The sequence below is a fragment of the Streptomyces sp. A012304 genome, assembly GCF_026008495.1.
GTDB lineage: Bacteria > Actinomycetota > Actinomycetes > Streptomycetales > Streptomycetaceae > Streptomyces.
Map to the genome: position 1 here is coordinate 1 of NZ_BQUN01000002.1, position 56,399 is coordinate 56,399.

Below are 56,399 nucleotides of genomic sequence, written 5' to 3' on the forward strand. Positions count from 1 at the left end.
CGTCCACACAGTCCTCATGCCCCTGAACACGGCCAGCAGACAGACCTAACGGAGTCCTACTAGTAGGGGTCCGGGCCAGTCCACCCGGTAGCAGCCACTACCTCGCGTGGGCTCTCCAGGATTGACAACCGTCGGTTACAAAATGCGGCCGAGTCTGGTCAGCTGCACTACCTCGGGTCCCACGCCCCTGCCCGGAAGGCGTCGATCTGGGGCGGCAGCTTCGCCATCGACTCCGAGCACGCCCGCCTGCTCGGAGTCGCCTTCGACGAACGCCTCGGCCGGATCGGCAGTTCCCTCGTGGTCCAGGTCAGGAGGGTCCCGGTCGGTTCTCACATGTGGACGACGGGGGCCGCGTCGGGGTCCTGCTCGGGTACGCCCCGCCGGTAGAGCAGGACGCTGATGACCAGTCCGGCGGCGAAGAAGGCGGCGGACCACCAGTAGGCGATGGAGTAGCCCTCCAGCCCGGCCTGGGCGAGGACCACCGGGTCCTTGGGGTTCCTGCCGTCGAGGTAGTTGGTGAAGGCGGTGGTGAAGAGGGTGTTGAGGAGGGCGGTGCCCAGGGAACCGCCGACCTGCTGCATGGTGTTGACGGCGGCCGAGGCGACACCGGAGTCCTCGGTGGCCACGCCGGCGACGGCCAGGCTCATGGCGGGCGGCATCACCAGGCCGAGCCCGAGACCCGCGACGACCAGCGGGGGCATGACATCCATGACGTAGCCGCTGTTCAGGTCGAGGGCGGTCAGCCAGACCATGCCGGCGGCGGCCAGGCCCATGCCCAGCGGCACGGTCGCCTTGGGGCCGATGCGGGGGATGAGCACGGTCGAGGCGAGAGTGGAGGCCACCATCAGTCCGGCGACCATGGGCAAGAAGGCCAGGCCCGTCTTGACGGGGGTGTAGCCCAGGCTCTGCTGAAGGTAGTAGGTGAGGAAGAGGAAGACACCGAACATGCCGGCACCGCTGATCAGGACGGCGACGAAGGAGGCGCCGCGGTTGCGGTCGAGCAGGACACGCAGGGGCAGCAGCGGGTGGGCGGCGCGGGTCTGCCACCAGGTGAAGACGGCCAGCAGGATTCCACCGGCGAGCAGATAGCCCCAGGTCTGGGTCGAACTCCAGTCGTGGCTCTCGGCGTTGGAGAAGCCGTAGACGAGGCAGAACAGGCCGCCGCCGACCAGGACGGCGCCGGGGACGTCGAGGGTGGCGGACCGGTCGCGGATGGTCCGCCGCAGCAGGAGGGCTCCGCCGACGAAGGCGACGGCCGCGAAGACGAGGTTGACGTAGAGCGTCCAGCGCCAGTCGAGGTACTCGGTGAGCAGGCCGCCCAGGAGCAGGCCGATGGCACCGCCGGCGCCGGCGATGGCGCCGTAGACCCCGAAGGCCCTGGCGCGTTCCCTGGCGTCGGTGAAGGTCACGGTGAGCAGGGACAGCGCGGCGGGGGCGAGCAGGGCGCCGAACAGACCCTGGGCGGCGCGGGCGACGATGAGCATCTCGAAGCTGGTGGCGGCACCGCCGAGGGCCGAGGCGCCGGCGAAGCCGACCAGGCCGACCAGGAAGGTCATCTTGCGGCCGAACAGGTCGGCTATGCGGCCGCCGAGCAGCAGCAGGCTGCCGAAGGCGAGGGCGTAGGCGGTGACGACCCACTGCCGGTCGCCGTCGGAGAAGCCCAGGTCCTGCTGGGCGGAGGGCAGGGCGATGTTCACGATGGTGGCGTCCAGGACGACCATGAGCTGGGCCACGCCGATGACGGCGAGGATCCACCAGCGGTGACGCGGTGGCGCGTCGGAGGGCGGGAGCGTGGACACGGTGGCCGTGCCCGGCGCGTCGTGAGAGGTCTGCGACATGACGGAACTCCTGAAGCGGGATGAAGGAACAGTCGAGAGAGGTGCGGGACGGCTGCGTCGTCGGAGCGCGTCACGTCAGGGGCCCGGCGGGCGCCGGGTGTCCGCAGGCCGGCCGCGTTCGCCGGGGCGGGCGGAGGACGAGGATCAGGCGGCCCCGGCGAGAACGGCCGGGCGGGCGCCTTCCGCGATCCTGCGGCAGGCGCTGCCGCAGGGCTCGACGGCCGCGGTCGGGTCCGGTCCGGGACCGGCCAGCGCTCGACGGCGGGCTTCCTGGGCCGAGGCGGGGGAGTAGGTCTGCCAGTAGCGGGCCTCACGGTTGAGGCGGCTGATCAGCGGGAGGAGATCGGTTGCGGACGGGACCTCGGGAATGCCCACGCGGTCGCCCCACTGCGGTCCGAAGGCGCGCCGCAGCACGCTGTGCAGGAGGTGGCGCACCTGCTCCTCGGACAGGTCCGCGCCGGGTGCGCCGGCCGTGGCGCGGGACTGCGCGTCGACCAGTGCGGTGATCAGCACGCGCGTGTTCTCGTCGGGCGCGGGCGTCACGTGCTCCATCAGGTCCCGCAGCCGGTGCGCACCGGCGTGGTCGTGGACGTCCTGGTGGAGGCTTTCGCCGAGTCCCAGGAGATGCGCGACGTACGCCCAGTACCGGTACAGGTGACGCTCCTCGTCGGGACCTGTGCCGATGCCCAGGGCCTCCAGCGCCCGGAACGCCTCGAAGGTGAACCCGAGCCAGGTGCGGGCCATGTCGAGCCGGCCGATCGGCAGGCCCGTGGCGCCCAGGTCCCACTCCTCGACGGCCCGGGCCCGCATCCGGGCGTGGTGGAGGCGGACCTCGACCGTGGCCAGGTAGCCCGGCCGTCCGCGCAGCAGCCCGCCCGGCCGGACGGTCTGCCGTGCCCACACCCCGGCTTCCGTGAGCCGGCGCGCGGCCAGGTCGGCCGGTCTGCCCTCTGCGACCAGCTGCCGAGCGGTGGCCGGGGACGCGTAGGTGTGGGCGAGGGCGACGGTGACCGAGCAGAGCTGGAACCACATTGGCGCCACGGACAGGCTCGTGAGGTCGCCGCGATGGAGCATCAGGGGGTCGACCCAGGGCGGGGGCGTCTCCAGATGTCGCAGCAGCGCGGCCACGGCCGCGGGGGGTTTCGCGTCCAGGCTCGCCAGGCCGTTCCTGAGCCCTGCGTCGAGGGCGCGCCGCGCGGGCGGGCCGTAGTGGTCCAGTTCGGCGACGACGGCGTCGGCGAGCGGGTCCCCGGCGGTGAACAGGGTCACCAGACGGTCGGTCCGGCTGTCAGGACGGGAGGCCGCCTCCGGGGCGCCCATGCGCTCGCCGGCCTTGCGGGGTGGGGGGTGCGCGGTCATACGGCACTCGCTTTCGCAGAGGGTACGGCCGTCCGGCACAGGGCGGCACCGACCGTCGTGGGGGAGGGCACAAGCGATCTGACGTCTGTCAGATTATCTCTGACGTCTGTCAGATTAGCTTTGTTCTGACAGGTGTCAAGTAAACTGTGGGTGAGGCCCTGAGCCGTGGGCGAGTCCCAGGCGGCCGGTGCGATCGGTGAGGAGACAATGGTGGGAACCAGAACAGAGCCCGCCCGGCGCCCAGGGCGCCCGGGCGCGGACACCCGTGCCGTGCCCGACGAGCAGAGCATTCTCCAGCGCGGACTGGAGGCCTTCGCCGAACTGGGCTACGACGGCGGTTCCGCGCGGGAGCTGGCCCGCCGCCTGGGGGTCAGCCACAACTTCATCAACGACCGGTACGGATCGAAGGCGGCCTTCTGGCGCGCGGTGGTCGACTCCGCCCTGAGCGCGCAATTGGCGGACCTGCCGCAGCCGGACCCCGCGCTCGACGACGCCGAGCAGCTGCGTCTGCTCATCGCCGGCTTCTACCGGAGCGCGGTCGACACACCACTGATCGGACGGGTCCTCGTCAACGAGTTCTCTCGGGACACCGAACGACTCGACTACCTCTACGAGCGGTACATGGCGCCGATCCTCCAGCGCATGGCGTCCAGCGTCGAACGGCTCGTCGCCGCCGGCCGTATGGCGCCCATCCCGCTGGACGTCCTCTTCTTCGCCGTCATTCCCCCCGTCTCGGGGATGCTGGACGGCCCTCTTGCGCGCCGCCTGGGCAGGCCGGAGCCCACGGCGCAACAGCTCACGGCCACGGCTGAGTTGCTGGCGCGGCTGGTGGTCAACGGCCTGCTCGCCACCGGTGCGGAGGAGCGCGGCGGAGCCTGAGGCGCGTACGGTTCAGCCACCGCGCTCTCCCACTGGGCCGCCGGGCCCTCCCGATGAAGCCCGCCCCGCCAGCACGGGGCAGCCCCCGCACGGGGCAGCCCACCCACCCGCCAGTGACCGGTCGGCCGGCGCGCCCCCACTCGCCCGTCGCCCGCAGTTCGACCCCCCGTCACCCCGTGTCCCTACCGTGCCGCCCATGAGAAGACTCTCGATCATGGTCACCGCCGCGGCGCTGACCCTCGGCCTCGCTGCCGCGCCCGCGGGGGCCGAACACGCGGCTGCCGGGGCCGGACCGGCGCCCGCCGGCTTCGGGCGGGCCACGCTCACCGGGTTCGCCGCGCTGCCCGCCGAGACCTTCGTGCCGGGGAGCGAGGCGTCCGGGGCGGCGATCGGGGCGGGGCCGTTCAACGGGGTCGTCGCGCCCTTCGCCCACCAGCCCGTGCAGGGCTTCAGCGGGGTCGTCAAGCGGCGTGACGGCACGTACGACGTGCTGTCGGACAACGGGTACGGCAACAAGGCCAACAGCGCCGACTTCCTGCTGCGCGTGCACCGGGTCGAGCCCGACACCCGTACCGGCGAGGTCACCGTGCTGGGCGGGTTCCATCTGAGCGACCCCGACCACAAGGTGCCGTTCGCGCTGACCCGCGCCGACCGGGTGCTCACCGGCGCCGACTTCGACGTCGAGTCGATCGTGCGGGTGGCGGACGGAAGCTACTGGATGGGTGACGAGTTCGGGCCGTTCCTGCTGCACTTCTCCGCCACCGGGCGGCTCCTCCAGGCCCCCGTCCCGCTGGCCGGCGTACAGGCGCCGGAGAACCCGTACCTGAACGGCGCTCGGCCCACCCTCGGCGGCAGCAAGGGCTTCGAGGGGCTCGTGCGCGGGGTCGACGGGCGTCATCTGTATCCGCTCACGGAGGGCACGGTCACCGGTGACACCCCGGGCGACCTGCGCTTCAGCGAGTTCGACCTGCGCAAGGGCCGGTACACCGGCAAGCGGTTCGTCTACCGTCTGGAGTCCACCTCGCACGCCATCGGGGACGCCATCGCCGTCGACCGGCACCGCTTCCTCGTCGTCGAGCGTGACGGCGGGCAGGGCGACACCGCCAAGTTCAAGCGGATCTACCTCGTCGACACCCGGGACCGCGACGGTGACGGAGCCGTCGACAAGACGCTCGTCGCCGATCTGCTCGACCTCGCCGACCCCAAGGGGCTGGGCGGCTCCGGGCCGACCTTCCGCTTCCCGTTCCAGACCATCGAGGACCTCGCCCTCCTCGACGACCGTACGGTCGCGGTCCTGAACGACAACAACTTCCCGTTCTCCTCCGGCCGGACGCCGGGGAAGCCGGACGACAACGAGTTCATCACCGTACGGCTGTCCGCCCCGCTGCACGCCGACCCGCGCGCGCTGCGCTGAGTCGCCCGTGCCCGGGTGTCACGGGGCGGTCGTGCCCAGGGACCGCTCCGTCACCCGGGCCAGGTGCCGGGTGAACACCTCCCGTGCCTGGGGCGTCAGCGTCCGCAGCGCCACCAGCGCCGTGATGACGACGTCGCACAGCTCCGACTCGACGTCCTCCCACGAGTGGCTGACGCCCTTGCGGGGGTTCTGGCCGGTCGCGCCGATCACCGCCTGGGCGACCTCGCCGACCTCCTCCGACAGCTTCAGCATGCGCAGCAGCAGGGCTTCCGGACCGTCGACGGGCCGGCCGGCCTCCAGCCAGGTCCACAGGGCGTCGACGGTGCTCCACAGGTCGGCGTCGGCCGCGCCGGGCGAGGTTCGCTGATCGGTCATGGGCGCAGCCTGCCATGCCCGGGCCCGCCCCCCGGACCGCCGGTGCGCGAAACAGCCGGGCGCGCGGCTACTCCTCGAAGAGCACCTCCTGCTCGCCCTCCTCCCGCTTCCGCAGCCGCCTGGTGCGCAGGCCCACGATCACCGCGGTGGCCGCGGCCGTCACGCCCAGGGCCGTCGAGACCATCCAGCCCCGGTTGACCGTGTGACCGAGGGCGTGGTCGAGGGAGAGGCGTCCGGGGCCGGCGACGGCGAGGGCCGCCCCGGTCAGGCCCAGGGAGGCCGCGTACTCGTAGCCGCCGCTCTGCGCGAAGAAGCCGTTGGGCACGTGCACCGCGGAGGCGCCCGCCATCGCGCCGGCCGCGGCCGCGCCCGCCGCCGGGGTGGCCAGGCCGAGCGCCAGCAGGGCGCCGCCGCCGGCCTCCGCCAGGCCCGCCGCCGTCGCGCTCGCCTTGCCGGGCGCGTAGCCGACGGACTCCATGAACTGGCCGGTTCCCTCCAGTCCGTGCCCGCCGAACCAGCCGAACAGCTTCTGCGTGCCGTGGGCCACCAGCACTCCTCCGGTGCCCAGCCGAAGCAGCAACAGGCCCAGATCACGTCGGTCGTAACTAGTCACGGTGCACTCCAGACGACGGCGATGACCCCCTTCGCCTATCCACCGTCCCACCCCTCACACCTCCCTGCCCGACCCCGGCGCCGTTCGGGTGGCGGGGGCCGAGGGGCGACACCGGCTCGGGTGGCGGCGGCCGGAAGGCGGTGTGACGCTGGCCCGTATGACGATCCAGACCGGAAGACTCACCGACCCGGCCGTCCGGGCCTTCGTGTCCGCCGTCAACGCCCATGACCGGCAGGCCTTCCTCAGCCTTCTCACGCCCGACGCGACGATGGCGGACGACGGGTCCGACCGCGACCTCGCCGAGTGGATCGACCGGGAGATCTTCTCCTCGCACGGCCACATGGAGGTCGACCGGGAGTCGGACGGCGGCCGTGCCCTCCTCGCCCGCTACAGCAACGACACCTGGGGCGAGATGCGCACCAAGTGGCGGTTCGTCGTCGAGGACGACGGACGTATCTCCCACTTCGAGACCGGGCAGGCCTAGAAGAAGCAAAGGCAGGTGCTTCCGGGGCCGTCGGGAGCGGTGGCCGGCCGCGCGGCGTCGACGCCGCGCGCCGTGGTGTACGGCAGCCGCTCCACGGTCCGGTGCGCACCTCGCGGTCCCACGCGAGGTCCCCCCCATCCGGTGCCGTGGAACGGCTGCCGTCCTCCCCCCTCGGTGCGGTCCGCGGAGTTCTGCCCTCCGACTGTGGAGCTTTTGTGGAGGCAGGACGAGCATAAGCCGCCGACCCGCGACGATGGTGCGGACATTTATATTCCGCTTGTGTAGGTTGACCGTTCACCTGCCGCCGGCCGACCGCTCAGCCGCGCCCCACGTACGGCATCGCCGTCGCCAGCACCGTCGCGAACTGCACGTTCGCCTCCAGCGGCAGCTCCGCCATGTGCCGCACCGTGCGCGCCACGTCGGCGACGTCCATCACCGGTTCCGGCGCGATCTCCCCGTTGGCCTGCAACGCGCCCGTCCCCATCCGGGCCGTCATGTCGGTCGCGGCGTTGCCGATGTCGATCTGCCCGACCGCGATGCCGTACGCCCGCCCGTCCAGTGACAGCGACTTGGTCAGGCCGGTGAGGGCGTGCTTGGTCGCTGTGTAGGCGACCGAGTGCGGACGCGGTGTGTGCGCGGAGATCGAGCCGTTGTTGATGATCCGGCCGCCCCGCGGGTCCTGCTCCTTCATCTGCCGGTACGCCGCCTGCGCGCACAGGAACGCCCCGTTGAGGTTGGTGTCCACCACGTGCCGCCAGGCCTCGTAGGGCAGGTCCTCGACGGGGACCCCGCCCGGCCCGAACGTGCCCGCGTTGTTGAACAGCAGGTCCAGCCGCCCGAACCGGTCCCGTACGGCGGTGAAGAGCGCCGCGACGTCATCGGGCTGTGAGACGTCCGTCCGTACGACGAGACGCGCGGCCTCGGGCACCAGCGCCGCCGTCTGCTGAAGGGTCTCGGTGCGGCGGCCCGCGAGCGCCACCGACCAGCCGGCGCGCAGCAGTTCCACGGCCACCGCGCGGCCGATGCCGGAACCGGCGCCGGTGACCACCGCGATCTTCGACTGTTCGTCACTCCGCATGGCATCCATGGGTCCGCAGCGTACGACAGGGTCCGCCATCCGGAACGCTTTCGTCCGCCATCCGACTGTTGTGTACGTGCCAACCTGAGGTCGTTCTCAGGACGTCCCCGGCCATTCCAATGCCTCCTGCATCCATCGTCAGGGGAGGACCGGAATGACACCGGCAGCACACCAGTCCCAGCACGCCCCCGAACTGCGCGCGGCCGCCCGGCACATCGGACGCCGCCGCTTCCTCACCGTCACCGGCGCCGCCGCGGCGCTCGCCTTCGCGGTGAACCTGCCCGCCGCCGGCTCCGCGGCCGCCGCCGAACTCGACCCCGCGCGGATCACCGACGACCCCTTCACCCTCGGCGTCGCCTCCGGTGACCCGCTGCCCGATTCCGTGCTCCTGTGGACGCGCCTCGCCCCGGCCCCCTACCAGCCCGACGGCGGCCTGCCCGCCGAGCGCGTCGCCGTCCGCTGGGAACTGGCCCTGGACGAGAGGTTCCGACGGATCGTCAGACGCGGCACCGTCACCGCCCACCCCGAGTTCCACCACACCGTCCACGTCGAGGTCCCCCACCTCGCCCCCGACCGCGTCCTGCACTACCGCTTCCGCGTGGGCGGCTGGATCAGCCCCGTCGGCCGCACCCGCACCGCGCCCGCCACCCGCGCCCACGTCTCGCGGCTGAAGCTCGCCGCCGTCTCCTGCCAGGCCTACGCCGACGGCTACTACACCCCCTACGCCCACCTCGCCCAGGACGACGTCGACGTCGTCCTCCACCTCGGGGACTACCTCTACGAGTACGCGATCAACTCGGTCGGCAACAACCGCAACTACACCGACCGCACCCTCCCCGACCTGTTCAACCGCGAGACGGTCACCCTGGAGGACTACCGCCTGCGGTACGCCCTCTACAAGTCCGACCCCGACCTGATGGCCGCGCACGCCGCGCACCCCTTCGTCGTCACCTGGGACGACCACGAGACCGAGAACAACTACGCCGGCGACATCCCCGAGAACAGCGTCCCGCCGGAGGAGTTCCTGCTGCGCCGCGCCTCCGCCTACCGCGCCTACTGGGAGAACCAGCCACTGCGCCGCCCCCAGCTGCCCGACGGCCCCGACATGCGGCTCTACCGCCGCCTGCACTGGGGCACCCTCGCGCAGTTCGACGTCCTCGACACCCGCCAGTACCGCTCCAACCAGGCCTACGGCGACGGCGCGCAGCTGCCCGGGCCCGACATCGACGACCCCTCGCGCACGATGACCGGCGCCACCCAGGAGCGGTGGCTGCTCGACGGCTGGCGCGCCTCACGGGCGCTGTGGAACGTCGTGCCGCAGCAGGTCACCTTCTCGCAGCGCAAGCTCGACCTGAACCCGGTCGCGAAACTGTCGATGGACGCCTGGGACGGCTACCGCGCCTCCCGTCGCCGCGTCCTGGACGGCGCGAAGGCCGCCGGCGTCGACAACCTGATGGTCCTCACCGGCGACGTGCACGTCGGGTACGCCTTCGACATCAAGGACGACTTCGACGACCCGGCGTCGCGCACCCTCGGCACGGAGATCGTCGCCACGTCGATCGCGAGCGGCCGCAACGGCTCCGACAAGCCCGCGAACTGGAACACCTACATGACCGCCAACCCGCACCTGAAGTTCTACAACGGGCGGCGCGGCTACGTCACCGTCGCCCTCGGCCGCGACCTCGCCCGCGCCGACTTCAGGACCGTCCCGTACGTCACCACGCCCGGCGCCCCCGTCAGCACGGCCGCGTCGTTCGTGACCGAGGTGGGTGAGCAGGGGCTCAAGCCGGCCTGACTCAGGCCTCCGGCGGCCAGGGATCGCCCCAGTCGGCGTCCCGGGCCGCCTTGTACAGGCCGCCGTGGCGTTTGGTCACCGTCGTCCGCGTCAGGCGCTCCTCGGCCCCGCACAGGTCGAGGAGCACCTGGCCCTTGCGGATCTGCGGGCGCCGCACCACCCGGGAGGGCGCCGGTTCGACGGGGAAGCGGGCCGCGGCGACGTAGGCGAACTTCTCGTCCTCGTACGGCAGGGAGCCGCCCTTGACCTGGCGGTGCAGGGAGGAGCGGCTGACCCGCGCCGAGAAGTGGCACCAGTCCTCGCCGGGCACGATCGGACAGGCCGCGCTGTGCGGGCAGGGCGCCGCGACGCGGAAACCGGCCCCGATCAGCCGGTCGCGGGCCTCGATGACCCGGGCGTAGCCGTCCGGGGTGCCCGGTTCGACGATCACCACCGCCCGCGCGGCGGACGCGGCGGCGTCCACCAGGGCGGCGCGGTCGGAGGGGGGCAGCTCGTTGAGGACGTAGGACACGGTGACGAGGTCCGTCTCCGGGAGGGCGAGCTGCGCTCCGATGCGGGCGCGCTGCCACCGTACGTCCCGCAGCGCCGGGTTCGCGGCGGCGATCTCCCGGCCGAGGGCGAGGGCCGGCTCCGCCCAGTCCAGCACGGTCACCGGGCGCGGCCCGGACCAGGTGGCGCTGACCGCCCAGGTCGCCGCGCCCGTGCCGCCGCCCACGTCGACATGGCCGGAGGGCGTCCAGTGCGGTACGGCGTCCGCGAACGCCTCCAGCGCCGAGCGCACCGCCTCGAAGGTCGCCGGCATGCGGTACGCGGCGTACGCGGCGACGTCCGCGCGGTCGCGCAGGATGGGGGCGTCGGTCGGGGTGGCGCCCCGGTAGCTGGCGATCAGCCGTTCCACGGCCGCGGAGGCCTGCCGGGGCGGGAGACCGTCGAGCAGGGAGTCCAGGGCGTCGCGGAGGGCTTCCGCCGGAGGTGCGGGGGCGTTCACCCGGCGATTCTACGAGTGCTCGGGGGAGGGGGTGGCGTGGGTCCGCGCCGCGGGACCGCCGCTACCGGCCCTGGCGGGCCTCGTCCGGCGCTACAGGGCTGCCGCCCCGGGCCGCTGCTGTCGGTCCTGGCGGGCCTCGTCCGGCGCTGCGGGGCTGCCGCCCCGGACCGCTGCTGTGGTCCTGGCGGGCCTTGCCCCGTGCTGCGGGACTGCGGGGCCGCCGCCCCGGACCGCCGCTGCCGGCCGTGGCGGCCTCGTCCGGCGCTGCGGAGGCTGCCGCGCCGGGCCGTTGCTGTCGGCCCTGGCGGGCCTCGTCCGGTGCCGCGGGGGCTGCCGCCCCCGGGGACCCCCGCTGCCGGCCCTGGACGGGCCTCGTCCTCGAACGCCGGACGGGCCGTGATCACCCGGCCGCGCTCACAGGGCCCGGACGGGTTGCCATGACCGGCCCGCGCTCCCCAGGGCCTAGGTTCCGGACGGGGTCGGGATCACCGCGCGTGCCAGGTGGGACGCCGCCGCCGCTCGTGGTCTGCTGTCCGGGGCGCGTCTTCGCGGGTGCACGGTGTTGGCCAGCAGCACCAGGAACGTGTCCGTCGTCGGGTCCAGGACCAGCGAGGTCCCCGTGAAGCCCGTGTGGCCGGCCGCGCCCCGGCCCGCCAGCTCGCCCATGAACCACGGCTGGTCCACGGCGAAGCCCAGGCCCGGCGGGGTCAGCAGAAGCTCCACGAAGTCGGGGCCGAGGATGCGGGCGGGGCCGTAGGAGCCGCCGGCCAGCAGGGTGCGGCAGAACACCGCCAGGTCACCGGCCGTGGAGAACAGGCCCGCGTGACCGGCCACACCGCCCAGCGCCCAGGCGTTCTCGTCGTGCACGACACCCCGCAGCATGCCCCGGTCCGCCTTGGCCCACGGCCGGCGCTGGTACTCCGTGGCCGCCGCGCCGGGGCAGGGACCGAACGTGGTCGACGTCATACCGAGCGGGCGGGTGATGCCGTCGTGGACGAGGACGTCCAGGGCGCGGCCGGTCAGCCGTTCCAGGAGGTGCTGGAGCAGCAGCATGTTCAGGTCGGAGTACGCGTACACGCCCGGCTCGCGGGCCGGTGCCTCGGCGCGCAGCAGCTCCAGCCGCTCGGCGTCGTCGGCGCAGTCGTACAGGGGCAGCTCGGGGCGCAGCCCGGAGGTGTGGGTGAGGAGTTGGCGGACCGTGATGTCGTGGGCGGCCGCCGCGTGGAAGTCGGGCAGGTAGGCGCCCACGCGGGCGTCGATGCCGAGCGTGCCCCGCTCGATCTGCTGCACCGCCGCCACCGAGGTGAACAGCTTGGTGAGGGAGGCCAGGTCGAAGGGGGTGTCGACGGTCATCGGGACGCGGGCCGAGGCCGGCAGCTCCACACCCGCGTCGGTCTCCGGGTCGTAGCGCGCGTACCGCACGGCCCAGCCCGCCGCCTCCCGTACGGCGATCACCGGGCCGCGCCCGGCGAGCACGACGGCGCCCGCCGCCCAAGGGCGCTCTCCGGTGGTGAGGTCATGGACCTCGCGCACGAGGTGACGCATCTCCTCGGGGTCGAGTCCGGCCCGTTCCGGGGTGTCGACCCGCAGTCTTGGTGCGCTCAGCTCTCGGCTCCCTCCGCCCCCGTGTCCTTCCAGGGACGGCACATAATCACGAAGCAGGTCAGCGCCACCAGCGCCGCCGTCAACTGGACGACGGCCATCGGGACGGCGGTGTCCTCGCCGGCGATCCCGACGAGCGGCGAGGCGACCGCGCCGATCAGGAAGGACGACGTGCCCAGCAGGGCCGACGCCGAGCCGGCGGAGTGACGCACCCGCAGCAGGGCGAGGGTCTGGGCGTTGGGCAGGGTCACGCCCATCGCGGACATCAGGACGAACAGGGCGGCCGCGACCGGGGTCAGCCCCACCGCGCCGAACACGCCCGTCGACATCAGCAGCAGCGCCGTCGCCGCCAGCACCACCACCGTGAGCCCCACGGCCAGCACCCGGGTCAGGCGCACCCGGCCCACCAGCACCTTGCCGTTGAGCTGGCCGACCGCCACCAGGCCGATCGAGTTCAGGCCGAAGAGCAGGCCGAAGGTCTGCGGGGAGGCGCCGTGGATCTCCTGGATCACGAACGGCGAGGCCGAGATGTACGCGAACAGCGCGGCGAAGGCGAACCCGCCGGTGAGCAGGTAGCCGGCGAAGAGCCGGTCGGCGAGGAGGCGGCGCATCGAGTGCAGGGCCTCGCCCACACCGCCCGCGTGCCGGTCGGCGCGGGCCAGCGTCTCCGGGAGTCTCACCGCCACCAGCACGGTCAGCAGCAGCCCGAGGACGGTCAGTGCGACGAAGACGCCCCGCCAGTCCGTGATCCGCAGGATCTGGCCGCCGATCAGCGGCGCCACCACCGGGGCCACGCCCGAGACCAGCATCAGCGTGGAGAAGAAGCGGGCCATCGCCACGCCGTCGTACAGGTCCCGCACGACGGCCCGCGCGATCACGATGCCCGCGGCGCCCGCCAGGCCCTGGGCCAGGCGGAAGGCGACCAGCAGCTCCACCGTGGGCGCCAGCGCGCACAGGGCGGTCGCCACGACGTACACGGCGAGGCCGGCCAGCAGCGGGCGGCGGCGGCCCCAGCGGTCGCTCATCGGGCCCACCACCAGCTGCCCGAACGCCATGCCGGCCAGGCAGGCGGTCAGGGTGAGCTGGACCGTCGCGGCGGGCGCGGACAGCGCGTCGGTGACCTCCGGCAGCGCCGGCAGGTACATGTCCATCGCGAGCGGGGGAGTGGCGGTCAGGCCGCCCAATATCAACGTGACCAGCAGTCCCGCACGGCGCTGTGCGCGCAGCGGCGGGTCCGCCTTCGGCACGACCGCCCGCGACACCTCCGGTGTCGGCGCCCCACCCTCGCCCATGTGCCCCTCCCTCTCCGGCATCCGCGCCACCTATGCTCTCAGCTCGAACGGACTGCTGGGACGGCACAGGAGCGGGGCGGATGACGACGGACAGTGTGCGGTGGGGGATTCTGGCGACCGGCGGGATCGCCGCCGCGTTCACGGCGGACCTGATCGACCTTCCCGACGCGGAGGTCGTCGCGGTCGCCTCGCGCACCGAGGCCTCGGCGCGGGCCTTCGCCGAACGGTTCGGGATAGCCCGCGCCTACGGCGACTGGGAGGAGCTGGCGAAGGACGCGGACATCGATGTCGTCTACGTCGCCACCCCGCACTCCGCGCACCGGGCCGCCGCCGGGCTCTGCCTGGAGGCCGGGCGGAACGTGCTGTGCGAGAAGCCGTTCACGCTGAACGTGCGCGAGGCCGAGGAACTCGTCGAGCTGGCCCGGGACAACGGGCGCTTCCTCATGGAAGCCATGTGGATGTACTGCAACCCGCTGATCCGCCGGCTGAAGGCCCTCGTCGACGACGGCGCGATCGGCGAGGTGCGCACCGTGCAGGCCGACTTCGGCCTGGAGGGCCCCTTCCCGCCCGCGCACCGGCTGCGCGACCCGGCCCAGGGCGGCGGCGCCCTGCTCGACCTCGGTGTCTACCCCGTCTCCTTCGCCCAGCTCCTGCTCGGCGAACCCACCGGCGTCCGCGCCCAGGCCGTCCTCTCCGCCGAGGGCGTCGACCTCCAGACGGCACTGGCGCTGTCCTGGGAATCCGGCGCGCTCGCCGCCCTGCACTGCTCCGTCGTCGGCGGCACGGGGGTCTCCGCGTCGGTGACCGGCTCGCGCGGCCGCATCGACATCCCGTCCGGGTTCTTCCACCCCGACCGTCTCGTCCTGCACCGCGCCGGCCGCGACCCGGAGGAGTTCACCGCCGACCCGGCCGACGGCCCCCGCACCACCTTCCGCCACGAGGCCCGCGAGGTCATGCGCGCGATCCGCGCCGGCGAGACCGAGTCCCCCCTCGTGCCCCTCGACGGCACCCTCGCCGTGATGCGGACCCTGGACACGGTCCGCCACCAGATCGGCGTCCGCTACCCGGGTGAGGCGGAGCCGGCCGCGTAGCCCCGCCGGGGGCCGCCCGGAGGCGAGACGGCACGTCTCACCGGCTTGGTACCGTCGTCACATGGTCACCCAGTCCGGAAAGTCGGCCCCCGACACCACCCGCCGCAGCGAGAGGTCCCGCCGCGCCATCTACGAGGCCGCGCTCGCCCTCGTCGTCGAGGTCGGCTACCCCAGGACCACCATCGAGGGCATCGCCGCCCGCGCGGGCGTCGGCAAGCAGACCATCTACCGCTGGTGGGGGTCGAAGGCCGACGTCCTGCTGGAGGCGTTCCTCGACCTCAGCGGCCAGGCGGCGCAGGAGGCGGGCGGCGAGCCGTACGCCATCCCCGACACCGGAGACCTCGCCGCCGACATCAAGGCCGTGCTGCGGGCCACCGTCGACCAGCTGAAGGACCCGAGGTTCGAGGCCCCCTCCCGGGCCCTGGCCGCGGAAGGCGTGGTCAACGAACAGGTCGGCCGGGAGTTCATGACCAAGCTCATGGAACCCAGCCTCCAGCTGTACGTCGACCGGCTGCGCTCCGCGCAGGAGGCGGGTCAGGTCCGCGCCGAGATCGACCCGCGCATCGCGCTGGAGTTCTTCATCTCACCGCTCGCCCAGCGCTGGCTCCAGTACACCGGTCCGATCTCCTACGAGTACACCGACACCCTCGTCGACTACGCCCTGTACGGCCTCGCCCCCCGCTGACCGCTCGGGGCATCCGTCCCACCTGCCCCGATTGATGGCTCCGGACCCCCGATGCGCAGGATGGTGGGACCATAGGGCATGCTGTCCGCACCACAGCGAGGCGAGGGGATAGATGAGCGCGGAGATCGGCGGCCGCACCGGCCGGCAGGGCAAACTCTCCCAGTGGCTGCGCGGACGCCGCCCGAAGGAGGCCGCCGACGAAGGCGGCCGTGAGGCCCTGCTGCTCGCCGCCGCCGGAGCGGGACTCCCGCTCGCGCCCGCCGCCCATCCGGTCTCCGGCTACCGCTGTTCCTGCGACCGGGTCGGCTGTCCGACCCCCGGCCGGCACCCCCTCTCCTTCGCCTGGCAGACGCAGTCCACCACCGACCGCGCCCAGATCGAACGCTGGGCCCGCCACCAGCCGCAGGCCAACTTCATCACCGCCACCGGCATGACCCACGACGTCCTGGACGTGCCGCTGGAGGCCGGCCGCGAGGCCCTGGACCGGCTGCTCGGCTCCGGCGTCGAGGTCGGCCCGGTCGCCGGCAGCGACGACGGCCGCATGCTCTTCTTCACCCTCACCCGCGGCACCCCCGAGGACGAGGACGAGTGGTGGCCCTGCGAGCTGGACTGCCACCCCGAGACCATGGACGAGCATCCTGGCCTGCGCTGGCACTGCCGCGGCTCCTACGTCCTCGTCCCGCCCGCCCGCCTCCCCGGCGACGACGACCAGGGCGTGCACTGGCTCCGCGGCCCCGAACACCCCCTCCCGGACCCGCTGACCCTCCTGGAGACCCTGACGGACGCCTGCGCGCGGCACGGGGGCGAGGCGGCGACGGCCACCTGGCCGCCGCGGCACTGAGCCGCCGCCCGTCGCCCGCCTGCTCGGCCGCCTGTCGCTCGGCTATTCGCCCTTGGCCGCCGTGAGTCCCTCCAGCCGGCTGATCAGCGACACCTTGCCGTCCCCGGACCCCTTGCCGGGATCCAGCGCCACCCCGTTCGAGACGAACTCCATCGTCAGCGACTGCTTGATCTCCCCGGTGGTCAGCGCCAGCACGTTCGCGTTGGGCGTGGGCACCGTCGCGCCCGCCGCGGCCGTCTGCTTCACATAGTGGTGCGTGGCGAAGAAGACGACGGCCCCGCCGTCCGTGGTGCGCAGCGCCAGCGGCGCGTGGTCGCCGTTCGTCAGCGGCTCGTCGATGTACTGCGTGGCCAGGCCCGGCTTGCTGGAGTTCTTCGTACGCGCCGCCCGCAGGTCGCTGGTGTGCGCCCCGTCGGCGAAGGTCGCGCCGCCGCTTTGCAGGTACGTCGTGTAGTCCTTGCTCAAAGCCTGGGGCGGGCGCGCCAGTTCGGCGGAGTCGGCCGGTACGGCCTCGGCCCAGCCGTCTTTGTCCTTGGTGAACTCCGGCAGCGCGCCCGGCGTCACCAGCGTCAGATACGCCGCCTGCCAGGTCTCCGAGATCCCGTGCCGGGTGAACACCAGCACCCAGCGGGCGCCGCCGCCCTTGTTGGCCTGCGCGTCCGCCACGAACCAGCGCGGCCAGCCGGCCTTCTTGGGGATGGTGTACCGCACGTCCGTCAGCTTCAGCGGTGTGTGCTGCGGATTGCCGTTCGGGTTGTTGACCCGCCCGGCCTTCAGCCGTGCCGCGTCGATGGACCCGAGCGCCCCGGTGGTGTACTCGGCGTCGAGGGAACTGTCGTACGCCGCGTCGGCCTTGTTGTACGCGGTCGTGAACTCCCCGAGCGCTTCGGCGGCTTCGGCCCGGGTGGCGGCGGGGAGCACCTCGCGCTCCCCATGGACCACCACGCATCCGCTCGCCGTCAGCGACACGACGGTCAGCGAGACCGCCACGAGTGCGTTGCCCTCACGCCTGCGAAGCCGTGGACGGCCGGTCCTCAGGCTGCGTTCCCTGGTCATCAGGTGCCTTCACCTTCCCCTTCCCGGAGGCGAACCCTACCGGGGCGAGGAACAGCGCGAGCGTCGGGACCAGGTACAGCAGCCACACCGTGACCTGGAGGACCGTCGGATCGGGCTGGAAGTTGAACACGCCCTTCAGCAGGGTGCCGTACCAGCTGTCCGGCGGGACGGCGCCGCTGATGTCGAAGGCCTTGTCGGTCAGGCCCGGCAGCCAGTCGGCCTCCTGGAGGTCGTGGAAGCCGTAGGCGAGGACGCCCGCCGCGACGACGACCAGCATGCCGCCGGTCCAGGTGAAGAACCTGGACAGGTTGATGCGCAGGGCGCCCCGGTAGAACAGCCAGCCCAGCAGGACGGCCGTGGCCAGGCCCAGCGCCACGCCGATCAGCGGGCGCGGAGTGCCGTCGCCGGCCGCGTGCACCGACGCCCACACGAACAGCGCGGTCTCCAGGCCTTCCCGGCCCACGGCGAGGAACGCGGTGACGACCAGCGCGCCGGTGCCCATCGCGAGGGCCGCGTCGAGCTTGCCGTGCAGCTCCGACCTCAGGTGCCGGGCGGTGCGCCGCATCCAGAACACCATCCACGTCACCAGCACCACGGCGAGGATCGACAGGGAGCCGCCGAGCGCCTCCTGCGCCTCGAACGTCAGCTCCTGGGAGCCGAATTCGAGGGCCGAGCCGAAGCCCAGCGCGAGCAGCACCGCCACGGCGATGCCGGCCCACACCGGCTTCAGCGCCTCCCGGCGTTCCGTCTTCACCAGGTAGGCGATGAGGATGCAGACCACGAGACTGGCCTCCAGGCCCTCCCGCAGACCGATCAGGTAGTTGGAGAACACGGGCTAGGCCTCCTTGGAGAACAGCGTCCGGCCCCACCAGTCGTCCGCGTCCCGGACGCCCGGCGGGATCGCGAAGACGGCCGAACCCACGTGCTGGATGTACTCGTTGAGCGCGTCGGTCGCCAGGTTGCGCTGGACCGGGATGAACCCGGTGCGCACATCGCGCTGGTAGGCGAGGAAGAACAGGCCGGCGTCCAGGCGGCCCAGGCCGTCGGTGCCGTCGGTGAAGGAGTAGCCGCGGCGCAGGATCGTCGCCCCGTGGTTGGAGTCGGGGTGGGCGAGCCGCACGTGCGCGTCGGGTTTCATCGCCTTCAGGAACGGCTCGTCGCGCTCCTTCGCCCTGCCGACGGGGGCTCCCTCGCCCTTGTCGCGGCCGAAGACGTCCTCCTGCTCCTGGAGGGAGGTGCGGTCCCAGGTCTCGATGTGCATGCGGATACGGCGGGCGACGAGGTAGGAGCCGCCGGCCATCCAGGCGGGCCCGTCCTTCTCGCCGACCCAGACGAACTTCTCCAGCCGGTCCGTCTCGGTGCCCGCGATGTTGCGGGTGCCGTCCTTGAAACCCATCAGGTTGCGGGGGGTCTGCGCCTCCGGCGTCGTCGAGGAGGTCTTGCCGAAGCCGAGCTGCGACCAGCGGATGACGACCTTGCCCATGCCGATCCGGGCCAGGTTGCGGATGGCGTGCACCGCGACCTGCGGGTCGTCCGCGCACGCCTGCACGCACAGGTCGCCGCCGCTGCGGGCCGCGTCCAGGTTGTCCCCGGCGAACCGCGGCAGGTCCACGAGGGCCTCCGGCCGCTCGCCGGCAAGCTGGAATTTGGTGAACAGCGACGGGCCGAAGCCGACGGTGAGGGTCAGCCGGGACGGCTTGAGGCCCAGCGCCTCGCCCGTGTCGTCCGGCGGCGCCTCGGGCAGGCCGCCGTACGCGCCCTCCCCGACCGTCCGCCCGGCCGTCATCCGGCGGGCCGCCTCGGTCCAGTCCTTCAGCAGCCGTACGAACTCGGCGCGGTCGGTGGTGGTCACGTCGAACGCGGCGAAGTGCAGCCGGTCCTGCACGGGCGTGGCGATGCCCGCCTGGTGCGTGCCGTGGAAGGCGACGGCGGCGCCCGCCGCGGCTCCGGCCGGGTCGGTGTCGTGGCCGGTGCGGGCCACCGCGACCGCGCCGCCGGCCGCGGCGGCCCCGAGCGCGAGACCCGCGCCGCCCCAGCCGATCAGCGCCCGCCGGGTGGGGGCGGGCGGGGTGCTGCTGTCCTGGTCCGTCAGATCCGGCATGTCAGTGCCCTCCGGTCACTTCGCGACGGCGGCGGCGAGCTTGGACAGCGGCTCCGCGAGCGCGTTCACCGCGTCCGACAGCTCCTTGCGCTGGGCCGGGCTCACCTTGTCGTAGGAGACGAAGTCGTACGAGGTCTTGTCCGCGCGGTACTTGTCCAGCAGGGCGTCGATCGCCGTGAACTGCTTGTCCAGCTCGGTGACCAGCGCCGCGTCGTTCTCCCGGGCGACCGGCTCGAGCAGCTCGTACGACTTCTGGGCGCCTTCCACGTTGGCCTTGAAGTCGACCAGGTCGGTGTGCGAGTAGCGCTCCTCCTCGCCGGTGACCTTGCCGGTGGCGACCTCGTCGAGCAGCTCCTTGGCACCGTTGGCCATGGAGGTCGGGGAGATCTCGGCCTTGCCGACCCGCTTCTGCCAGTCCGTCAGGTCGGTGACGAGCTGGTCGGCGAGGGTCTTCTCCTCCGGGCCGATCTTCTTGTCCTGCCAGAGGGCCTTCTCCAGCCGGTGCCAGCCGGTCCACTTCTGCCCGGCCTCCAGGCCGTCCGCGCGGACGTCGACCTTCGGGTCGATGTCACCGAAGGACTCGGCGACCGGCTCGGTGCGCTCCCAGCCGATGCGGGAGGGCGCGTACGCCTTCTTCGCGGCCTCCAGGTCGCCGGCCTTGACCGCCGCGACGAACGTCGCGACCTTCGGCAGTGTCTCGTCGGCCTGCGCCTGCGCGTACGCCCGGTAGGCGGCGACGGCCTTGTCCAGGCGCGGATCGCGCTTCGCGACGGCGTCGGCGCCGGTGACCTTCAGGTCCTGGCGGATGCCGTCGCCCTTCATGCCCGGCTTGCAGGCGATCCGGTACTCGCCGGCCTTCACCTCGGCGGTGACCCGCTGCCTGGTGCCGGGTCCGATGTTCTCCCGCTCGGTGACCACCCGGTCGTCGGGGAAGAGGATGTAGACCTCGGTGACCTTCGAGCCCTTGTTCTCGATGGCGAGTTCGACGTGCCCGGCGGTTATCTCCTTCTTGGAGGTCTCGCACTTGTCGTCGGTCGCGGTCACGTCGATGACCCGGTCGCCGTCCTTGGCGTCGCTCTTCTCCGTGCAGCCGGTCACTGCGGTCAGGGCGGCCGCGGTGACGGCGGCGGTGACGAGGGAGAATCTGACGGCTCGCATACGGGCTCCCGGAGGATGGCTGAAAAACAGCGCGACAGCGCTCACAAGGATTGGTGAGGCTGCCCTAACTTAGACCCCGTATAGGCACGAGGTGATCACAGTCGACCAAATCGGGCGCAAAGAATCAGTCAAAGGGAAATCAAAGGATGCCGCTCGGGACGTACTTGGGCGGCCTCACCTTCAGTCGCGAGCGCTGGTCCGGCCGTGACCGGCTCACCCCCCGAGCGATGTTTCAATTCCCGCGTGACTGATTACGACGTGCTCCGCGTCTTCTGCGCGCCCAACGGCGGATACGGCAACGAACTGGGCGTCGTGCGGGACGGCTCCCGGCTGCCCGAGCGGAGCGACCGGCAGGACCTCGCAGCGAAACTCGGCTTCAGCGAGACGGTGTTCGTCGACGACCCCGAGCGAGGGATCATCGACATCTACACCCCCACCCTGCGCCTGCCCTTCGCCGGCCACCCCTGCGTCGGCACCGCCTGGCTCCTGGACGTGCCCGAACTCGTCACCCCGGCCGGGGTGGTGGGCGCCCGCCTGGACGGGGAGTTCAGCTGGATCGAGGCGCGGGCGGAGTGGGCCCCGCCGCGCACCCTGCGCCAGTACGCCACCGCCGCCGAGGTCGACGACCTGCCGGTGCCGCCGCCCGGCGAGTGGATCTACGCCTGGGCCTGGGAGGACGAGCCCGCCGGCCGGATCCGCGCCCGCGGCTTCCCCGGCCGCGACGACGGCATCGAGGAGGACGAGGCGACCGGCGCGGCGGCGCTGCTGCTCACGGACCTGCTGGGCCGCGCCCTGAACATCACACAGGGTGCGGGCTCCCAGATCCTGACGGCGCCGCAGCCGCACGGGTGGGTGGAGATCGGCGGACGCGTGTACCTGGAGCGCTGAGCCCGCGGGCCGACGGTGTCGGTGCCGGTGTGCCGGGGGCTCCCGCCGCGGCGTCCGTGTCCGGGGGGCACACCGCGGCGTCGTGTCCCGGGAGTTCACGCCGAGAGCGGGAACTCCTCGCCGAGCGCGCGGAAGACCGCCGTGTTCAGCGCGAACGCCTTCTTGCACTCCGTGACGATCCGCTGCTTCTCCAGGTCGTCGGCGCGCACCCCGTCCAGCAGCTCGCGGTACGCGCGCTTGAACGCGGCCGGGTTGCCGATCTCCTCGAAGACGTAGAAGCGGACGCCGTCGCCCTTCTTCTCGAAGCCCCAGGTCCTCTCCGCCTTGTCGCGGATGATCTGCCCGCCGGAGAGGTCGCCGAGGTAACGGGTGTAGTGGTGGGCGACGTATCCGCCGGGCCAGCGCTCGGCGCACTCGCGCACCCGGTCCGCGTACGCCCGGGTCGCCGGCAGCGCGGACAGGCCCGCACGCCAGTCCGGGCCGCGCAGGTGCGCGAGGTCCCGCTCCAGCGCGGCCAGCCGGAACAGCTCCGGCCGGACGAACGGTCCCGCCACCGGGTCCGACGCCAGCCGCTCCGCCGCGGCCTCCAGGGCCTCGTACACGAACCACAGTTGCTCGGTGTAGCGCGCGTACGCGTCGACGCCGAGCCTGCCGCCGAGCAGGTCGCTCATGAACGTCGAGGTCTCGGCCTCCGTGTGCTGTTCGTGGGACGCCGTGCGGATGACTGTCGAGAAGGAGTCCATGGCCATATCCTCTGAGGTTAGGCTTGCCTAAGTCAACAGTTTGCCGACGTCCTGTCGGTAAAAGCGTAGAAGAAGGAACCCGCCCTCACCAGAGGACGGGTTCCGATCGGGTAGCGGCAGCTCAGGGCAGGGTCAGGATCTCCGCTCCGGTCTCCGTCACCGCGAGCGTGTGCTCGAACTGGGCGGTCCGCCTGCGGTCCTTCGTGACGACCGTCCAGCCGTCGTCCCACATGTCGTATTCGTGCGTCCCGAGCGTCAGCATCGGCTCGATCGTGAACGTCATTCCGGGCTGGATGACCGTCGTCGCGTGCGGGCTGTCGTAGTGCGGGATGATCAGCCCCGAGTGGAACGACGAGTTGATCCCGTGCCCGGTGAAGTCCCGCACCACGCCGTACCCGAACCTCTTCGCGTACGACTCGATGACCCGGCCGATGATGTTGATCTGACGCCCCGGCTTGACGGCCTTGATCGCGCGGTCGAGGGACTCCCGGGTCCGCTCCACCAGCAGCCGGCTCTCCTCGTCGACGTCCCCGACCAGGTAGGTGGCGTTGTTGTCGCCGTGCACCCCGCCGATGTACGCGGTCACGTCCAGGTTGACGATGTCGCCGTCGCGCAGCACCGTCGAGTCCGGGATGCCGTGGCAGATCACCTCGTTGACGCTGGTGCACAGCGACTTGGGGAAACCGCGGTAACCGAGGGTGGAGGGGTAGGCGCCGTGGTCGCACAGGTACTCGTGCGCCACCTTGTCCAGTGCGTCCGTGGTCACGCCCGGCGCGATGATCTTCGCGGCCTCGGCCATCGCCCGCGCGGCGATCCGGCCGGCGACCCGCATCGCCTCGATCGTCTCGGGCGTCTGCACCTCCGGCCCGGTGTACGGCGTCGGCGCGGGCTTGCCGACGTACTCGGGACGGCGGATGTTTCCGGGCACGGAACGGACGGGGGACAGCACCCCGGGGACGAGCAGCGACTGGCCAGACATGGCCCGAGTCTAACCAGCGGGCATGGGGGAACATGTCGTTGGCGAGAGGAGCTGGTCATGGCCCTGTTCAAGAAGCGGACGGTCGGCAAGCCGGGCGAGTGGTACTACTGCCTGCAACACAAGAAGGTCGAGGAAGGCCCTGAGTGCCCGGCCAAGGACCGTTTCGGTCCCTACGCCACCCGCCCGGAGGCCGAACAGGCGATGCAGACCGCCCGCGAACGCAACCTCGAGTGGGAGACCGACCCCCGCTGGCACGACACCACGGCCCCCGACCCCACGAACACGGACTGACCACACCTCCTCCGGGAGGCGTCAGTCCCACGGGGGGCCGCGGCAGGCGTCCCGCGCCAGAGCGCATCGCTCGACGACGCGGGCGTGCCCGTGCGGGCGCCTGCCCGTCGCCTTCGGCGCCCGCGGCCACCCGGGGCCGGATCCCAGTCGGCGGCCCGTCGCGGGCCCTCACCCCGCGACGCGCGCCGGGCCGGCGGGTGCTCCCGCCACGGGGGCGTGCCGCGACGCGACGCGGGCGCCTCCCGTGCGGGCGTCCGCCGCCGATCCCTGCGGCCTTCGGCGGGCCGGGCCCGGCGTCAGGGCGGGGGAGGGGACGCGCGTCGGGTGCGCAGGCGGGCCGCGTGTTCGTCGGTGCGGGCGTCGTAGCGCATGAGGGCGGGGAGGGAGACGGCCAGGAGGCCCACCGCGGTCAGGCACATCAGACCGCCGGACCAGACCGAGGCGCGGACGCCCAGCCAGCTCGCGAAGGCACCGCTGCGGACCTGTCCGAGGGTCGGACCGACCGAGTACGACAGCAGCTCGATGCCGGCGAGACGGCCGCGCAGCTCGTCGGGGATCGTCTGGTCCCACATGACACCGCGGAAGATGCCGCTGACCATGTCGAACGCCCCCGCGAGGGTCAGGCACAGCAGCACCGCCCACACGTTGCCCGCGAGCCCGGCGCCCGTGATCGCCACACCCCACAGCGCCGCCGACAGCACCACCATCCGCCCGTGCCGGTGGACCCGCGAGGTCCAGCCGCTGGTCAGACTCACCAGCAGCGCCCCCGCCGGGACGCTCGCGTACATCAGCCCCAGCGACCACTCGGCGTCCAGCTCGTCCGCGAGGAACGGCAGCACGGCCAGCGGCATCGACAGGAACATCGCCGCGAGGTCGACGGCGTACGTCCCGAGCAGGTCCTTGCGGCCCCAGGCGTACCTGGCCCCCTCGGCGATCGCCCGCAGGGACGGCTTCGCGGCCTCCCGCGCGGCGGGGGAGGCCGCGATCCGCCCCATCAGGGCGACGGAGACGACGAAGGTGAGGACATCGGCCGCGTAGGCCCAGCCGAGCCCCGCGTACGCCACGACCACGCCCGCCAGGGCCGGGGCCGCGACCCCGCCGACCGTCCAGCGCAGCGAGTTCAGCGCCGACGCCGCCGGCAGGTGTTCATGGGCCACGATCCGCGGCCACAGCGAGTCCATCGCGGGCCGCTGCACCGACACCAGCGCGGAGGACAGCGCGGCGACGACGTACAGCGGCCAGATCGTCGGCGTCGGCAGCAGCGCGTTCACCAGCAGCACCGACGACAGCAGGCCCTGGCCGGCCTCCGTCCACACGATCAGCTTCCGCTTGTCCCACGCGTCCGCCAGCGCCCCGCCGTACAGCCCGAACAGCAGCAGCGGCACCAGCTCCACGGCCCCGATCGCGCCGACCGCCGCCGCCGACCCGGTCAGGTCCTTCAGCTGCACGGGCAGCGCGACGAAGGTGAGGAAACTGCCGAAGTTCGAGATCAGCCCCGAGACCCACAGCCGCCGGAAGTCACGGGAGGCCCGCCAGGGGGTGAGGTCGGGCAGCAGCGCACGGGTGCGGCCGGGCGGTGCGGAAGCGTCGTCGACGGTCACGACCGGCCATGCTCCGGGGCCGGTCGTGGGCCGGGCAACTGCTTTTCCCGCCGAGAGCCGGGGCCCTCACCAGGGGGCGGGCGGAGGTGCCGTCAGCGACTCCGCGAGCCGTGACAGACGGTCCCGGAACCGGCGCCGGCCCCGAGGCGAGGGCAGCGTGTTCTCCCCGGCCGCCGCGCTCACCAGGTGCTGCACGGTGTCCAGGTCCAGCTCCGACCCGTCCGGCACGGCCAGCGCCTCGTGCGCCAGCCCCGTCAGCTCGCCCTCCCCGGGCCCCAGCGTCAGCACCGTCACCCCGGCCCGCCGGGCGTCCGACACCCGCTCCAGCAGCTCCGCGTCCCCCTCCGGCGACACCACCAGCAGCGTCTCGCCCCGCCGCGCCGCCTCGATCCGCCCCGGCCCGACCGCCAGATGCGCCGGATCCGACGGGCGCGCGTGATGCCGTACGAGCGTCGGGGCCAGCTCCGGCGTGCCCGACCAGGCGGCCTCGTCCACCAGATGCGCCGCCAGATGCCACGGCTCGTACGCCGCCGTGCCCACCAGCAGCAGCCCACCGCCGTGCGACACCACGGATCCCCGCAGCACCCCGGCGAACCTCCGCGTGGCCCCCAGCCACTCCGTCCCGGCGAGCACTTCACGCAACAACGCGACCCGTACGGCGTCCATGCGGCCGCATCCTGCCGCACCCGGCCCGCCACCGGACGGACCTTCACCGGCGTTTCCCCCGACCCGGGGAACGTGACCGCCGCCACCCCGCCCGCAGGGGGTGACCGCTCGCACGTACAGTCGGCCCATGACCTCTACCGACAGTGCACAGACCGCCCCCGCGAAGGCCCCCGCCAAGGACCCGTGGGACCTTCCCGACGTCTCCGGGCTCGTCGTCGGCGTGCTCGGCGGCACCGGTCCGCAGGGCAAGGGCCTCGCCTACCGGCTCGCCAAGGCCGGCCAGAAGGTGATCATCGGTTCGCGCGCCGCGGACCGGGCGCAGGCCGCGGCTGCGGAGCTGGGGTACGGCGTCGAGGGTGCCGACAACGCCGAGACCGCGCGCCGCAGCGACATCGTCATCGTCGCCGTGCCGTGGGACGGCCACGGCAAGACCCTGGAAGCGCTGCGCGAGGAACTCGCCGGCAAACTCGTCGTCGACTGCGTCAACCCGCTCGGCTTCGACAAGAAGGGCGCCTACGCGCTGAAGCCGCAGGAGGGCAGCGCCGCCGAGCAGGCCGCCGCCCTGCTGCCGGACTCCCGGGTCACCGCCGCCTTCCACCACCTGTCGGCCGTGCTGCTCCAGGACCCGGAGATCGACGAGATCGACACCGACGTCATGGTGCTGGGCGAGGTGCGCGCCGACGTGGAGATCGTGCAGGCGCTGGCCGGCCGCATCCCCGGCATGCGTGGCGTCTTCGCGGGCCGGCTGCGCAACGCCCACCAGGTGGAGTCGCTGGTCGCCAACCTGATCTCCGTCAACCGCCGCTACAAGGCCCACGCCGGGCTCCGCGTGACGGACGTATGAGGCGATGGGGGACACTGGTGGGCGTCACCAGCAGTGTCCCCCGACAGGAGCCGACCCCCATGCCCCGCCTTGCTCTCTACACGCTCGTCGTCTGCGTGCTCGCCGTGACGGCGGCCGTCGTGTCGTTCGCGAACGGCAGCTTCCTGGGGATCGTCTGGGTGCTGCTCGCGGGCCTGTCGTCCAACATGACCTGGTACTACATCAAGCGCGAGAAGGCCCGCAGGTCCTCCCTCACGGGCTGACCGCGCAGATCTCGCTGGTGCCCCGCCAGAAGCGGTACAGCTCCTGACCGCAGTACTGCTCCAGGTCACCGACACCCAGCGTCCGCATCAGCGCGTCGATCACGTCGAAGAACGCGCCGTTGACCGCCGGCACCCACAGCAGCGCGAACACGAACAGCAGCCCGAACGGCGCGAACGGCTCCACCTGCCGCCTGACGCCGTACGACAGCCAGGGCTCGATCACGCCGTAGCCGTCCAGGCCGGGCACCGGCAGGAAGTTCAGGATCGCCGCCGTCACCTGGAGCACGGCGAGGAACGCCAGCGCGTACCGGAAGTCCGCGGGCACGCCGTCCAGCGCGCCCAGCCAGAACGGCGCCGTGCACACGACGGCGAACAGCACGTTCGTCAGCGGGCCGGCCGCCGAGATCAGGCTGTGCCGCCAGCGGCCCCGGATCCGCCCGCGCTCGATGAACACCGCGCCGCCCGGCAGACCGATCCCGCCCATGATCACGAACACCACCGGCAGGACGATGCTGAGCAGGGCGTGCGTGTACTTGAGGGGGTTCAGCGTCAGGTACCCCTTCGCGCCGACCGAGATGTCGCCGCTGTGCAGGGCGGTGCGCGCGTGCGCATACTCGTGCAGGCACAGGGAGACGATCCAGGCGCCCGTCACGAACAGGAACACGGCCACACCGGGCTGCTCGGCGAAGCCGGTCCAGGTGGCCCAGCCCGTGACCGCCGTGACGGCCAGGATCCCCACGAAGACGGGGCTGATCCGCCGGTCGCTGCGGCGGGTGAGGGCGGTGGTCATGAGGCTCCCTGTCATCGGTGCACGCGTGGAACTGCCCGACCGTACCGGGCGCGGGGGGAAAACGTCTCGCGGGCGGCCTTCGGTTCCTAGGAGGGTGGGACGACCGCACCCCCTCGCGGGGTGCGCCGCACCGCCGGATCCCCGTGACCCGGCCCGAACCGAGCGGAGAGAATGACCCTCGTGCGTTACCGCGTCCTCGGCACCACCCAGGCCCTCCGCCCCGACGGCAGCCCCGTCGCCGTCGGCGGCGCGCGGCTGCGCGCCCTGCTGACCGTGCTGGCGCTGCGGGCCGGGCGTATCGTGCCGACGGGGACCCTGGTGGAGGAGGTGTGGGCCGGGGACCCGCCGGCCGACGCCTCCGGCGCGCTCCAGGCGCTGGTGGGTCGGCTGCGGCGGGCGCTCGGCGCGGACGCGGTCGCCTCCGTGGACGGCGGCTACCGCCTCACCGCCGGCCAGGACGCCGTCGACCTGCACCGGTTCGAACGGCTGACCGGCGACGGCCTGCGCGCCCTCGCCGACGGCGACCCCGCCAAGGCGGCCGTCCTCCTCGACGACGCCCTCGCGCTGTGGCAGGGACCGGCCCTCGCCGACCTGCCCGACCGCACCGCCGAGGCCGCCCGCCGGGAGGCCCGCCGCCTCGACGCGCTCCGCGCCCGCCACACCGCGGCGCTCGCCCTCGGCCACGCCGAGCAGTCCCTGCCGGAACTGACCGCCCTGTGCGACGCCCACCCCCTCGACGAGCCTCTCCAGGCCCTGCGCCTGCGCGCCCTGCGCGACGCGGGCCGCACCGCCGAGGCCCTCGCCGCCTACGAGTCGGTCCGCCGCCTCCTCACCCACCGCCTCGGCACCGACCCGAGCCCGGAACTCCAGTCCCTGCACGCGGAACTCCTGAGCCCCGAAGCGGCTCGCCCCGGACGGACGGCGGCCCCGGGCCACCCCCGGGACCCTCGTCCGGGGCGGACGGCAGTCCCGGAAGCTCCCCGGAATCGACTTCCGGGACGGACGGCGGCCCCGAGTCACCCCCCGAACCCCACCGGACGCCCGCCCGCCTCCGACGACCCGACGACCGGCCCCTGGGGACCTGCCACCGCCCCCACCGGGCAGGGGGACACCGCCGGGCGGCGGCCGGCCGGCCCGGCAGAGCGTTCGGGTGGTGCGGGTGAGCGCTCGAGCGGGGCCGCCGCCGGCCCGGTCGGATCCTCGGGTGGCTCCGGGGCCGCCGTCGGCTCCGCCGAGTCTTCGGGTGGCTCCGAGGCCGTGGTCACCCCCGCCCCGACCCCGGGCAACCTCCGTGCCCGGCTCACCTCGTTCGTGGGGCGGGAGGGGGACATCGAGGTGATCCGCGGGGACCTCGGCGGGGCGCGGCTCGTCACGTTGCTCGGGCCCGGTGGGGCCGGGAAGACCCGGTTGTCGCAGGAGGCCGCCGAGACCCTGCGCGGGGACGTACGGGACGGGGTGTGGCTGGCCGAGCTGGCGCCGGTCGCCGACCCCGACGCCGTACCGCAGGCCGTCCTCACCGCCGTCGGAGCCCGCGAGACCGTGCTGTACGGGGCCGGCGCCGAGGAGATGCGGGCGGTGGCCGAGCGGCACGACGACCCCGTGGAGCGTCTCGTCGAGCACTGCGCGCGGCGCCGCATGCTGATCGTCCTCGACAACTGCGAACACGTCGTCGAGGGCGCGGCCCGGCTCGTCGAGGAGGTGCTGCGGCGCTGCCCGGGCGTGACGGTGCTCGCCACCAGCCGGGAACCCCTCGGTGTGCCCGGTGAGGTGCTGCGGCCCGTGGACCCGCTGCCGGAACCGGTGGCGTTGCGGCTGCTCGCGGACCGGGGTGCGGCCGCGCGGCCCGGTTTCCGGGTGGAGGACGACCCCGAGGCCTGCGCCGAGATCTGCCGGCGGCTGGACGGCCTGCCCCTGGCCATCGAGCTCGCCGCGGCCCGCCTGCGCATGCTGACGCCCCGCCAGATAGCCGACCGGCTCGACGACCGCTTCCGGCTGCTGACCTCCGGCAGCCGTACCCTCCTGCCCCGCCAGCAGACGCTGCGGGCCGTCGTCGACTGGTCCTGGGACCTGCTCGACGCGGAGGAACGCGAGGTCCTCGGCCGGCTGTCGGTCTTCGCCCGCGGCTGCGACCTCGCCGCCGCCGAGGCCGTCTGCGGCCCGGCCGCCTTCGAGGCGCTCGGCTCCCTCGTCGACAAATCGCTGGTCGTGGCCGCCCCGGCCGCCGACGGCGCGATGCGCTACCGGCTCCTGGAGATCGTCGCCGAGTACGCGGGCGAGCGCCTGGACGAGTCCGGCTCCCGCCCCGCCGCCGAACGCGCCCACCTCGTCCACTACCGGGAACTGGCCCGCACCACCGAGCCGCTGCTGCGCGGCCCGCGGCAGCGCGCCGCCATCGACCGTTTCCAGCTGGAGTACGAGAACCTGCGCACCGCGCTGGCCCGCGCCGTCGCCGCACGCGACGAGCAGGAGGCGATCTGCCTCACCCTCTCCCTCGCCTGGTACTGGCAGATGCGCGACCTGCGCATCGAGGCCCGCACCTGGTGCCGGGAGGTGATGGCCCTCGGCCCCGACCCGTTCACCGAGCCCGTGCGTCCCGCCGCCCCGGTGCTCAGGCCGTGCATCGACACCCCGCCGCCGCTGACCGGCGAGACCCTCGCCGAGGCCCGGCGCGGCGTTCACCTCGCCCATCTCGCCTGTATGGACACCGAGTTGGACGCCTGGCAGAGCCCGGCCGCGCAGGCCAAGCTGCGCGTCATCGCCGCGACGTACGAACCGGGCCTGCCGCAGACCTGCCGTGCCCCCGGCCTGCTCTGGTTCTACGCCGTGATGCTCACCGGCGACATGGAACGCATCCGCGCCATCCTCGACGCCAACATCCTCACCTGCCGCGAGACACCCGGCTACGAGTGGGAGCTGGGCGCCTGCCTGCATCTGCGCGCCAACATCCTCGCCAACCGCTCCGACTGGGCCGGTGACGCCCGGCGCGACGCCGACGAGGCCCTGGAGATCTACCAGCGCCTGGGCGACGCCTGGGGCGCCGCGGAGGCCCTCGCCGCACGCGCCGAGGCCTGCGAACGGTCCGGCGCCCACCACCGCGCCGCGGCCGACTACGAGGACGCCATCGCGCACGCCGAACACCTCGGCGCCCGCGCCCAGGCGTCGGTCCTCGCCGCCCGGCTGGGCAACGTGCTGCTGGAGGTCGGCGAGGAGGAGCGGGGCGAGCGCATCCTGCGCGAGGTGATCGCCGGCAAGGAGGGCTCCGCCCACGAGGCCATGCCCGCCGCCCGGCTGTTCCTGGCCGGCTGGCTCGGCATGAACGGCCGCGTTGCCGAGGCGCGCGAACAACTGCGGCTGCTGCGCGCCGAGTTCAGCATCGCGCACTTCGTCGTCTTCGACGCCTTCATCCTCGGCGCGGAGGCCTGGCTGGACGCCAGCGACGGCCACCACGCGCGGGGCCTGATCACGATCCGCAAGGCCCTGGAGCAGGCCGGTGACCCGCTGTCCACGGCCATCGCCCCGCAGATGCGTTCCTTCTATCTGTGCATCGCCGCGATGGCCCTCGCCGACACCGACGCGGGCGCCCGCGCCGACGCCGCCGCCCGCTGCCTGGGCGCCGCCGACGCCCTGCTGCCGCCCCGTCACGTGGCGCCCCGCCTGGAGCGCGAGACCCGCGCCCTGGCCGACGCCCGCGCCCGGGCCGCGCTCGGCGACGAGGCGTACGAGGCGGCGTACGCCGAGGGCGGCCGCCTCTCCTACGAGGAGGCCGCCGCCCTGGTGTGAGGTCAGTTCTTCGTGCGGAACTTGTGTATCGCGACCGGCGCCATCACCACCGTGATCGCCACCGACCAGCCGAGCGTCACCCACAGGTCGTGCGCGACGGGGCCGCCCACCATCAGCCCGCGGGCCGCGTCGGCGAGCGAGGACAGCGGGTTGTAGTCGGTGAACGCCTGGAGCCAGCCGGGCATCGAGTCCGTCGGGGCGAAGATCGACGAGCCGAACTGGAGCGGGAACAGCACCAGGAAGCCCATCGCCTGCACGGACTGCGCGTTCTTCAGGATCACGCCCAGGGTGAGGAACACCCACATGATCGACGAGGCGAACACCGCGGACAGACCCACGGCGGCGAACAGTCCGAGCCAGCTGTTGATCTCGAAGCCGACCAGCACGGAGACGATCATCAGCACGGTCGTCGCGAACAGCATCCGCACCAGCTCGACGGAGATCTTCGCGAACAGCACCGAGCCACGCCCGATCGGCAGGGACCGGAAGCGGTCCATGACACCGGAGTTGAAGTCCTGGCTGAAGCCGGTGCCGACGCCCTGCGACAGCGTCATGCTCATCATCGCGATCATGCCGGGGATGACGTACTGCACGTATCCCTCCTGCCCGCCGCCCAGGGCCTGCCCGATCGAGCCGCCGAAGACGTACACGAACAGCAGCGTGAAGACGATCGGCATCAGCAGCGCGTCGAACATCGACTCCGGGTCCTGCCGGATCCACAGCAGGTTGCGGCGGATCAGCGCCCCGGTGTGCCGCAGGTGCCCGCGCAGCGGGATACGGGCGTCGCCCGGGGCGGTGGTGACGGCGGCGCTCATACGGCGACCTCCTCGCGGGTGTCGGCGGGCACGGCGTCCTGCGGGGCACTGGCACGGTGGCCGGTGAGGGACAGGAACACCTCGTCCAGGCTGGGGAGTTCGGTGGAGATGGCGGACAGGGTGACGCCGCGCGCGTTGACCGCGCCGACGACGGCGGTGAGCTGCTCGTCGCTGAGCACCGGCACCAGCAGCGAGCCGCGCTCGGCGTCCACGACGACACCTGCCAGGCCGGTGATGCCCAGCTCGTCCAGCGCCCGCGCCAGCGGCCGCAGCTGCGCCGGGTCGGCCGGGCGCACCCGCAGGGTCCGTCCGCCCACCTTCGCCTTCAACTCCTCGATGCCGCCGGTGGCGATGACCTTGCCGCGGTCGACGACGGTCAGCTCGGAGGCGAGCTGCTCGGCCTCCTCCATGTACTGGGTGGTCAGCAGGACCGTCACCCCGTCCCCGACCATCGCCTTCACCTCGTCCCACACCTCGTTGCGGGTGCGCGGGTCCAGGCCGGTGGTGGGTTCGTCCAGGTACAGCACGACGGGCCGGCCGATCATCGACGCGGCCAGGTCCAGCCGCCGCCGCATGCCGCCGGAGTACGTCCCCGCCGGGCGGCGCGCCGCCTCCGTCAGCGAGAACCGCTCCAGCAGTTCGTCGGCCCGGGCCCGGGCGTCCCTGCGGGACAGGTCGAGGAGCCGGCCGATCATGTAGAGGTTCTCCCAGCCCGGGAGTTTCTCGTCCACGGAGGCGTACTGGCCGGTGAGGCCGATCACCTTGCGCAGCTGGCGGGGCTGGCGCACGACGTCGTAGCCGGCGACGGTCGCCCGGCCGGAGTCGGGGGTCAGGAGGGTGGACAGGATCCGTACGAGGGTGGTCTTCCCGGCGCCGTTCGGCCCGAGCACCCCCATCACGGTGCCCTCCCGCACGTCCAGGTCGACACCGTCCAGTGCCTTGGTCTCGCCGTAGTGCTTGACCAGACCCCGAACGGTCACGGCGCTGTCCGCGCCGCTGCTGGGGTTCTTGTCGATTCGCGTCATGCCGACGACGGTGTCAGCCCCCACCGACAAACGGCCTACAGGCCACCGACAGCCGCCGACATCCCACCGACATCACCACCCCGGCAGGACGGCAGCCCGCCGACGGGGGACGGTCGGCGGGCTGCCCGGTGCGCGGAGTCGGCTCAGTGGACGGAGTGTTCCTCCTGCGGGAACGTTCCGCCGACGACGTCCTCCGCGAAGGCCCTCGCCGCGTCGCCCATGACCTGGCGCAGGTTCGCGTACTGCTTCACGAACTTCGGCATCCGGCCGCCGGTCAGACCCAGCATGTCGGTCCACACCAGCACCTGCGCGTCCGTCTCGGGACCGGCGCCGATGCCCACCGTCGGGATGTGCAGCACGCGCGTCACCTCGGCCGCCAGCTCCGCCGGGACCAGCTCCAGCACGACCGCGAACGCGCCCGCGTCCTGCACGGCCTTCGCGTCCCGCAGCAGCTGCGCCGCCGCCTCCTCGCCGCGCCCCTGGACGCGGTATCCCATCGCGTTCACGGACTGCGGGGTCAGGCCGATGTGGGCCATGACCGGGATGCCGGACTCCACCAGCAGCTCGATCTGCCGGTGCGAGCGCTCACCGCCCTCCAGCTTCACCGCGCCGACCCCGGCCTCCTTCACCAGCCGGGTCGCGCTGCGCAGCGCCTGGACGGGGCCCTCCTGGTACGACCCGAAGGGCAGGTCCCCGACGATCAGGGCCCGCCGGGTGCCGCGTACGACCGCCGCCGACAGCATGGTCATCTCGTCGAGGGTGACCGGCACGGTCGTGTCGTACCCCAGGTGACAGTTGCCCGCCGAGTCGCCGACGAGCATCACCGGGATGCCGGCCTCGTCGAAGACGGACGCGGTCATCGCGTCGTAGGCGGTGAGCATGGGCCACTTCTCGCCGCGCTCCTTGGCGGCGGCGATGTCGCGGACGGTGATACGGCGCGTGCCCTTGCCTCCGTACAGCGCCTTGCTGCCGTCGGAAGGCTTTGTCTGGGCAGCCGAAAGCTGCGTCATTGCAACGGCTCCTCACGTCATCTCGAGGCGCCCTCACGGCGTCCCCGGACCACCATCCATGGTGGCACCTCGTGCCAAGGAGGGCCAGAGCACCCCGTGTGGGCAAGGCCTCAGCGCGCCGGGACCCGGCCCACGGTCCGTCAGTTGGCCGACGGGCGACCCCGTATGTGCAGGTTCCGTCACAGAGCGGACGCCGGATCCCCGCGACCGGAACTGGTGACGCCGCACCGTTCGTCCTCGTGCCCGTACGGCCGTCGAGGGACGGCGGGACCGAAGCCGATCATCCCCTAGGGTCGTACCCACGGGGGAGCGACGGTGTGCACGGCAGGCAGTGAGGCGACGGTATGGCGCAGCAGGCATACATGACGGAGACGGACAACGGCGGCTCGGGGCCCGAGCGCCGGGGAACCCGGCTTCGGAGCCTGCTCGGACGGCTGGGCGCCCGGCTGACGGCGGGCTGGCGCGGCGACCGGCGCGTCTGGCGCCGCGGCCTCGTCGTGGCCGCCCTCGCGGTGCTGCTCTCGCTGGTGATGCTGGTCCATTCGCGCATCCCGAACCGTTTCGGCAACCTGGGCAGCCTCACCGAGACGTTCCTGCCCTGGCTCGGCCTCTTCGTGCCGCTGCTGCTCCTGCTCGCGCTGGTGCGCCGGTCCGCGACCGCGCTGATCGCGGTGGTGATCCCGGCGGTGGTCTGGCTGAACCTCTTCGGCGGGCTGCTCACCGACAAGACCGCCGCCGGCGGCGACCTCACGGTCGCCACGCACAACGTCAACGCGGACAACGCCGACCCGTCCGGCACCGCCCGTGACGTGGCCGCCTCCGGCGCGGACGTGCTGGCCCTCGAGGAGCTGACCGCCTCGGCGGTGCCGGTGTACGAGAAGGCGCTGGCGGCGACGTACAAGTACCACTCGGTGCGGGGCACCGTCGGGCTGTGGAGCAAGTACCCGATGAGCGGCGTCGCGGACGTCGACATCAAACTGGGCTGGGTGCGGGCGATGCGGGCCACGGTGACGACGCCGGAGGGGCCGGTCGCGTTCTACGTCGCCCATCTGCCGTCGGTGCGTGTGAAGCTCCAGGCCGGGTTCACCGCCCGGCAGCGGGACAAGAGCGCGGACGCGCTGGGCGAGGCGATCGCCGCCGACCCGCTGAGCCGCAAGATCCTGCTCGGCGACCTCAACGGCACGATGAACGACCGCTCGCTGAACGCCGTCACCTCCCAGATGCGCTCCGCGCAGGGCGCGGCGGGCAGCGGCTTCGGGTTCAGCTGGCCGGCGTCGTTCCCGATGGCGCGCATCGACCAGATCATGGTGACGGGCGTGGAGCCGGTGACCTCGTGGACCCTGCCGCAGACCGGCAGCGACCACTTGCCGGTCGCCGCTCGTGTGAAGGTCACCACACCGTAACCCGTTGGAATACAGGGCCGGGCAGGGTTTGTTCCGTCATTGAACATATTGAACCCATGATGGACACGACCCCTCCCGGAAAGGCACAGGCTTCTTCATGCCCCTGGCCCTGCTCGCCCTGGCCGTGGGTGCCTTCGGCATCGGCACCACCGAGTTCGTGATGATGGGCTTGCTGCCCGACGTCGCGGACGACCTGCACATCTCCGTCCCGACGGCCGGACACCTGGTCTCCGCGTACGCGTTGGGCGTGGTCATCGGCGCCCCGCTGCTGGCCGCGGTGACGGCACGGATGTCCCGCCGCACCGTCCTGATCTCCCTGATGGGCCTGTTCATGGCCGGCAACGCGCTGTCCGCCCTCGCCCCCGACAACGGCTGGCTGCTGGCCGCCCGCTTCCTCAGCGGTCTGCCGCACGGCGCCTTCTTCGGCGTCGGCGCGGTGGTCGCGACCACCCTCGTCGCGCCCGAGCGCAAGGCCCGCTCCGTGTCGCTGATGTTCCTCGGCCTGACCGTCGCCAACGTCGCCGGCGTCCCCGTCGCCACCCTCATGGGCCAGCACCTCGGCTGGCGGGCGACCTTCCTCGGCGTCAGCGCGATCGGCGTGGCGGCGATCGCCGCCCTCGCCCTGCTGGTTCCGCACGACCACGCGCCCGCCCCCGTCAACGGCCTGCGCGGCGAACTGGCCGCCCTGCGCTCGCTGCCGGTCTGGCTGGCCCTGGGCACGACGGTCGCGGGCTTCGGCGCGCTGTTCTCCGCGTACAGCTACATCACGCCGATGCTCACGGACGCCGCCGGGTACGCCGGGTCCAGCGTGACGCTGCTGCTGGCGCTGTTCGGCGTCGGCGCGACCATCGGCAACCTGCTGGGCGGGCGGCTCGCCGACCACGCGATGCGTCCGACCCTCTTCGGCGGGCTGGTCTCACTGGTGGCGGTGCTCGCGCTGTTCCCGCTGCTGATGGCGGCCCCGTGGAGCGCCGCGCTGGCGGTGACCCTGCTGGGCGTCGCCGCGTTCGTCACCGGCTCGCCGCTCCAGCTGATGGTGATGGAGAAGGCCTCCTCGGCCCCGTCCCTGGCCTCCTCCGCCAACCAGGCGGCCTTCAACCTGGCCAACGCCGGCGGCGCGTGGATCGGCGGGCTGGCCCTCGCGGCGGGCCTCGGCGTGACGTCCCCGGCCCTCGCCGGCGCGGCCCTGGCCGCCCTGGGCCTGGCGGTGGCCGCCGCGGCCTCCCTGGTCGACCGCCGCAGGACCCTCACCGCGACCCACGCGCGCGTCGTCGCCACGGGCCGCCCGCGCCAGGCGGACCCGGTACACCGCTGAGCCCGCGCCCCGGCCCCCGCGCCCCTCGGGGCGCGGGCAACCGAAGTGCGCGGGGAACCGCGCGACCGGCCACGGCGGACCCGGGGCCGCCCATCCACCACATGCCGTACGACGGGGTGGGCCGGCCCGGTCACGGCGGACCTGAAGCCGCCCCCACCCCCGCATGCCGAAGGGGGGTGGGGGCGGCCCGGTCAGGACGACTCGCGCCAGCCGTTCGTGATCGGCAGGCGGCGGTCCTTGCCGAAGCCCTTCGCCGAGATCTTCGTACCCGGCGGGTACTGCCGCCGCTTGTACTCCGCGGTGTCCACCATCCGCAGGGTCTTGACGACGAGTTCACGGTCGTACCCCGCCGCGACGATCGCGTCGGCGCCCTGGTCGCGGTCGACGTACAGCTCGAGGATCGCGTCCAGGACCGGATAGTCCGGCAGCGAGTCCGTGTCGACCTGCCCCGGCCGCAGCTCAGCGCTCGGCGGCTTGGTGATGGAGTTCTCCGGGATCGGCGGGGTCTGGCCCCGCTCGGCGGCGGCCCGGTTGCGCCACTCGGCCAGCCGGAAGATCGACGTCTTGTACACGTCCTTGATCGGCCCGTACGCGCCCACCGAGTCGCCGTACAGCGTCGAGTAGCCCACCGCCAGCTCCGACTTGTTGCCGGGCGCGAGCACGATGTGCCCCTCCTGGTTGGAGATCGCCATCAGCAGCGTCCCCCGGAGCCGGGACTGGAGGTTCTCCTCCGCCAGCCCGGTCAACCCCAGCGACCCCATGTACGCGTCGAACATCGGCTCGATCGGGACAGTCCGGAAGTTCAGGCCGGTGCGCCGGGCCAGTTCCGCCGCGTCCCCCTTGGAGTGCTCCGACGAGTACTTCGACGGCATCGACACGCCGTACACGTTCCCCGCGCCCACCGCGTCGCAGGCGATCGCCGCCACGAGGGCCGAGTCGATACCGCCCGACAGGCCGATGAGGACCGACTTGAAGCCGTTCTTCGCGACGTACGCCCGCAGGCCCACCACCAGCGCCGAGTACACCTCCTCGTCGTCGTCCAGCCGCGGCGCGTACCCGCCGGCCAGCTCCGGCTCGTAGGCGGGCAGGGGCTCCTGCGACAGCACCACCCGGTCGATGCGCAGACCGTCGTCGACCACGCCCGTCGGCGCGTCCACGGAGGCCGCCGGCAGGTCGAGGTCCAACACCACGCACCCCTCGGAGAACTGCGGCGCCCGGGCGATCACCTCGCCGTCCCGGTCGACGACGATCGAGTCCCCGTCGAACACCAGCTCGTCCTGGCCGCCGATCATGGCCAGGTAGGCGGTGGTGCAGCCGGCCTCCTGGGCGCGCTTGCGCACCAGCTCCAGGCGGGTGTCGTCCTTGTCCCGCTCGTAGGGGGAGGCGTTGATGGAGAGCAGCAGGCCCGCCTCGGCGGAGCGCGCCGCGGGCACCCGGCCGCCGTCCTGCCAGAGGTCCTCGCAGATCGCGAGGGCGACGTCCACGCCGTGCACGCGCACGACCGGCATGGTGTCACCGGGCACGAAGTAGCGGAACTCGTCGAAGACGCCGTAGTTGGGCAGGTGGTGCTTGGCGAAGGCCAGTACCACCTCACCGCGGTGCAGCACCGCCGCCGCGTTGCGGGGGGCGCCCGCCGGCTGCCCGTACTTCGGCTGGGCGGTCTCCGAGCGGTCGAGGTAGCCGACCACCACCGGCAGCTCCCCGAAACCCTCCTCGGCCAGGCGCGCGGCGAGCGTGCGCAGGGCCGCGCGGGAGGCCTCGACGAAGGACGAGCGCAGCGCGAGATCCTCGACGGGATAGCCGGTCAGCGCCATCTCCGGGAACGCCACGAGATGCGCCCCCTGTTCGGCGGAGTGCCGGGTCCAGCGGAGGATCGTTTCGGTGTTGCCGGTGAGGTCACCGACACGCGAGTCGATCTGGTTCAGGGCGAGACGAAGTTGAGGCACGCGCCCAGTGTAATCGTCAAAGCGACGCGATGGGGTGGCGCGGGGTGTCTGCCACCCCACACCACCCCGTTCGACGACCGGAGCGCCGGCGGGCGTCAGTGCCCGCGGTACGAGGCGACGTAGCCGTTCGCGGGCGTGCCCACGCCGGTGACGTCGTCGTAGCCCTTCACGGCCGACAGCGAGCTGTCCCTGCCGAGGCTGCGGACCGTGGTGGCGATGCCGTCGGTGGCGTCGTAGCCGTTCACGTAGTCGCGGCGGACGACCGCCAGTCCGGACCCGGTCGGGTCGTCGGTGATGTCGCGGAAGGCCTTCGAGCCGTACCGGGCGTAGATCGCCGGGTTGGCGAACCCGAGCGCCCTGCCGCCGCGCGCCTGCTGCGCCAGCGCCTGGACGGCCGTGATGACCGGCGCGGCCAGCGAGGTGCCGCCGATGCGGTACTCGCTGTACTGCTGCGACCCGTCCTCCGGCATGGTCTGGGTCTGGCCGACCAGGAAGCCGGTGTTCGGGTCGGCGATCGCCGCGATGTCCGGGACGACGCGGTTGCCGGCGGCGCTGTTGGCCTTCGCCAGCGAGTCCGGGACGACACCCTTCTGATAGTACGGCTCCGCGACCGTCCGGCTGGTGCCGCCGCCCGCGCCGGAGGTGAACGCGCCGGGGAAGTCCTCCCAGGACGTGCCGTCGGCCGACAGGGTCGCCTTCTCGGTGCCCCAGCCGGTCTCCCACAGGTACTTGTCGCCCTTGCCGACGGCGAGGGAGGTGCCGCCGACCGCCGTCACCCACGCCGAGTTGGCCGGGGTGTCCACCTGCTTGGTCCCGGTGCCGGCCACCTCGTCCCCGTCGTCGCCGGAGGAGAAGTAGAAGCCGATGCCCTCGACCGCGCCGAACTGGAAGATCTGGTCGTAGGCGGCCGCGAGGTCCGGCGTCTGGTGGGCCTCGATGTCGCCCCAGGAGTTGGAGACGAGGTCGGCCAGATGGTTGTCGACGATCGTGCCGAGCGCGTCGAGCAGGTCGTCGTCGGTGCAGGACCTGCTGCCCACGTACGTGACGCTCGCGTCCGGGGCGACCGCGTGCACCGCCTCCACGTCCAGGGTCTCCTCGCCGTACCAGCCGGCCGCCGAGCAGTCCTTGGTGTTCGTGTAGTTCCCGGGCAGGACCTGGGTGAGCTGGCCGCTCTTCCAGGCGGCGTCGCCGTGCTTGCGCGCGTAGGCGGCCGCGTCGTAGGCGATGGTCGGCGAGGCGTACGCGTCGGTGATGGCGATCCGCACCCCCTTGCCGGTGTACGTGCCCGCGCCGTACGCGGCGCGCAGCTGCCGGCCGGTGTACCCCTTGACCGCGTACGGGATCTTCGTGCCGTAGGCGTCCGGCAGCGTCGTCGCGATGTTCGAGCCGTGGTACGAGGAGAACGGCCCGAGGTTCCTGAACACGGTGGCCGGCGGCGGCAGTTGGTCCTTGGCCGACGCCCGGTGCGGCGCGTCGTCCAGGCCGGTGACGGTCAGCACGGCGCCGTTCAGGCTCGCCGGGACCGAGGCCGCGTGCTGCGGCGCGCGGTAGGTCTTCGAGCCCTGGGCGTAGTTGTGCAGCTGAGTGCCGAACGCCTTCTCGGCGGCGGCCACGTCACCGCTGACGGAGACGTAGTGCCGTGAGACACCGGTGACCTTCAGCCCTGCCGCCGTCAGCCATGTCCTGACGGCGGAGACCTGTGCCTCGGTCGCGCCGAAGCGGGCCTGGGCCTGCTGGGCGGACAGGTATCTGCCGTATGTCTCAGAGGCCGGGTCGGAGACCGCCTTCGCGTACTGCGCGAGTCCGGCGGCGTCCCGTCCGGCGAGGTAGACCCGGGCGGTGACCCGGGCGCTGTCCGAGGTCGCGCCCTCGTCCGCCTTGGGCGTGGCCCACGCGGGCCTGGTCCCGGCCAGCGTGTCCCGGGCCGGGGCGTCCGCGGCGTGCGCCGCGGGTGTGCCGAGCGCCAGCACGCCGGCGATCATGGGCAGTGTCGCTGCCATGCTCGCCCCGGCGCGCAGCGCGGCGCGGTTGGATCTCATGGGACCCCCAGTTTTGTGGTTCGTCGCGCGTGCGTCACGCGACGTCGGCCACTCTCGCGACGAACGGTTCATGCCGGGGGAATGGGCAGGCCAAGAAGGGCTCTGCCCGGGCCAAGAAGGCCCCAAGTGGCCTTTCGTGAGCAGGATTTGCTCAGATCCGGTGTCCGTCGCGGGCCAGCCGGGCGCGCATCTCGTCGTACGCCCGGCCGGAGTTGGGGTTGCCGGGGTCGTGCAGCCGGAGCAGATAGCCGTAGAGCGCGGCGACGCACAGGTCCCGCTGCCGGTAGGGCGCGTCGTCGACCAGCCGCAGGTCCGGTGAGATCTCCCGGATGGTGCCGTCGGCGGTCGTGTAGAGGGGGTGCCAGATCAGCGAGATGTCCCGGCCCGCCCGTCCGCCCATGCTCTGCAACGCCCTCAGCTGCGGAATCTCCTGGTCCTGGAGCACGCTGTCGGGGTCGTGCGCCCGGATGAAGATGTGCACGGGTCCGGTGGCGCGCCGCACGAACGACACCGACAGCAGGTTCCACAGCGGCCCGATCAACGAGAAGTCCGGGTGCAGTTGCAGACTGTTGATCACCCGGCCGAGGTTGGAGTGCTCCAGCGTCGTATGGCCCTTGGCGCTCGCGTAGTCGTTGACGTCCAGGCCGCCCGACCACAGCCCCATGGTCGGTGTGCCGATCCGCAGATGGTCGCCGACCATGTCGACCACCTGCTGGTACCAGTCGTTCCCGGCGCGCCGGGAACGACGCTCGGACCTCGACAGGTGTTTGTCGTCGAGCGACTTCGCGACCTCCTCCTGCTGCCGTATGCCGCCCATGAGCAGCTGCCAGACGGCCTCGAGGGTGTCCTGGTCGAATCCGGCCTGCCGCATCAGGCTCCGGAACAGCGGCCATTCGGGGTGCTCGACGGGCTGCTCGGCGTAGTGGGCGGCGTCGCCCCACGCCCGACCGCCGCCGCGCTGCACCGGGACCGGCAGGCCACCTCGCTGCTGCTGACGGGCGCCCGGCGCGTCCCGGCCGTCCCGCTGCCCAAGGGCGCGGGAGACGGCCGCGTTCCCCGCCAGGCGCTGGAGGTCGAGGAGGCCCGGGGCCCGGGTGGCCGGGACGCCCGGGACCGGCCCCGCCGGAACCGGACGCCCTGAGCGTGTCCGCCCGGCGGGGTTCTCGGTCGCGCCGGTCCGTTGTTCGCGTGCGTGCACTCGTGGTCCCCTCACGACCGGGGTGTGGCGCCCCGCTCCTTCAGCAGGTCGGTCATCAGGGCGATCTCCGACTCCTGCGCCTCGACCATGCCCTGCGCGAGCCGCTTCTCCACTCCCACGGCGCACTTGGCGACACACCCCTCGGCCATGTGCACGCCGCCTCGGTGATGGTCCGTCATGAGCTGGAGGTAGAAGACCTCGGCCTGTCTGCCGTTCAGCGTGCCGAGCTTCTTCATCTCGGCGTCGGTGGCCATGCCCGGCATCAGCGCGCCGTCCCCGCCGTCGGCCGTGGACCGCATGCCCATCCAGGCCATCGGCCCCTCGGACGACACCTTGGGCAGCCCCCACAGATCGAGCCAGCCCAGCAGCATGCCGCGCTGGTTGGCCTGCGTCTGCGCGATGTCGTAGGCGAGCCGCCGCACGTCCTCGTCGTCCGTCCGGTCCCGCACGATGTACGACATCTCGACGGCCTGCTGGTGGTGCACCGCCATGTCCCGGGCGAACCCGGCGTCCGCCGACTCGGCGGACGGGACCTCGGCGCCGTTGTCGCCGGCCACGGAGTAGCTGACCGCCCCTGCCGCGACGAGCACGCCGGCCACGGCGACCGCGACTCCCGCGTACCTCACTGCGACAGACCGCCCGTGCACGCGGCACCTGGCTCCGGCGTCTGCTGGCCCTGCACGAACTTCGCGAAGAACTTGTCCACGTTCGGGTCGCTCGCACCGGTCACCGTGCGCTGGCTCCCCCACGCGGTGAGCATGATCGGGTCGGCCTGCCCGTCGACCGGGCTCATGAGCGTGTACGGGGTCTTCTTCACCTTCGCCGCCAGCGCGTCGACCTCCGCCTTCGGCGCCTTGCTGTTGTACGTCACCCAGACCGCGCCGTGCTCCAGCGAGTGCACGGCGTTCACGTTGTCGATCGCCTTGGTGTAGACGTCGCCGTTGCAGTTCATCCACGCCTGGTGGTGGTTGCCGCCGACCGGGGGCTCCATCGGGTAGTCCACGCTCTTGGTGACGTGGGTGCGGCCGAGCGTGCCCTTCCAGGTCTTCACCCCGTCCGCCCCCGTGACGAACTGCCCCGAGGCCTTCGCTTCGGTCGTCGAGGAGCCGCCGCCGTCCGACTGCGACCGCACCAGCACCACGGTGCCGGCGACGAGTCCGGCGACGGCGACCACGCTCGCCGTGATCACGAGTATCCGGTTGCGCCGCTCACGCGCCCGCTCGGCACGACGCATTTCCTCTATGCGGGCCTTGCGCGCCGCGTTGCTGCTGGTACTGGCGGAACCCATGGAGGCCTGTCCTTCGGGGGCGGTGGAGGGGTCGTGCGGGTCCGCTGATGGTAAGGGGAGAGAAGGGGAATCCCGTAGGCGGATCACAGCCAAGAAGCGGGGACACTCATAATTTGAAGCCGAGATGCGTATTATTTACGCTTCCTTCCATGCGGCTCTTGCGATCCACCGACCTGGCGCTGCGCGTCCTCATGCGGCTCGCGGTGCCCGACGGGACGTCCAGTCCCACCACCCGCGAGGTGGCGGCCGCCATGGACGTCCCCTACACCCACGCCGCCAAGGTCGTGGCCGAACTCCAGCACATGGGCCTGCTGGACGCCCGTCGCGGCCGGGGCGGCGGCCTCGCCCTGACCGAGCGGGGCCGGACGGCGTCGGTGGGCGCCGTCGTCCGCGCCTTCGAGGGCGACGGCGACGTGGTCGACTGCGAGGGCACGACCCCCTGCCCCCTGAACACCGCCTGCCGCCTGCGCGGCGCGCTCCGACGCGCCCAGGAGGCCTTCTTCGCCGCCCTCGACCCCCTGACGATCGCGGACATGATCGCGGAGCCGACCGGGCCGTTGCTGCTGTCGCTCTCCCGCCCGGGCTGAGCCCCGGCAGTCGTGGACGGCGCCCGCTCCCCGGGAGACCTCAGTCCCGCGCCAGCCACAGGTCCGGCCCGAACACCTCGTAGTGGATGTCCGCCGCGGCCACGCCCTTCTCGATCAGCTGCGCCCGGACCGCCCGCATGAACGGCAGCGGACCGCACAGGTACGCGCGCGTGCCGGGGCGCACGGGGACGTCGCCGAGGTCGGCGCGGCCGGTGCGGGCGCCCTCGGGGGCGTCCTGCTCGTACCAGAGGTGGACCTCCGCCCCGGGGAGCTTCGCCGCGTACGTCTCCTGGTCGGCGCGCAGGGCGTGGTCGGCGGGGGAGCGGTCGGCGTGCACGACGGCGACCGGGCCGGGGTGGCCGGCGGCGGCGAGGTGGGCCAGCATCGCGACCATCGGGGTCACGCCGATGCCGGCCGAGGCGAGCAGCAGCGGGGCGTCCGGGGCGTCGTCCAGGACGAGGTCGCCGTACGGCTCGGAGAGCTCCAGGACGTCGCCCTCGCGCACGCGCGCGTGGAGGTGACCGGAGACCTCGCCCTCCGGGCCGCTGCCGCCGTGCTCGCGCTTGACGCTGATCTGGCGCAGCGCCGAGCCGGGCGCGCCCGAGAGGCTGTACTGGCGTGCCTGACGGGCGCCGTCGGGGAGTTCGACGCGGACGGAGACGTACTGGCCCGCGCGGAAGTCGCGCACCGGGCCGCCGTCGACGGGGCGCAGCCGGAGGGTGACGACGTCGGCGGTCTCCGGGACGCGCTCCACGACCTCCCAGGCGCGCCGGTGGGCGGCGTCCCCGCGCTCCTCGTACAGCCGCTTCTCGATCGCGATCAGCGCGTTCGCCATCAGCCAGTAGACCTCGGTCCAGGCGGCCGCGACCTGAGGGGTGACGGCCTCGCCGAGGACGTCCGCGATGGCGGCGAACAGGTGCTCGTGGACGACCGCGTACTGCTCGGGCGGGATGCCCAGGGAGGCGTGCTTGTGCGCGATGCGGGCGAGCATCGCGTCGGGGCGCCGGTCGGGGTGGTCGACCAGGTGCGCGGCGAAGGCGGCGATGGAGCCGGCCAGGGCCTGCCGCTGGGTCCCGACGGCCTGGTTGCCGCGGTTGAACAGGTCGCGCAGCAGCTCCGGGTGGGCGGCGAAGAGGCCCGTGTAGAAGCGCTCGGTGATCTCGCCGATGGCCGCGCCGACGGCGGGGAGCGTGGCGCGGACGGTGGCTGCGGACTGCTCGGACAGCATGAGGCCTCCTCGGGGCTCGCCGGGGCTCTGGCTCGGCGCTCGACTGCCGGCACCGTATTAAAACTTGCATCTGAGATGCAAATTAAATGGGTGCGGTGGGACGAGGGGGGCCGGGCATTACGCATGTCAGTCCGAGCAGGCAAGATGGGCGCAGAGCAGTCCATCCGCCGTACGTGAGGCGTTCAGCCCCGGATCGCCGAGACGATCAAGGTCCGCAACGCGTACGAAATGGTGGTGTGGTGGGATGCTCAGGTGCCCGACCGCCTCCCGTGGTACGGGGGACAGGCGGCCTGACCAGCAAGGATGGGGAAGCGGAAGATGGACAAGCAGCAGGAGTTCGTGCTCCGGACCTTGGAGGAGCGCGACATCCGGTTCGTACGCCTGTGGTTCACGGACGTGCTGGGCTTCCTCAAGTCCGTCGCCGTGGCCCCGGCCGAACTGGAGCAGGCCTTCGACGAGGGCATCGGATTCGACGGCTCCGCGATCGAGGGCTTCGCCCGGGTCTACGAGTCCGACATGATCGCCAAGCCGGACCCGTCGACGTTCCAGGTCCTGCCCTGGCGCGCCGAGGCCCCCGGCACCGCCCGCATGTTCTGCGACATCCTCATGCCGGACGGCTCCCCGTCCTTCGCCGACCCGCGGTACGTCCTCAAGCGCGCCCTGGCCCGCGCCTCCGACCTGGGCTTCACCTTCTACACCCACCCCGAGATCGAGTTCTTCCTCCTGAAGGACCGCCCCCTCGACGGCTCCCGCCCCACCCCCGCCGACAACTCGGGCTACTTCGACCACACCCCGCAGAACATCGGCATGGACTTCCGCCGCCAGGCGATCACCATGCTGGAGTCGATGGGCATCTCGGTCGAGTTCTCCCACCACGAGGGCGCCCCCGGCCAGCAGGAGATCGACCTGCGCTACGCCGACGCGCTCTCCACCGCCGACAACATCATGACGTTCCGCCTGGTCATGAAGCAGGTGGCGCTGGAGCAGGGCGTCCAGGCGACGTTCATGCCGAAGCCGTTCTCCGAGCACCCCGGCAGCGGCATGCACACGCACCTGTCGCTCTTCGAGGGCGACCGCAACGCGTTCTACGAGTCCGGCGCCGAGTACCAGCTCTCCAAGGTCGGCCGCTCCTTCATCGCGGGCCTGCTGAAGCACGCGGCGGAGATCTCCGCCGTCACCAACCAGTGGGTCAACTCCTACAAGCGCATCTGGGGCGGCTCCGAGCGCACCGCCGGCGCCGGCGGCGAGGCCCCCTCCTACATCTGCTGGGGCCACAACAACCGCTCCGCCCTGGTCCGCGTCCCCATGTACAAGCCCGGCAAGACCGGCTCGGCCCGCATCGAGGTCCGCTCCCTCGACTCCGGCGCCAACCCCTACCTCGCCTACGCCATGCTCCTGGCCGCGGGCCTCAGGGGCGTCGAGGAGGGCTACGAACTCCCGCCCGGCGCCGAGGACGACGTCTGGGCCCTCTCCGACGCCGAGCGCCGCGCGATGGGCATCGAGCCCCTCCCCCAGAACCTCGGCGAGGCCCTCACCCTCATGGATCGCAGCGACCTGGTCGCCGAGACCCTCGGCGAACACGTCTTCGACTTCTTCCTGCGCAACAAGCGCCAGGAGTGGGAGGAGTACCGCAGCGAGGTCACCGCGTTCGAGCTGCGGAAGAACCTGCCGGTGCTGTAGGCACGCCGCCCGACCGGGTCCGACGCCGTTCACCGGCTTCGGACGCCGGGGCGTATCGGCCCCCGGGGGCGTGTCGGTCCCTGGGGGGTGTGGACCCCTGGGGGTGCGTCGGACCCCGGGGCCCGTCGTACGCCGGAGTGTGGCGGACCTCGGGCCGTGTCGGGCCCCGGAGGCGCGTCAGCCCCCGAGGGCCTGTCGGGCCGGAAGGTGCGGTCGTGGACGCCGAGGCCCGAGGCGTGTCACCGGCCGGCGGGTGGTGTCCCGGTCGGCCGGCGGGTCACCTCGGCAGAGGCACGCGGCGGATCATCTTGCGCCGCAGATGGACCAGCCGGACGCCGCTGCGGTCGGCGAGGCGTTGTTGTCGTGCGCGGTCGTCGGGCGCGACCGGCTGGTCGTAGTCACTGGTGACCACCACCACGGGAGACATCCGCTCGCCGGGCGTCTCGGCAGCCTCGTTGAGCGCGGTCCACAGCAGGTCGCGCAGGCTGCGCGCCCGCCCCCACACGACGAACCCCTCGGAGGTCCCGTTGGAGGCGTAGCAGCGCGACGGCTTCTGCGCCACCGAGTCCGTCACCACGCGCCAGCCGGCCCCGTACGCCGCCTCCACCACCTCCTCCGCCCCCCGGTATCCCCGCACCACGAAGGACGCGAACGGGCCGAAACCCTCCTGCGCGCGTTCCAGGTGACGCAAAGGGCCGTCCTTGAGCCATATGCGTGCCTGCTGGAACGTGAGGTGCTCGGCCAGGACACCTCCCACCGACGGGTCCGCCAGCCAGGAATCGACCAGGGCCGCCCGGGCCGGGGCGTCCAGGAGATGCCAGTGAGCGTCGTCCGCGTTCTTGTAGAGCGTCGCGACCAGATGCTCCGCGACCTTCGCCGGCAGCCGGGTCGAGCCGGGCACACCGATGTACCCGCGCCAGGGCTCGTCGCCGTCCGCGGGACGATCGCGGCGGGTGCCGGCCGGCTCGACGCAAGCGGCGGCCCCGCCGGCGGCCGCGATGTCGCCGCCCGCTCTCAGAGCCGCTCGAATCCTATGGTCCACCTGGGCGTCCCCGGCGAGGCCGAGGAAGTGGACCGAGGAGTCGGGGTGGGCCCGCAGCATGTCCGCCGCGGAACTCGCGGCGTCTCCGCGGACACCGCGCAACCACGAGCGGATCTGCTCCTGGGCGAAGCGCGGGTTCCAGGCCGCGTCCAGCGCGAGGACCCCGTCGAGGCACTCCTCGAAGAGCTGGAGCCGGCCGCCGTCGGCCGCGCCACGAGCGACGTTGAGCAGCCAGAGAACGGTGGCATCGACCTCGCTCCGCTCCGGACGGCGCGCGGAGCCCAGCAGCCGGGCCATGGCCCGCACCACCGCGATGGCCCGGTCCGGGTCGGCCAGCAGCGCCGGAACGAGCCTCTCCTCGTCGAGGTCCACCAGGAGGTCGCAGTACAGCCCGGCATCGTCGACATGCGCGTCCGCCAGGGCCACGAGCGCCTCGGCGGCCGCCGCCGAGCCGTGGTTCAGCGCTCCACGCAACGACAGCGCCTGCGCGGTGGGGGACATCGGCGCGGGCGCCAGCTCGCGGTCGATCAGGGCGCGGAACTCGGCCACCGTGGGCGGACGCTTGCGCGGGTCCTCCCGGGTCGCGGACCGCACCACGGTCCGCCACGGACCGGACTCCGGGATGAGAGGGCGGTACGCGCGCGGCCGGCGCGCGGTGTCCCACCAGCCGATGACCTGGCCGATGCTGTAGATGTCGGCCTGCGGGCCCGCGTTGTGGGCGTCGTCGGACAGCTCCGGGGCGGCGAACCCCTCGGATCCCATCGACACCCCGACGCGTGTCAGGGGATCGTCCGGGGTACGGCCATGGGGCCGCCGGGCGATGCCCCAGTCGGCGACGACCCATCTCCCGTCCAGACGAAGGATGTTGGAGGGTTTGATGTCCCGGTGGACCCACCCTTCCTCATGGGCGTCGGCGAGGACCGAGCAGACGGCCCGGACGAGTGCCATGAGCACCTCCGGGTCGGCCGTCCCCAACTCGCCGCGCAGCCCTTCCGCGGTCTGTTCGGCCCAGGGCATGACAAACCAGGTGTGGGCCGGGTCGGCGTCCAGGATCGGCATCGAGTGCGGATGGCCGGCGAGCATCCGGCCGATCTCGATCTCCCGCTCCATACGGGCGACCTTCCAGGTCAGAGGCGCGCGCAGCTTCTTGAGCGCCACCGTGACACCCGTCGGCTTGTGACGTGCCTTGAACACGTCCGCCTGACCGCCCCGGAAGGGGTCCTTCTCGCAGGCGTAGTCCGATCGCCGCCCACGTGCGGACCGGGCGACGGCCTCGTAGCCGCTCATCGGCTGGTCTCCCTCAGCACCCCGACGTTCCGCCCGCCGTCGCCGCGGCGACGACCGACCGTCCGCGCCATAGCCCCGCCCGACATGACGTGCTCAGCTCCCTCGTGTCGCCTCTCGGCATCGCACCAACGCTCTGCAGAACCGCCCCCCGCTCAGGCGGCGAGCAGCGTGACACAGCCGTCTCAGGAGATGACGTCGTCCAGGCTCTGCGTGGCGTGCACCTTCTTGGTGATCTTCGGCATCTTCTCGCCGGGCGACCTGCGCAGGAGCTTCAGGGGACGGCCCTCGACCCAGGCGTTCCAGGCCTTGAGGTAGTAGAGCAGGTGCTCGCGGGAGTCGTCCTTGCGGCGGTAGCGCTTGCCGGCCGCCATGCCGAGCAGGGTGTTGCGCAGCACCAGCCTGGGGTCCGACTCGGTCAGGCCGGCACCCGTGATGAGCCCTTCGAACCACGCGGTCTGGTCGATGTCCGCGCGTTCCCGGCTGGTGACGTACCAGCCGATCGACGCCGCCGTGACGGTGACCTTGGTGGCCCTGTTCAGGGCCATGCCGCGGTTGATCGCCTCGCGCATCTCCGGGTGTGCCTCCAGGGTCGTCAGCAACTGGTCGTTGGAGACCAGCGACGACCCACCGGACCAGGTGGCGTCGGGGGAGGAGAGGTAGAGCTGGAGGCCGCGCAGGGCGGCGGCCAGATGCGTGCTGTTGGTCTCACCCGCGAGGGAGAGCGCGTCACGTCCCGTGCGCTTGCGTCCCGTGTCCATGACGGTGAAGGCCGTCCTGGCGACGCCGTGCGCGACCAGCATGTCCACCGCGATACCGGCCTTCACGACGGCCTCCAGGCGATGCTGGCCGTCGACGAGCCGGCCTTCTTCGTCGAACGCGATGCCCTGGTGCGTGAGCTTCCACTCGCCCCGCTCGATCGCGCGGGACAGCTGCGCGACCGTCTGCCGGCTCAACGGGCGGTTGAGGGTGTTCTTCTTGAGCCACTCCGCCGCCAACTCGGGGGTGACTGTTCGTACTTCTGTGTACAAGCGAACTCTCCGCACCTGGTCGTGGGCACGCCTGCGAGCGCCAAGTGACATGGGTTCAGGCGTTGTTGTGTGATCGTAGCGGGAGGGAGGTTCTGTATCAGGCGGATTGACGGCAGCCACTCGGCGGGCGGCCCCGCACGGCCCGGGCCGCAAGGGTGCGACGAGACGTGCGGAGTGCCGGGCCGCGGGCGCCGTCCGGGCAGCCCGCCGGCCCCGAACGTGCGCGGCTCGCTCGGGCACCGGACAGGGCCACGAGGCGCGTTTTATGCGCCTCTCGTCCACGGGATGAGAGGGCTGACGCGGGAGTCCTGTGGCCTCCTGCTCCCGCCGTGCCGCGGCCGGCTCCGCGTGGGCCGTACCGGCGTTCCTGCCGCACGGCTGCCCTCCATGGACGGTCGGGTCTTGGGCGGTCGTTCCATGGGCGGTCGGGTGATGGAGGTCGGGTCAGGGGCGCGACACCGACCGTGATCCGGTCGGCCCGGGGCGCCGCCGGGAAGCCCGGGTTAGGCTCAACCCTGTACGACCTTGATCGGACCCGTTCGGACGAGGAGGGCCGGGGATGATGACGCCGGGGCGCAGGAGCAGTACGTTCACGCGGCTGCTGCGGCACGGTTTCACCGACCCGTCCGCCGCCGAGCGGCTGCTGGACAGCGCCGGGCTCGCGCCAGTCAGGAACGACCCCGTCCTGCTGGACGCGCTGGGCGCCACCGCCGATCCCGATCTCGCCCTGCTGGGACTCGTGCGGCTGCTGGAGGCACAGCCGGAGGCGACCGCACGGCGCCGGCTGCTCGACACGCTCATAGCGGCCAAGCCGCTGCGGGACCGGCTGCTGGGGGTGCTGGGCGCCTCCGCGGCCCTCGCCGACCATCTCGCCCGGCACCCGCGGGACTGGGAGGCGCTGGTCACGTACGAGCCGCGGGACCTGCACCCGGGGGTGGAGGAGTTCGAGCGCGGGCTGGCCGAGGCCGATGATCCGGTGTCGCTGCGCGTGGCCTATCGGCGGTGCCTGCTGTCCATAGCGGCGCGTGACGTGTGCGGCACCACCGACATCGCCGAGACCGCCGCGGAGCTCGCCGATCTCGCCACCGCGACCCTGCGCGCGGCCCTCGCCCTCGCGCAGGACGCGGCGCCCGGGGACGCCGCGCTGTGCCGGCTCGCGGTGATCGCCATGGGCAAGTGCGGAGGACACGAGCTCAACTATGTCTCCGACGTCGATGTGATCTTCGTGGGCGAGGCGGTCGACGGGGCCGACGAGGGCAAGGCCCTGCGCGCCGCCACCAAGCTCGCCTCGCACATGATGCGGATCTGCTCCGAGAGCACGGTGGAGGGCTCGATCTGGCCCGTCGACGCCAACCTGCGGCCCGAGGGGCGCAACGGGCCGCTCGTGCGCACGCTCAGCAGCCACCTCGCCTACTACCGGCGATGGGCCAAGACCTGGGAGTTCCAGGCCCTGCTCAAGGCCCGGCCGGTCGCCGGTGACCTCGCCCTGGGCGAGCAGTACGTCGCCGCCGTCGAGCCGCTGGTGTGGCAGGCCGCCGAGCGGGAGAACTTCGTCGCCGACGTGCAGAAGATGCGGCGGCGGGTCGTGGAGAACATCCCCGCCGCCGAGATCGAACGCGAGCTGAAGCTCGGCCCGGGCGGGCTGCGGGACGTCGAGTTCGCCGTGCAGCTGCTCCAGCTGGTGCACGGCCGTACCGATCCCTCGCTGCGCAGCGGCACGACGCTGGACGCGTTGCAGGCGCTGGCGGCCGGCGGGTACGTCGGCCGGGTCGACGCCGTGCAGCTGGACGACGCCTACCGGTTCCTGCGCTCCATGGAACACCGCATCCAGCTGTACCGGCTGCGGCGCACCCACCTCGTTCCGGAGGACGAGGCCGATCAGCGGCGCATCGGACGGTCGTTGGGGCTGCGCACCGAGCCGATCGGCGAGCTGAACCGCGAGTGGAAGCGGCACGCCGCCGTCGTACGGCGGTTGCACGAGAAGCTGTTCTACCGGCCGCTGCTGGACGCCGTCGCCCAACTCGCCACCGGCGAGGCCCGGTTGAGCATGGAGGCGGCCCGGGAGCGGCTCGTCGCGCTCGGCTATGCCGATCCCGCCTCCGCGCTGCGGCATCTGGAGGCCCTCTCGTCGGGCGTGACACGCAAGGCCGCGATCCAGCGCACCCTGCTGCCGGTGCTGCTGGGCTGGTTCGCGGACTCCGCGGACCCCGACGCCGGACTGCTCAACTTCCGCAAGGTGTCGGACGCGTTGGGCAAGACACCGTGGTACCTGCGGCTGCTCAGGGACGAGGGCGCCGCCGCCGAGAACCTCGCGCGCGTGCTCTCCGCCGGCCGGCTCGCCCCCGACCTGCTGATGCGGGCACCCGAGGCGGTCGCGCTGCTCGGGGACGGGGACGGCGGTGAGGGCGCCGGTCTCAATCCACGCGGCCGACGACACCTGGAGCAGGAGATCCTCGCGACCGTCGGCCGCGCCGGGAACGCCGAGCAGGCGGTCACCGGGGCACGCGGCGTACGGCGCCGGGAGCTGTTCCGTACGGCCGCCGGTGACATCGTCAGCTCCTACGGCACCGAGGCGCAGCCCGCCGAGGCCGATCAGGGGGCGCTGGTGGACCGGGTGGGGGCGGCCGTCTCCGACCTCACGGCGGCCACCTTGGCCGGGACGTTGCGGGCCGTGGTGCGGGACGGCTGGGGCGACACCCTGCCGACCCGGTTCGCCGTCATAGGGATGGGACGGTTCGGCGGGCACGAGCTCGGCTACGGCTCCGACGCGGATGTGCTGTTCGTGCACGAGCCGCGCGGGGGCGTGGAGGAACGGGAGGCCACCCGGGCGGCCAACCGGGTCGTCTCCGAGATGCGGCGGCTGTTGCAGATCCCGAGCGCGGATCCGCCGCTGCTGATCGACGCCGACCTGCGGCCGGAGGGGAAGTCCGGGCCGCTGGTGCGGACCCTGAAGTCGTACGAGGCCTACTACCGGCGGTGGTCGCTGGTGTGGGAGTCCCAGGCGCTGCTGCGGGCCGAGCCGGTCGCCGGCGACGAGGAGCTGGCGCGGCGGTTCATCGAGCTCGTCGATCCGCTGCGCTACCCGCAGGGCGGGCTGGGGGAGGAGGCCGTACGGGAGATCCGGCGGCTGAAGGCGCGGATGGAGTCGGAGCGGATGCCGCGCGGCGCCGACCCCAAGCTGCACACCAAGCTGGGCCCCGGAGGGCTGTCGGACGTGGAGTGGACCGTGCAGCTGCTGCAACTGCGGCACGGCTGGGAGCAGCCGGGGCTGCGCACCACCCGCACCCGGCAGGCCCTGCGGGCCGCCCGCGAGGCCGGTCTGCTGAGCGAGGAGGACGCGGGCATTCTCGACGAGGCATGGGTGCTGGCCACGCGCGTGCGCAACGCCGTGATGCTGGTGCGGGGCCGGGCCGGCGACACCTTCCCGTCCGAGAGCCGCGAACTGGCCGCGGTGGGCCGTTACCTGGGGTACGGCCCGGGCCACGTGGGCGAACTGCTGGACGGCTACCGCCGCACCGCCCGGCGGGCCCGGGGGGTCGTGGAGGAGCTGTTCTACGCGGGATAGGCACGCGCGGACGGACCCGCGGGTGAGGCGCGGGAGGGGTTCGCGGGTGTGACGCGGGACGGGTCTGCGGGTGAGAGGCGGGACGGGTCTGCGGGTGAGTCGCGGGACATCCACGCGGGGCGGGTCTGCGGGTGGGACGCGGGGCGGGTCTGCGGGTGAGTCGCGGGACATCCACGCGGGACGGGTCTGCGGGTGAGTCGCGGGACATCCGCGCGGGACGGATCCGCGAGTGTGACGCGGGACAGCCACGCGACACGTGGGGCCGGACGCGGCGGCGAGGCGGACGTCGACAGCCGGGTGGTGCGCGAGCCGGTCGGGCGCCGCGTCGGGCGCGGGGCGGGCGTCGGCCCGGCGCCAGGCCGTCGAATCCGTGCCGATCGCGATCAGACCGGCGCCGGCGGCCACCACGGCACCCGGCCACGACGCCGATGCGGCGCAGCGCCTGGGCGGCCACCGGACCGGCCGGCTACGCCACCGCCCGGGACTCCCGCGAAGGCGCCTCCGCCCCATCCCGTTCCGCCCCCGCCGTCCTCCGTGGGCCGGCCGCCCCGGTCGTCCCCGCCGCCCGGGTCATCGCCACCCCGGCCAGGATCACCGCCATGCCGGTCAGCACGCGCCCGCCGACCCCCTCGTCGAGGAACACCGCGCCCAGCGCCACCGACACGACCGGCAGCAGATAGCCGACAGTGGCCGCAGTCGTCGGACCCTCGTCCGCGATCAGGCGGTAGTTGAGGTAGAAGGTCACGCCCGTGCCCAGGGTGCCCAGCGCCGCCACGGCCAGCAGGGCGGTGAGGTCGGGGTCGAGGGGGCCGGCCGTGGGCAGCGCCAGGGTGGTCCAGGCGGTGGCGGCCAGCAGCTGGGCCGCCGACATCGCCAGCGGCGCGTCCCGGCCGGTGAGGGTACGGGCCATGTAGGCGAAGGCCACCGCGTAGCTGGCCGCCGCGGCCAGGAGCGCGAGGGCGCCCCAGGTGAGCAGGCCCGAGCGCTGCCAGGGCGCGAAGATCAGCAGAGTGCCGGCGAAGCCCAGGATCAGCCCGGTCAGGCGTACCGGGCGCAGGGCGCGTTCCGTGCCCAGCAGCACGCCGATGAGAAGCGACCACAGGGGCGTGGTGGCGTTGAGGACGCCCGCGACGCCCGAGTCGACGGTCTGCTCGCCCACGCTGAACAACGCGAAGGGCAGGGCGTTGCAGAACAGCGCCGCCACGGCCAGGCGGGTCCAGGTGGCGCGGTCGCGGGGGAGGCGTTGGCCGGCCCGGCGGGCGAGCAGGAGCAGCACCGCCGTGCCGAGGGCGCACCGGGCGATCGTGATCTGGGTCGGGCTCAGGCCGTGGGTGAGGGCCAGCTTGATCAGGAGGAAGCCGGAGCCCCAGAGAAGGGCCAGGGCCGCCATGCGGAGTGTGGAGGCGAGGGGCATGTCCCCACGGTGGGCCCGACCATCCATGCAGGACAAGTGAAAAGTTCTTGATGGTTCCTTAAGGTGCACTGCATTAAGGTGGTCGCATGCTCGATGTGCGACGTATGCAGGTGTTGCGGGCGGTCGTGGCCGCCGGATCGGTGACCGGTGCGGCGGCCGCGCTGGGGTACACGCCCTCCGCCGTCAGTCAGCAGGTCGCCGCCCTGGAGAAGGAGACGGGCGCCGAGCTGCTGGAGCGGGTGGGGCGGGGCGTGCGGCCCACGGCCGCCGGGCTGCTGCTCACCGAGTACGCCGACGCCATCGGCCGGCAGGTCGCCGAGGCCGAGGCCGCTCTGGCCGACCTGCTGGCCGGGCGGACCGGGCGGCTGTCGGTGCGGTACTTCGCGACCGCGGGCGCCGGGATGGTCGCGCCCGCCGTGGCGCGGCTGCGCGAGGAGCACCCGGGTGTCCAGGTCGAGCTGAGGCTGAGCGACCCCGAGCACGCGCTGCCGGACGTGCGCGAGGGGCGGGCCGATCTCGCCCTGGTGGTACGTGCGCGGGCGGGGGACGGGGTGCGGCTGGTGCGTCTGCTGGACGATCCCTATCTCGCCGTCCTGCCGCGCGGCCACCGGCTCGCGGCGCGCCGCGGTGTGCGGCTGGCGGAGCTGGCCGACGAGGCGTTCGTGGGCAGCGAGTGGCCGGGGCCGTGCCGGGACGCCCAGCTCGACGCGTGCGCGGCCGCCGGGTTCCGGCCCCGGTTCGTGGTCGAGAGCGAGGACTACGTCACCGCGCAGGGATTCGTCGCCGCCGGCCTCGGGATCGGCCTGATCCCCCGGCTGGGGCTGGGCAGCCGGCATCCCGGGGTGGTCGTGCGCGAGGTGCGGGACCCGGTGCCGGTGCGCGCCATTCACGCGGCGGTGCGGGAGACCGCCCCACCGCTGCCCGCGCTGGACGCCTTCATCGAGGCTCTGCGGGCGGCCGCGGAATCCTGACCGGTACGGCGGGGGTCTTCCGGATGGTTCTCGGCAGGGCGTACGGCAGGCTGCCGTACCAGATCAGGGCGACCGTGAAACCGAA

General features: G+C 72.8%; 47 protein-coding genes and 1 pseudogene (1 of these 48 running past the window's edge). 18 read left to right on the forward strand and 30 right to left on the reverse strand.

From position 1 onward, the window contains the following. Positions 1 to 329: 329 nt before the first annotated feature. Together ALMP_RS00760 and ALMP_RS00765 are read right to left on the reverse strand one after the other, a co-directional pair. Complete coding sequence (locus tag ALMP_RS00760; RefSeq protein ID WP_264923894.1) at positions 330 to 1,838, reverse strand: MFS transporter; 1,509 nt, start codon at positions 1,836 to 1,838, stop codon at positions 330 to 332. A gap of 144 nt (positions 1,839 to 1,982) precedes the next feature. Further along, the gene (locus ALMP_RS00765) at positions 1,983 to 3,197 is read right to left on the reverse strand and encodes an oxygenase MpaB family protein (RefSeq protein WP_264923895.1); all 1,215 of its coding nucleotides are present in this window, start codon (positions 3,195 to 3,197) and stop codon (positions 1,983 to 1,985) included. 270 nt (positions 3,198 to 3,467) lie between these two features. On the opposite strand from ALMP_RS00765, the gene ALMP_RS00770 reads away from it, so the two are divergent. Further along, a complete protein-coding gene (locus tag ALMP_RS00770) occupies positions 3,468 to 4,076 on the forward strand; it encodes a TetR/AcrR family transcriptional regulator (protein ID WP_264923896.1) in 609 nt (202 codons plus the stop codon). Between the two features lie 196 nt (positions 4,077 to 4,272). Beyond that, positions 4,273 to 5,490, forward strand: coding sequence for an esterase-like activity of phytase family protein (locus ALMP_RS00775; RefSeq protein ID WP_264923897.1), 1,218 nt, complete (start codon positions 4,273 to 4,275; stop codon positions 5,488 to 5,490). 18 nt (positions 5,491 to 5,508) lie between these two features. Here ALMP_RS00775 and ALMP_RS00780 read toward each other — a convergent pair whose 3' ends face one another. Both ALMP_RS00780 and ALMP_RS00785 read right to left on the reverse strand, forming a co-directional pair. Continuing rightward, complete coding sequence (locus ALMP_RS00780) at positions 5,509 to 5,865, reverse strand: MazG-like family protein (protein ID WP_264923898.1); 357 nt, start codon at positions 5,863 to 5,865, stop codon at positions 5,509 to 5,511. A gap of 67 nt (positions 5,866 to 5,932) precedes the next feature. After that, a complete protein-coding gene (locus ALMP_RS00785) occupies positions 5,933 to 6,478 on the reverse strand; it encodes a DoxX family protein (protein WP_264923899.1) in 546 nt (181 codons plus the stop codon). 157 nt (positions 6,479 to 6,635) lie between these two features. On the opposite strand from ALMP_RS00785, the gene ALMP_RS00790 reads away from it, so the two are divergent. After that, the gene (locus tag ALMP_RS00790; protein WP_264923900.1) at positions 6,636 to 6,962 is read left to right on the forward strand and encodes a nuclear transport factor 2 family protein; all 327 of its coding nucleotides are present in this window, start codon (positions 6,636 to 6,638) and stop codon (positions 6,960 to 6,962) included. Between the two features lie 316 nt (positions 6,963 to 7,278). On the opposite strand, the gene ALMP_RS00795 is transcribed toward ALMP_RS00790, so the two are convergent. After that, entirely contained in the window at positions 7,279 to 8,049 is a 771-nt protein-coding gene (locus ALMP_RS00795) for an SDR family oxidoreductase (RefSeq protein WP_264923902.1), read from the reverse strand. A 145-nt stretch (positions 8,050 to 8,194) separates the two neighbouring features. On the opposite strand from ALMP_RS00795, the gene ALMP_RS00800 reads away from it, so the two are divergent. Further along, positions 8,195 to 9,835: an alkaline phosphatase gene (locus ALMP_RS00800; RefSeq protein ID WP_264923903.1), complete on the forward strand. Its 1,641-nt coding sequence runs from the start codon at positions 8,195 to 8,197 to the stop codon at positions 9,833 to 9,835. 1 nt (position 9,836) lies between these two features. Here ALMP_RS00800 and ALMP_RS00805 read toward each other — a convergent pair whose 3' ends face one another. From ALMP_RS00805 to ALMP_RS00815, 3 genes are all read right to left on the reverse strand, one after another. Beyond that, positions 9,837 to 10,823 carry a small ribosomal subunit Rsm22 family protein gene (locus ALMP_RS00805; RefSeq protein ID WP_264923904.1) on the reverse strand — a complete coding sequence of 329 codons (987 nt, stop codon included), beginning with the start codon at positions 10,821 to 10,823 and terminating at the stop codon, positions 9,837 to 9,839. A gap of 462 nt (positions 10,824 to 11,285) precedes the next feature. Beyond that, a complete protein-coding gene (locus ALMP_RS00810) occupies positions 11,286 to 12,470 on the reverse strand; it encodes a serine hydrolase (protein ID WP_264923905.1) in 1,185 nt (394 codons plus the stop codon). Then, on the reverse strand, positions 12,425 to 13,717 hold the full coding sequence (locus tag ALMP_RS00815; RefSeq protein WP_264923906.1) for a multidrug effflux MFS transporter: 1,293 nt from the start codon (positions 13,715 to 13,717) through the stop codon (positions 12,425 to 12,427). Before ALMP_RS00815 ends, ALMP_RS00810 begins: the two co-directional genes overlap by 46 nt. A gap of 80 nt (positions 13,718 to 13,797) precedes the next feature. Between ALMP_RS00815 and ALMP_RS00820 the strand changes: the two genes are divergently transcribed. The 3 genes from ALMP_RS00820 to ALMP_RS00830 all read left to right on the forward strand — a co-directional run bounded on the left by ALMP_RS00820 (position 13,798) and on the right by ALMP_RS00830 (position 16,334). Continuing rightward, the gene (locus ALMP_RS00820) at positions 13,798 to 14,808 is read left to right on the forward strand and encodes a Gfo/Idh/MocA family protein (RefSeq protein ID WP_264923907.1); all 1,011 of its coding nucleotides are present in this window, start codon (positions 13,798 to 13,800) and stop codon (positions 14,806 to 14,808) included. Positions 14,809 to 14,869: 61 nt separating this feature from the next. After that, the gene (locus ALMP_RS00825; RefSeq protein WP_264923909.1) at positions 14,870 to 15,493 is read left to right on the forward strand and encodes a TetR/AcrR family transcriptional regulator; all 624 of its coding nucleotides are present in this window, start codon (positions 14,870 to 14,872) and stop codon (positions 15,491 to 15,493) included. A 112-nt stretch (positions 15,494 to 15,605) separates the two neighbouring features. Then, positions 15,606 to 16,334 (forward strand): bifunctional DNA primase/polymerase, encoded by a 729-nt coding sequence (locus ALMP_RS00830; protein WP_264923911.1) that lies wholly within the window; start codon positions 15,606 to 15,608, stop codon positions 16,332 to 16,334. A 42-nt stretch (positions 16,335 to 16,376) separates the two neighbouring features. Here the strand turns inward: ALMP_RS00830 and ALMP_RS00835 are convergent, their stop codons facing one another. The 4 genes from ALMP_RS00835 to efeO are packed head-to-tail and all read right to left on the reverse strand — an operon-like array spanning position 16,377 to position 20,649. Continuing rightward, the gene (locus ALMP_RS00835) at positions 16,377 to 17,390 is read right to left on the reverse strand and encodes a hypothetical protein (protein ID WP_264923913.1); all 1,014 of its coding nucleotides are present in this window, start codon (positions 17,388 to 17,390) and stop codon (positions 16,377 to 16,379) included. Continuing rightward, on the reverse strand, positions 17,338 to 18,222 hold the full coding sequence (gene efeU / locus ALMP_RS00840) for an iron uptake transporter permease EfeU (protein WP_264923914.1): 885 nt from the start codon (positions 18,220 to 18,222) through the stop codon (positions 17,338 to 17,340). Before efeU ends, ALMP_RS00835 begins: the two co-directional genes overlap by 53 nt. 3 nt (positions 18,223 to 18,225) lie before the next feature. Then, positions 18,226 to 19,491: an iron uptake transporter deferrochelatase/peroxidase subunit gene (gene efeB / locus ALMP_RS00845; RefSeq protein ID WP_264923915.1), complete on the reverse strand. Its 1,266-nt coding sequence runs from the start codon at positions 19,489 to 19,491 to the stop codon at positions 18,226 to 18,228. 15 nt (positions 19,492 to 19,506) lie between these two features. Next, entirely contained in the window at positions 19,507 to 20,649 is a 1,143-nt protein-coding gene (gene efeO / locus ALMP_RS00850; RefSeq protein ID WP_264923916.1) for an iron uptake system protein EfeO, read from the reverse strand. 243 nt (positions 20,650 to 20,892) lie between these two features. Between efeO and ALMP_RS00855 the strand changes: the two genes are divergently transcribed. Next, positions 20,893 to 21,537, forward strand: coding sequence for a PhzF family phenazine biosynthesis protein (locus ALMP_RS00855; RefSeq protein WP_264923917.1), 645 nt, complete (start codon positions 20,893 to 20,895; stop codon positions 21,535 to 21,537). Between the two features lie 95 nt (positions 21,538 to 21,632). Here ALMP_RS00855 and ALMP_RS00860 read toward each other — a convergent pair whose 3' ends face one another. Continuing rightward, positions 21,633 to 22,280, reverse strand: a complete 648-nt coding sequence (locus ALMP_RS00860; protein WP_264923918.1) for a heme oxygenase (biliverdin-producing) — start codon at positions 22,278 to 22,280, stop codon at positions 21,633 to 21,635. A 121-nt stretch (positions 22,281 to 22,401) separates the two neighbouring features. After that, on the reverse strand, positions 22,402 to 23,259 hold the full coding sequence (gene map / locus ALMP_RS00865; protein WP_264923919.1) for a type I methionyl aminopeptidase: 858 nt from the start codon (positions 23,257 to 23,259) through the stop codon (positions 22,402 to 22,404). Between the two features lie 57 nt (positions 23,260 to 23,316). Between map and ALMP_RS00870 the strand changes: the two genes are divergently transcribed. Continuing rightward, a complete protein-coding gene (locus tag ALMP_RS00870; protein ID WP_264923920.1) occupies positions 23,317 to 23,550 on the forward strand; it encodes a hypothetical protein in 234 nt (77 codons plus the stop codon). Positions 23,551 to 23,846: 296 nt separating this feature from the next. Here the strand turns inward: ALMP_RS00870 and ALMP_RS00875 are convergent, their stop codons facing one another. Together ALMP_RS00875 and ALMP_RS00880 are read right to left on the reverse strand one after the other, a co-directional pair. Further along, entirely contained in the window at positions 23,847 to 25,151 is a 1,305-nt protein-coding gene (locus tag ALMP_RS00875) for an MFS transporter (protein WP_264923921.1), read from the reverse strand. A 66-nt stretch (positions 25,152 to 25,217) separates the two neighbouring features. Continuing rightward, positions 25,218 to 25,817 carry a hypothetical protein gene (locus ALMP_RS00880; protein ID WP_264923922.1) on the reverse strand — a complete coding sequence of 200 codons (600 nt, stop codon included), beginning with the start codon at positions 25,815 to 25,817 and terminating at the stop codon, positions 25,218 to 25,220. A 127-nt stretch (positions 25,818 to 25,944) separates the two neighbouring features. On the opposite strand from ALMP_RS00880, the gene npdG reads away from it, so the two are divergent. Both npdG and ALMP_RS00890 read left to right on the forward strand, forming a co-directional pair. Continuing rightward, positions 25,945 to 26,661 (forward strand): NADPH-dependent F420 reductase, encoded by a 717-nt coding sequence (gene npdG, locus ALMP_RS00885; RefSeq protein ID WP_264923923.1) that lies wholly within the window; start codon positions 25,945 to 25,947, stop codon positions 26,659 to 26,661. 4 nt (positions 26,662 to 26,665) lie between these two features. Then, a pseudogene (locus ALMP_RS00890) lies at positions 26,666 to 26,903 on the forward strand (hypothetical protein). Here the strand turns inward: ALMP_RS00890 and ALMP_RS00895 are convergent. After that, positions 26,893 to 27,693, reverse strand: a complete 801-nt coding sequence (locus ALMP_RS00895) for a site-2 protease family protein (protein WP_264923924.1) — start codon at positions 27,691 to 27,693, stop codon at positions 26,893 to 26,895. The pseudogene ALMP_RS00890 and the gene ALMP_RS00895 overlap by 11 nt on opposite strands. A gap of 171 nt (positions 27,694 to 27,864) precedes the next feature. Here ALMP_RS00895 and ALMP_RS00900 point away from each other — a divergent pair, with 171 nt between their 5' ends. Then, on the forward strand, positions 27,865 to 31,473 hold the full coding sequence (locus ALMP_RS00900; protein ID WP_264923925.1) for a BTAD domain-containing putative transcriptional regulator: 3,609 nt from the start codon (positions 27,865 to 27,867) through the stop codon (positions 31,471 to 31,473). A gap of 2 nt (positions 31,474 to 31,475) precedes the next feature. Here the strand turns inward: ALMP_RS00900 and ALMP_RS00905 are convergent, their stop codons facing one another. The 3 genes from ALMP_RS00905 to panB form a co-directional block, all read right to left on the reverse strand. Further along, positions 31,476 to 32,288 carry an ABC transporter permease gene (locus ALMP_RS00905; RefSeq protein ID WP_264923926.1) on the reverse strand — a complete coding sequence of 271 codons (813 nt, stop codon included), beginning with the start codon at positions 32,286 to 32,288 and terminating at the stop codon, positions 31,476 to 31,478. Then, positions 32,285 to 33,313 (reverse strand): ATP-binding cassette domain-containing protein, encoded by a 1,029-nt coding sequence (locus ALMP_RS00910; protein ID WP_264923928.1) that lies wholly within the window; start codon positions 33,311 to 33,313, stop codon positions 32,285 to 32,287. Before ALMP_RS00910 ends, ALMP_RS00905 begins: the two co-directional genes overlap by 4 nt. A gap of 143 nt (positions 33,314 to 33,456) precedes the next feature. Continuing rightward, positions 33,457 to 34,323, reverse strand: coding sequence for a 3-methyl-2-oxobutanoate hydroxymethyltransferase (gene panB / locus ALMP_RS00915; protein WP_264923929.1), 867 nt, complete (start codon positions 34,321 to 34,323; stop codon positions 33,457 to 33,459). Between the two features lie 344 nt (positions 34,324 to 34,667). Here panB and ALMP_RS00920 point away from each other — a divergent pair, with 344 nt between their 5' ends. Together ALMP_RS00920 and ALMP_RS00925 are read left to right on the forward strand one after the other, a co-directional pair. Beyond that, on the forward strand, positions 34,668 to 35,726 hold the full coding sequence (locus tag ALMP_RS00920) for an endonuclease/exonuclease/phosphatase family protein (RefSeq protein WP_264923930.1): 1,059 nt from the start codon (positions 34,668 to 34,670) through the stop codon (positions 35,724 to 35,726). Between the two features lie 97 nt (positions 35,727 to 35,823). Beyond that, positions 35,824 to 37,041, forward strand: a complete 1,218-nt coding sequence (locus tag ALMP_RS00925) for an MFS transporter (protein WP_264923931.1) — start codon at positions 35,824 to 35,826, stop codon at positions 37,039 to 37,041. A gap of 191 nt (positions 37,042 to 37,232) precedes the next feature. Here ALMP_RS00925 and ALMP_RS00930 read toward each other — a convergent pair whose 3' ends face one another. The 5 genes from ALMP_RS00930 to ALMP_RS00950 all read right to left on the reverse strand — a co-directional run bounded on the left by ALMP_RS00930 (position 37,233) and on the right by ALMP_RS00950 (position 43,512). Beyond that, a complete protein-coding gene (locus ALMP_RS00930) occupies positions 37,233 to 38,987 on the reverse strand; it encodes an NAD+ synthase (protein WP_264923932.1) in 1,755 nt (584 codons plus the stop codon). Between the two features lie 95 nt (positions 38,988 to 39,082). Next, positions 39,083 to 41,026 (reverse strand): protease pro-enzyme activation domain-containing protein, encoded by a 1,944-nt coding sequence (locus ALMP_RS00935; RefSeq protein WP_264923933.1) that lies wholly within the window; start codon positions 41,024 to 41,026, stop codon positions 39,083 to 39,085. 151 nt (positions 41,027 to 41,177) lie between these two features. Further along, positions 41,178 to 42,224: a hypothetical protein gene (locus ALMP_RS00940; protein ID WP_264923934.1), complete on the reverse strand. Its 1,047-nt coding sequence runs from the start codon at positions 42,222 to 42,224 to the stop codon at positions 41,178 to 41,180. 11 nt (positions 42,225 to 42,235) lie between these two features. Continuing rightward, on the reverse strand, positions 42,236 to 42,850 hold the full coding sequence (locus tag ALMP_RS00945; RefSeq protein WP_264923936.1) for a DUF305 domain-containing protein: 615 nt from the start codon (positions 42,848 to 42,850) through the stop codon (positions 42,236 to 42,238). Beyond that, the gene (locus ALMP_RS00950) at positions 42,847 to 43,512 is read right to left on the reverse strand and encodes a DUF3105 domain-containing protein (protein WP_264923937.1); all 666 of its coding nucleotides are present in this window, start codon (positions 43,510 to 43,512) and stop codon (positions 42,847 to 42,849) included. The genes ALMP_RS00945 and ALMP_RS00950 overlap by 4 nt, the downstream gene beginning before the upstream one ends. Before the next feature lie 149 nt (positions 43,513 to 43,661). Here ALMP_RS00950 and ALMP_RS00955 point away from each other — a divergent pair, with 149 nt between their 5' ends. Continuing rightward, positions 43,662 to 44,099: an Rrf2 family transcriptional regulator gene (locus ALMP_RS00955; RefSeq protein ID WP_264923938.1), complete on the forward strand. Its 438-nt coding sequence runs from the start codon at positions 43,662 to 43,664 to the stop codon at positions 44,097 to 44,099. Positions 44,100 to 44,139: 40 nt separating this feature from the next. On the opposite strand, the gene ALMP_RS00960 is transcribed toward ALMP_RS00955, so the two are convergent. Beyond that, positions 44,140 to 45,327, reverse strand: a complete 1,188-nt coding sequence (locus tag ALMP_RS00960; protein WP_264923939.1) for a globin domain-containing protein — start codon at positions 45,325 to 45,327, stop codon at positions 44,140 to 44,142. Between the two features lie 318 nt (positions 45,328 to 45,645). Between ALMP_RS00960 and glnA the strand changes: the two genes are divergently transcribed. Beyond that, on the forward strand, positions 45,646 to 47,007 hold the full coding sequence (gene glnA, locus ALMP_RS00965) for a type I glutamate--ammonia ligase (RefSeq protein WP_264923940.1): 1,362 nt from the start codon (positions 45,646 to 45,648) through the stop codon (positions 47,005 to 47,007). A gap of 277 nt (positions 47,008 to 47,284) precedes the next feature. On the opposite strand, the gene ALMP_RS00970 is transcribed toward glnA, so the two are convergent. Both ALMP_RS00970 and ALMP_RS00975 read right to left on the reverse strand, forming a co-directional pair. Continuing rightward, a complete protein-coding gene (locus ALMP_RS00970; RefSeq protein ID WP_264923942.1) occupies positions 47,285 to 49,336 on the reverse strand; it encodes a serine/threonine-protein kinase in 2,052 nt (683 codons plus the stop codon). Between the two features lie 182 nt (positions 49,337 to 49,518). Continuing rightward, positions 49,519 to 50,364, reverse strand: a complete 846-nt coding sequence (locus ALMP_RS00975; RefSeq protein WP_264923943.1) for a hypothetical protein — start codon at positions 50,362 to 50,364, stop codon at positions 49,519 to 49,521. A 559-nt stretch (positions 50,365 to 50,923) separates the two neighbouring features. Between ALMP_RS00975 and ALMP_RS00980 the strand changes: the two genes are divergently transcribed. Then, a complete protein-coding gene (locus tag ALMP_RS00980) occupies positions 50,924 to 53,929 on the forward strand; it encodes a bifunctional [glutamine synthetase] adenylyltransferase/[glutamine synthetase]-adenylyl-L-tyrosine phosphorylase (RefSeq protein WP_264923944.1) in 3,006 nt (1,001 codons plus the stop codon). A gap of 466 nt (positions 53,930 to 54,395) precedes the next feature. On the opposite strand, the gene ALMP_RS00985 is transcribed toward ALMP_RS00980, so the two are convergent. Then, positions 54,396 to 55,343, reverse strand: coding sequence for a DMT family transporter (locus ALMP_RS00985; RefSeq protein WP_264923945.1), 948 nt, complete (start codon positions 55,341 to 55,343; stop codon positions 54,396 to 54,398). A gap of 86 nt (positions 55,344 to 55,429) precedes the next feature. Here ALMP_RS00985 and ALMP_RS00990 point away from each other — a divergent pair, with 86 nt between their 5' ends. Beyond that, on the forward strand, positions 55,430 to 56,314 hold the full coding sequence (locus ALMP_RS00990; RefSeq protein ID WP_264923946.1) for a LysR family transcriptional regulator: 885 nt from the start codon (positions 55,430 to 55,432) through the stop codon (positions 56,312 to 56,314). Here the strand turns inward: ALMP_RS00990 and ALMP_RS00995 are convergent. Then, a protein-coding gene (locus tag ALMP_RS00995; RefSeq protein WP_264923947.1) for a phosphatase PAP2 family protein crosses the window boundary here: on the reverse strand, positions 56,280 to 56,399 show its end. The gene runs 753 nt beyond the window's last position; the window shows 120 of its 873 coding nt (coding positions 754-873); its start codon lies beyond the right edge, outside the window; its stop codon occupies positions 56,280 to 56,282. The genes ALMP_RS00990 and ALMP_RS00995 overlap by 35 nt on opposite strands.

What these genes read in the sequence shown, in the direction of transcription:
- ALMP_RS00760 (WP_264923894.1), bottom strand. Translation starts at nt 1,838, where the DNA reads ATGTCGCAGACCTCTCACGACGCGCCGGGCACGGCCACCGTGTCCACG.
- ALMP_RS00765 (WP_264923895.1), bottom strand. Translation starts at nt 3,197, where the DNA reads ATGACCGCGCACCCCCCACCCCGCAAGGCCGGCGAGCGCATGGGCGCC.
- ALMP_RS00775 (WP_264923897.1), top strand. Translation starts at nt 4,273, where the DNA reads ATGAGAAGACTCTCGATCATGGTCACCGCCGCGGCGCTGACCCTCGGC.
- ALMP_RS00780 (WP_264923898.1), bottom strand. Translation starts at nt 5,865, where the DNA reads ATGACCGATCAGCGAACCTCGCCCGGCGCGGCCGACGCCGACCTGTGG.
- ALMP_RS00790 (WP_264923900.1), top strand. Translation starts at nt 6,636, where the DNA reads ATGACGATCCAGACCGGAAGACTCACCGACCCGGCCGTCCGGGCCTTC.
- ALMP_RS00795 (WP_264923902.1), bottom strand. Translation starts at nt 8,049, where the DNA reads ATGGATGCCATGCGGAGTGACGAACAGTCGAAGATCGCGGTGGTCACC.
- ALMP_RS00800 (WP_264923903.1), top strand. Translation starts at nt 8,195, where the DNA reads ATGACACCGGCAGCACACCAGTCCCAGCACGCCCCCGAACTGCGCGCG.
- ALMP_RS00815 (WP_264923906.1), bottom strand. Translation starts at nt 13,717, where the DNA reads ATGGGCGAGGGTGGGGCGCCGACACCGGAGGTGTCGCGGGCGGTCGTG.
- ALMP_RS00820 (WP_264923907.1), top strand. Translation starts at nt 13,798, where the DNA reads ATGACGACGGACAGTGTGCGGTGGGGGATTCTGGCGACCGGCGGGATC.
- ALMP_RS00825 (WP_264923909.1), top strand. Translation starts at nt 14,870, where the DNA reads ATGGTCACCCAGTCCGGAAAGTCGGCCCCCGACACCACCCGCCGCAGC.
- ALMP_RS00830 (WP_264923911.1), top strand. Translation starts at nt 15,606, where the DNA reads ATGAGCGCGGAGATCGGCGGCCGCACCGGCCGGCAGGGCAAACTCTCC.
- ALMP_RS00835 (WP_264923913.1), bottom strand. Translation starts at nt 17,390, where the DNA reads ATGACCAGGGAACGCAGCCTGAGGACCGGCCGTCCACGGCTTCGCAGG.
- efeB (WP_264923915.1), bottom strand. Translation starts at nt 19,491, where the DNA reads ATGCCGGATCTGACGGACCAGGACAGCAGCACCCCGCCCGCCCCCACC.
- efeO (WP_264923916.1), bottom strand. Translation starts at nt 20,649, where the DNA reads ATGCGAGCCGTCAGATTCTCCCTCGTCACCGCCGCCGTCACCGCGGCC.
- ALMP_RS00860 (WP_264923918.1), bottom strand. Translation starts at nt 22,280, where the DNA reads ATGGACTCCTTCTCGACAGTCATCCGCACGGCGTCCCACGAACAGCAC.
- map (WP_264923919.1), bottom strand. Translation starts at nt 23,259, where the DNA reads ATGTCTGGCCAGTCGCTGCTCGTCCCCGGGGTGCTGTCCCCCGTCCGT.
- ALMP_RS00870 (WP_264923920.1), top strand. Translation starts at nt 23,317, where the DNA reads ATGGCCCTGTTCAAGAAGCGGACGGTCGGCAAGCCGGGCGAGTGGTAC.
- ALMP_RS00880 (WP_264923922.1), bottom strand. Translation starts at nt 25,817, where the DNA reads ATGGACGCCGTACGGGTCGCGTTGTTGCGTGAAGTGCTCGCCGGGACG.
- npdG (WP_264923923.1), top strand. Translation starts at nt 25,945, where the DNA reads ATGACCTCTACCGACAGTGCACAGACCGCCCCCGCGAAGGCCCCCGCC.
- ALMP_RS00895 (WP_264923924.1), bottom strand. Translation starts at nt 27,693, where the DNA reads ATGACCACCGCCCTCACCCGCCGCAGCGACCGGCGGATCAGCCCCGTC.
- ALMP_RS00900 (WP_264923925.1), top strand. Translation starts at nt 27,865, where the DNA reads ATGACCCTCGTGCGTTACCGCGTCCTCGGCACCACCCAGGCCCTCCGC.
- ALMP_RS00905 (WP_264923926.1), bottom strand. Translation starts at nt 32,288, where the DNA reads ATGAGCGCCGCCGTCACCACCGCCCCGGGCGACGCCCGTATCCCGCTG.
- ALMP_RS00910 (WP_264923928.1), bottom strand. Translation starts at nt 33,313, where the DNA reads ATGACGCGAATCGACAAGAACCCCAGCAGCGGCGCGGACAGCGCCGTG.
- panB (WP_264923929.1), bottom strand. Translation starts at nt 34,323, where the DNA reads ATGACGCAGCTTTCGGCTGCCCAGACAAAGCCTTCCGACGGCAGCAAG.
- ALMP_RS00920 (WP_264923930.1), top strand. Translation starts at nt 34,668, where the DNA reads ATGGCGCAGCAGGCATACATGACGGAGACGGACAACGGCGGCTCGGGG.
- ALMP_RS00925 (WP_264923931.1), top strand. Translation starts at nt 35,824, where the DNA reads ATGCCCCTGGCCCTGCTCGCCCTGGCCGTGGGTGCCTTCGGCATCGGC.
- ALMP_RS00935 (WP_264923933.1), bottom strand. Translation starts at nt 41,026, where the DNA reads ATGAGATCCAACCGCGCCGCGCTGCGCGCCGGGGCGAGCATGGCAGCG.
- ALMP_RS00950 (WP_264923937.1), bottom strand. Translation starts at nt 43,512, where the DNA reads ATGGGTTCCGCCAGTACCAGCAGCAACGCGGCGCGCAAGGCCCGCATA.
- ALMP_RS00955 (WP_264923938.1), top strand. Translation starts at nt 43,662, where the DNA reads ATGCGGCTCTTGCGATCCACCGACCTGGCGCTGCGCGTCCTCATGCGG.
- ALMP_RS00960 (WP_264923939.1), bottom strand. Translation starts at nt 45,327, where the DNA reads ATGCTGTCCGAGCAGTCCGCAGCCACCGTCCGCGCCACGCTCCCCGCC.
- glnA (WP_264923940.1), top strand. Translation starts at nt 45,646, where the DNA reads ATGGACAAGCAGCAGGAGTTCGTGCTCCGGACCTTGGAGGAGCGCGAC.
- ALMP_RS00970 (WP_264923942.1), bottom strand. Translation starts at nt 49,336, where the DNA reads ATGAGCGGCTACGAGGCCGTCGCCCGGTCCGCACGTGGGCGGCGATCG.
- ALMP_RS00980 (WP_264923944.1), top strand. Translation starts at nt 50,924, where the DNA reads ATGATGACGCCGGGGCGCAGGAGCAGTACGTTCACGCGGCTGCTGCGG.
- ALMP_RS00985 (WP_264923945.1), bottom strand. Translation starts at nt 55,343, where the DNA reads ATGCCCCTCGCCTCCACACTCCGCATGGCGGCCCTGGCCCTTCTCTGG.
- ALMP_RS00990 (WP_264923946.1), top strand. Translation starts at nt 55,430, where the DNA reads ATGCTCGATGTGCGACGTATGCAGGTGTTGCGGGCGGTCGTGGCCGCC.